The sequence below is a fragment of the Variovorax boronicumulans genome (genome assembly GCF_019352895.1).
Classification (GTDB): domain Bacteria; phylum Pseudomonadota; class Gammaproteobacteria; order Burkholderiales; family Burkholderiaceae_C; genus Variovorax; species Variovorax boronicumulans_A.
In genome coordinates, this window is sequence record NZ_JAAAFX010000004.1 from 1,021,139 (window position 1) to 1,077,857 (window position 56,719).

A 56,719-nucleotide genomic window follows, 5' to 3' on the forward strand; every position below is an offset into this window, starting at 1 on the left:
GTGCTGCGCACGAAGCATCCCGCTGGCCAGCCCGGTTCACATTCGTGTCGCGTTCCGGCATTTCTCGGCACATTCACACAGAAGGCAGGGCTCCGGCCGGTCTGCATTCCGCGAAATGTAAGCAATTGGTGCTAAAGTTTAAATTCCTTTTCAGGCCGTGCACTGGCCTTTGCAAGGGCGAAAACCCGCACTGCACACCTTGAAAGCCATGGAACATTCCCGCTGCATCGTCGTCATCCTCACCTTCAACTCCGCCGCGATCGTTCGCGAGACGGTGGGCGAGGCGCTCAAGGTCAGCCCCCATGTCTACGTGGTGGATTCCTTCTCGAGCGACGGCACGCCGGAGATCCTGAAGGAACTGGGCTGCACCGTGGTCCAGCGCGCGTTCTCCAACTACAGCGACCAGCGCAACTGGGCCATCGCCCAGGTGGAAGCGCACTGCGACTGGCAGCTGCACCTGGACGCCGACGAGGTGCTCGATGCGCAGGCCGTGCGCGAGATCGGCGCCCTGCTCGCCGGCACGCCCGACCACGACGCCTACCTGCTGCGCCGGCGCGACTACTTCATGGGCAAGATGCTGCGCTTCAGCGGTGTCAACCCCTGGCACCTTCGGCTGTTCCGCTCGGGCCGCGGCCGCTGCGAGTCGCGGCTCTACGACCAGCATTTCATCAGCCCGGCCACGCCGGCCCGGCTCGCGGGCTTCATGCACGACAAGAACTCCGCCAGGCTGTCCGACTGGATCGCCAGCCACAACCGCTGGAGCGACGCCGAGGCCAAGGAGAAGCTCGCGCCCAGGGGCGCCGCCGAGGGCGTGCTGCAGCCGCGCCTCCTGGGCGACCCACGGGAGCGCACGCGCTTCATCAAGGAGCTCTACTACAAGCTGCCGAGCGGGCTGCGGGTCTCGAGCTACTTCCTCTACCGCTACGTCTTCCGCCTGGGCTTCCTCGACGGCGTGACGGGCTTCTATTTCGCGTTCTTCCAGGCCCTGTGGTTCCGCATGCTGGTCGACGCCAAGATGTACGAGCAGCGCGCCCAGCAGCGCGCGCCCTGATCCTTTTTATCTGTTCTTACGGAGTGATGCCGCCCATGCGCCAATACAACGCCTCCAAGCGAGTTCTCGTCACCGGCGGCGCCGGTTTCCTGGGCAGCCACCTGTGCGACCGGCTGCTCGAACAGGGCCACGACGTGCTCTGCGTCGACAACTTCTTCACCGGCACCAAGCGCAACGTCGAGCACCTGCTCGACCATCCGCGCTTCGAGCTGATGCGCCACGACGTGACCTTCCCGCTGTACGTGGAAGTCGACGAAATCTTCAACCTGGCCTGCCCGGCCTCGCCGATCCACTACCAGCACGACCCGGTCCAGACCACCAAGACCAGCGTGCACGGCGCGATCAACATGCTGGGCCTGGCCAAGCGCGTGCGCGCCAAGATCCTGCAGGCTTCGACCAGCGAGGTCTACGGCGACCCCGAAGTGCATCCGCAGGTCGAAAGCTACTGGGGCCGCGTGAACCCGATCGGCATCCGCAGCTGCTACGACGAAGGCAAGCGCTGCGCCGAGACGCTGTTCTTCGACTACCACCGCCAGCACCAGTTGCGCATCAAGGTCGTGCGCATCTTCAACACCTACGGCCCGCGCATGCATGCCAACGACGGCCGCGTGGTGTCGAACTTCATCGTCCAGGCGCTCAAGGGCGAGGACATCACGATCTACGGCAACGGCCAGCAGACGCGCAGCTTCTGCTATGTCGACGACCTGCTCGAAGCCATGCTGCGCATGATGGGCACCGGCGACCACTTCCCGGGCCCGGTCAACATCGGCAACCCCAACGAGTTCTCGATGTTGGAGCTGGCCAACAAGGTGATCGAGCTCACCGGCTCGAAGAGCAAGCTGGTGCGCCTGCCCCTGCCCTCGGACGACCCCAAGCAGCGCCAGCCCGACATCTCGGTGGCGCAAAAGGAGCTCGGCGGCTGGACGCCGACCACGCAGCTCGACGAAGGCCTGGGCAAGACCATCGCCTATTTCGACCAGCTTCTCACTGCGCCCGCCGCGGCCTGAAGGACCCGAACAAATGAAAATCTCGATCATCGGCACCGGCTATGTCGGCCTCGTCACCGGCGCCTGCCTCGCGGACATCGGCAACAACGTCTTCTGCCTGGACGTGGACCCGCGCAAGATCGCCATCTTGAAGGAAGGCGGCATCCCGATCTACGAACCCGGCCTGGCCGACGTGGTGCAGTCCAACGTGGAGGCGGGCCGGCTGGAGTTCTCCACCGACATCGAGGCCTCGGTGGCGCACGGCGAAGTGCAGTTCATCGCGGTCGGCACCCCGCCCGACGAGGACGGCAGCGCCGACCTGCAGTACGTGCTGGCCGCGGCCCGCAACATCGGCCGCTACATGGAAAGCTTCAAGGTGGTGGTCGACAAGTCGACCGTGCCGGTGGGCACCGCCGACAAGGTGAGCGCGGTGATCCGCGAGGAGCTCGAGAAGCGTGGCCGCACCGACCTGGGCTTCTCGGTGGTGAGCAACCCCGAGTTCCTCAAGGAAGGCGCGGCGGTCGACGACTTCATGCGCCCCGACCGCATCGTGATCGGCGTGGCCGACGACGAGAACGGCCGCACGGCGCTGGCCGCGATGCGCAAGCTCTATTCGCCCTTCAACCGCAACCACGAGCGCACCCGCGTGATGGACGTGCGCTCGGCCGAGTTCGCCAAGTACGCGGCCAACGCCATGCTGGCCACGCGCATCAGCTTCATGAACGAGCTGGCCAACCTGGCCGACCGCGTGGGCGCCGACATCGAGTCGGTGCGCCAGGGCATCGGCTCCGATCCGCGCATCGGCTACAGCTTCCTGTACGCCGGCACCGGCTACGGCGGCAGCTGCTTCCCCAAGGACATCCAGGCGCTGACCCGCATCGCGCGCGACAACGGCCAGACGCTGCGCGTGCTGGAATCGGTCGAGGCGGTGAACGACGAGCAGAAGACGGTGCTGACCGACAAGGTCTTCGCGCGCTTCGGCGCCGACCTGAGCGGCCGCAGCTTCGCGCTGTGGGGCCTGGCCTTCAAGCCCAACACCGACGACATGCGCGAAGCGCCCAGCCGGGTGGTGATCGGTGCGCTGCTGCGCGCCGGTGCGCGCATCGTGGCGCACGATCCGATCGCCGTGACCGAGACGCGCCGCGTGCTCGCGCTCGACTTCGCCGACGCGCCGGTGCTGCTCGACCAGATCACCTATGCCAAGGACCCGATGACGGCGCTCGAGGGTGCCGACGCACTGGTCATCGTGACCGAGTGGAAGGCCTACCACAGCCCCAACATCGAACGGCTCAAGTCGACCATGAAGTCGCCGATCGTGTTCGACGGCCGCAACCTCTACGAACCGGCGGTCATGAAGGCCGGCGGCGTGACCTACCACGGCATCGGCCGCAACAGCGTCTGAGGACCGGGCCGAGGCTCAGGCCGATGCGCGGCGCCGCAGCCGCGCCGCCTTGCGCACGTCAAGCCACAGCGTGACCCGCGCCACGGCATAGAGCCCGGTGAACACCACGCCGAGCAGCAGCACATCGCCCCACCACGGCCGCACCATCTGGTTGCTGCCGTAGAAGGCCAGCACCAGCAGCACCGCGACCAGGTGGGCGCAGAACACCGGCAGCGAGGCCGAGCCCATCGCCTCCAGCGCATGCAGCCGCGGCAGCCTGCGCGCCAGCGCGGGCCCGAAGCCGATCGCCAGCACGCCCAGCGCGACCAGGTTCAATATCCGCAGCGGGCCGAGCTGCCACTTGTCGAACAGCAGGTTGAGCTGCTCGTCGGCACCGAAAGGCGCCTGGCCGTTGAGGCCATGGTGGCGCCAGTAGAGCCCGTACAGCGCAACGGCGGTGGCCGCCAGCAGCAGCCACGGCGGCAGCCGTATCGGCCGCGCGCCCGGCGCACTGCGGCTGGCGCCCAGCCACAGGCCCATGAACCACAGGAACTGCCAGGCATAGGCATTGAAGGCCCCCATCTCGTGGAAGGGCACCGACAGGCCGGTCCAGCGCACCACCCCCACGTAGATCCATTCGCTCAGGCCGAACTGCGCCAGCGCCCAGACGGTGGTGCTGGCCAGCACCACGCCCAGCCAGCCGTGGCGCATCGCGAAGGCCAGCACCCAGGGGCTGAGCAGCATGAAGAAGATGTACATCGGCAGGATGTCCAGCAGCGGCGGCTCGTAGACCAGCAGCAGGCCGAACAGGAAGCCTTCGCGCGGCTGCTCCAGGTAGAAGGACATCAGGTCCTTCACGGCCGGCTGGTCGATGCGCAGGCCGACGGCCGCGATGATGGTGAACAGGAACAGCAGCGTGGCCGCCTGCGCCAGGTAGATGCGCAGCGCGCGGCGCCAGAAGGCGCGGCGCATCGCATCGACCCCCTCGCGGTAGCCGGCGCGGCTGTAGACCAGGCCGGCCATGAAGGCCGACAGCAACACGAAGCCTTCGGCCGCCGACACGAAGCCGAAGGGCTGGCCCAGCGGATCGGTCAGGCGCGAGGGCAGGTGCGTGAGCGTCATCAGCACGAGCATCAGCCCGCGCAGCGCATCGACCTCCCAGTAGCGTGGCGAGGCCAGGCGCACCGACGGTGCGCCCTGGGCGTGGATCGGCGCCATGCGTTCCGGCTCAGACGATCGCGCGGATCGCGTTCACGATGGTTTCACCATAGCGCTGCCACGAATACTCGGCCGCATGCCGTGCCGCCCGGGCCTTCATCGCCACCAGCTCGGGGCGGTGCTGGTTGAGCCAGGCCAGCCTGTCGGCGATGGCCTCGGGCGAACGGATCGGCACCAGGAAGCCGGTCTGGCCCTCGATCACCAGGTCGGCGCCGCCGGTGTTGGGCGTGATCACCACCGGCAAGCCCTGGCTCATGGCCTCCTGCATCACCAGCGCGCGACCCTCGACGATCGAGGGCAGGCAGAACACGTCGCAGCTGCGCATCAGCGCCAGCACCTCGGCATGCGGGCGGCCCTTCTCGTGGATGAAGCCCGGGCACTCGCGCTGGTAGAAGTCCAGGTCGGCCAGCGGCGCGCCCATCACGCGCAGTTCGATGTTCTCGCCGCCGAGCAGGCGCATCGCCTGCATCAGGTCGGCCAGGCCCTTGCGCTGGCCCATCGAGCCCGCGAAAAGCACGCGCATCGGCCGCGCCGGGTCGAGCGCGGCCTCGGACCAGCCGCCGGTCCAGACCGGGGGGGAACCGAAGGGCGACATCACGCAGGCCTTCTGCGCCGCCGAGGCGGGCAGCGAGTCGCGCACGAAATGGCTGGCCACCACGACCAGGTCGGCCAGCGCCAGCTCCTCGGTCTTGCGGTCGAGCTTGGCCTGCGAGTCGAGCAGGCCGCCGCCCAGCGTGGGCGCCCAGGCGGGCAGGCGTTCGCCCTCCTCCTGCATCAGGCGCCGGCCCAGTTCCCAGTAGGCGATGGGCAGGTCGTAGATGCGCTTCAGGCCCAGCGTGCGGGCCGCGCGGAAGGTGGCGAGCGCGCCGTCCTCGTAGGCGTACACGCCCTTCAGGCCTTCGCGCGCCTGCAGCCGGGGCAAGGTGCCCGCGACGAAGCGGTCGAAATCGCGGATCACCGCATCGACCGAGGCGAAGCCCTCTTCGTGCCGCAGCGGACCGCGCCAGCCCAGCGCACCGCAAGCCACGCGCGCGATTTCGCGCCCGGGGTGCTGCAGCAGCTTGTCGCGCGGCACGTCGAAGCGCCGGCGCATCCATTCGTTGCGCACGCGACCGGGCATCAGCTTCAGGGCGAGGCTCTGGTCGTCGGCGGCGACGGTGGTGGCGAAGCGGCCCAGCATTCCGGCTCCCTGCAGGGCGTCGAGCATGGCGCGCACATTCTGATTGCCCGCGGGATGGCTCAACAGCAGTGTCATGGCGGCCGATCATAGTTGAGCGATTGTTTCCAGAGCGGGCGAAAACGGGCGTTTGGCACGATCCGATGAGGCCTTTCGGCCTGCAAGTTGCGCCTTCAAATTGCGCTACGCTGCGAATCCGAAGGAGATCGTCCCTTGAAGACAAGAACAACTGCATCCGTCATCACCGCCGCCCTGCTCTCGCTGGCCGCCTTCGAGGCCAGCGCCTTGCAGACCTTGAGCGTCACGCCACAGGGCGAAGTGGCCCGCGTCCGCCAGGTGGTGGCCAAGTTCGATGCGGCCGCCGTCAACTTCGGCGACCCCAAGGCCGCCGCGCCCTTCACCGTGAGTTGCAACGACGCCCAGGCCGCCAAGGGCACCGGGCGCTGGACCGGCGAGAAGCAGTGGGTCTACGACTTCGAGAACGACCTGCCGCCCGGCGTGCGCTGCACGGTGAGCCGCGTGCCCAACTTCAAGCCCGCCGCGGGCGGCGACTGGACCGGCCCGGAGCGCCACAGCTTCAACACCGGCGGCCCCTTCGTGCGCAACATCCAGCCCAGCTACGGGAAGATCGACGAGCAGCAGTCTTTCGTGCTCGAGTTCAACGGCCCGGCCACGCTGGCCAGCGTGCGCGACAACGTCTGGTGCGCGGCCGACGACATCGGCGAACGCATCCCCGTCAGGCTGCTCGAGGGTGGCGACCGCGAGGCGCTGCTCAAGGCCGCCGGCCGCGACCGCGCCGCGCAGAAGGAGCCGCTGCGCTTCGCCACGTTGCAGTGCAACCGCACGCTGAGCGCGGGCAGCCGCATCCAGCTGGTCTACGGCCAGGGCGTGGCCACGCCTTCGGGCATCGTCAACACCACCGAGAAGCGCTTCACCTACGACGTGCGCGACCCCTTCGCGGTGTCCTTCACCTGCGAGCGCGAGAACGCGCAGGCCGCCTGCCTGCCGCTGCGGCCGATGGAACTGCGCTTCAACGCGCCGGTCACGCGCAAGCTGGCTGGCCAGATCCGCCTGAGCGGCGGCGGCCAGACGCTCAAGCCCAAGTTCAACGACGAGGAGAACGCGGCCAGCGACGACGCGGTGATCGAGTCGGTGCGCTTCGTGCCGCCCTTCCCGGAAGAGACGCAGTTCAAGGTCGAGCTGCCCTCGAAGTTCGAGGACGCCTCGGGCCGCGCGCTGGGCGAACCCGACACCTTCCCGCTGGCCGTCGCCACCGGTGCGATGCCGCCGCTGGCCAAGTTCGCGGCCTCGCCCTTCGGCGTGCTCGAGCGCCTGGCCGAGCCCGGCGGCGTCGCGATGATGCCGGTCACGGTGCGGCGCGTGGAGCCCGAGCTGCAGGTGCAGGCGCTCACGCCCGGCAAGGTCAGCGACCTCAACCCGAAGACCGACGCGGAAATCATCGCCTGGTACCGCAAGGTGCGGCGCTACGACGAACGCTCGTCCATCGACCGCCCCACCGCGACCCGCGACAGCCGAGGCCCCCTGCCGCCGGTGATCGACCGTGACAACCGCAGCAGCGTGCAGACCCGCATGGTGTCGCTGCTGGGCGGCCTGCCCGGCGTGAAAACGCTCGACATGCCCAAGGCCGGCGACGCAGGCGCCGCCGGACGCCCCTTCGAGGTCATCGGCATCCCGCTGACGCCGGGCTTCCACGTGCTGGAGATCGCCTCGAAGAAGCTGGGCGATGCGCTGCTCGACGAACGCTATGGCGACGGCCGCACGATGTACGTGCGCACCACCGCGCTGGCCACCAACCTGGCGGTGCACTTCAAGCTGGGCCGCGAGAATTCGGTGGCCTGGGTCACGACGCTCGACAAGGGCCAGGTGGTCCCGAACGCCGCGGTGCGGGTCTCGGACTGCCGCGGGCGCGAAGTGGCGACCGGCAGCACCGACGCCAGCGGCATCGTGACGCTGGCCGGCATCTCGTCCAGCCCACCCAGCTGCTCGGGCCAGAACGATTACGGCAACGACGCCTACTTCGTGAGCGCCCGCGCCACGCTGACCGACGCCGGCGACAAGAACGCCAAGCCGGTGGAAGACCTGGCCTTCACCTGGAGCGACTGGCAGCGCGGCATCGAGCCCTGGCGCTTCAACGTACCGACCAGCCTCGAGCCCGAGCCCGACCGCATCGCCCACACGGTGTTCGACCGCACGCTGTTCCGCGCCGGCGAGACGGTGTCGATGAAGCACCTGATCCGCTCTCAGACCGCCAAGGGCTTCGGCCTGCCCGATGCGCTGCCCGACACGCTGGTCGTCACGCACAGCGGCAGCGGCCAGAAATTCACCCAGCCCGTGGCCTGGCGCAAGACCGCCACCGGCGGCTTGAGCGCGCTCAACACCTTCGCCATTCCGCCGGCCGCCAAGCTGGGCGTCTACCAGGTCGAACTGCGCAGCGCCAAGGGCAGGGGCAGCGACGACGACGACGGGCGCAGCTTCGGCAGCGGCCAGTTCCGGGTCGAGGAGTTCCGCCTGCCGGTGCTCGAGGGCCGCGTGACGCCCAGCGAGAAGACACCGCTGGTGGCGGTCACCTCGCTGCCGACCGACGTGCAGATCAACTACGTGGCGGGCGGGGGCGCGGCCAACCTGCCGGTGCGCGTGTCGGCCATGGTGCGCGGCAAGAGCCTGTCCTTCGCCGACTACGACAGCTTCAACTTCTCGCCGCCGCGCCAGCAGGGCGACAGCACGGCCGCCGATGCGGACGAGGAGGCTTCGGCCTCGGCCGACACCCGCGTGATCGCCGACAAGCTGCCGGTCACGCTGGACCGCAACGGCGCCGGCAAGCTCACGATCGACAAGGTGCCGCTGGCCAAGGCCACGCCGCGCGAACTGCTGATCGAGGCCACCTATTCCGACCCCAACGGCGAGGTGCAGACGATCCGCAGCACGCAGACGCTGTGGCCGGCCTCGGTGATCGCCGGCCTCAAGACCGAGGGCTGGGTCTCGACCGACAAGAAGCTCAAGTTCCAGGCGCTCGCGCTCGACCTCGCCGGCAAGGCGCAGGCCGGCGTGAAGGTGCAGGTGAACGCCGTCGCGCGCATCACCACCACCAGCCGCAAACGCATGGTCGGGGGCTTCTACACCTACGACAACAAGACCGAGCTCAAGGACCTGGGCACGGTGTGCACCGGCACCAGCGACCTGCGCGGCCTGGTGCTGTGCGAGTCGGCGCTCAAGGAAGCCGGCGAGGTCGAGCTGGTCGTGACCGCCACCGACAAGGAAGGCCGCGAGAGCAAGGCCGCGGGCTCGGTCTACGTGACCCGGCAGGGCGAGCTGTGGTTCGGCGGCGAGGACAACGACCGCATCGACGTGCTGCCCGAGAAGAAGAACTACCAGCCCGGCGAAGTCGCCAAGTTCCAGGTGCGCAGCCCCTTCCGCTTCGCGACCGCGCTGGTCGCGGTGGAGCGCGAGGGCGTGATCGAGACGCACGTGGTGCAGCTCAACGGCCAGGACCCGACGGTCAGCCTGCAGGTCAAGCCCGAATGGGGCCCGAACGCCTACGTCAGCGTGCTCGCGCTGCGCGGCCGGCTGCGCGAGGTGCCCTGGTACAGCTTCTTCACTTGGGGCTTCAAGGCGCCGCGCGAGTGGTGGACCGCCTTCTGGTACGAGGGCAAGGAATACGTCGCGCCGACCGCGCTGGTCGACCTGAGCAAGCCGGCCTACCGCTTCGGCCTGGCCGAGATCCGCGTGGGCACGCAGGCGCACCGCATCGACGTCAAGGTCACGAGCGACAAGCCCAGCTACCCGGTGCGCGGCCAGGCCCAGGTCACGATCTCGGCCAAGCTGCCCGACGGCAAGCCGGCCGCCGGTGCCGAAGTCGCACTGGCCGCGGTCGACCAGGCGCTGCTCGAGCTGATGCCCAACGACAGTTGGGACCTGCTCGAGGCCATGCTGCAGCGGCGCAGCTGGGGCGTCTCGACCTCGACCGCGCAGATGGAGATCGTCGGACGCCGGCATTACGGCAAGAAGGCCGTGCCCGCGGGCGGCGGCGGCGGCAAGGGCCAGACGCGCGAGTTGCTCGACACCCTGCTGCTGTGGAACCCCTCGGTGGTGCTCGATACCAACGGCCAGGCCGTGGTGACGGTGCCGCTCAACGATGCGCTGACCACCTTCAAGATCGTCGCCGTGGCCGACATGGGCACCGGCCTGTTCGGCACCGGGCAGGCGAGCATCCAGGCCACGCAGGACCTGCAGATCATCAGCGGCCTGCCGCCGCTGGTGCGCGAGGACGACCAGTTCCGCGCGCAGCTCACCTTGCGCAACACCACGCAGAAGGCCATGAAGGTCGAGGCCACGCCGCGCGCGACCCTGCTCACGCTCGAGCCGCAGACCGTCGAGATCCCGGCCGGCGAAGCGCGCGAGCTGGCCTGGAACGTGACGGCGCCGGCCCAGCTCGCGCAGACGCGCACCGAGGCCATCCTGTGGGAGATCGAGGCCAGGGACACGCTGGGCGGCGCGCGCGATGCGCTCAAGGTGCGCCAGCGCATCGTGCCGGCCGTGCCGCTCACGGTGCAGCAGGCCACGCTGGTGCAGGTCGACGGCAGCTTCACGCTCGACGTGGCGCCGCCCGCCGACGCGCTGCCCGAGCGCGGCGGCCTGAAGATGTCGCTGCAGCCCAAGCTGGCCGAAGGCATGCCGGGCGTGCGCGACTGGTTCGCCAACTACCCCTTCAGCTGCCTCGAGCAGAAGACCAGCAAGGCCATCGGCCTGCGCGACGGCAAGCTGTGGCAGGGCGTGGTGGCGCAGCTGCCGAGCTACCTCGACAGCGACGGCCTCGCGAGCTACTTCCCGCCACGCGACGGCGAGTCGAACCGCGGCAGCGACATCCTGACCTCCTACCTGCTGGCCGCCACGCACGAGGCCTCGTCCATCGACCCGGCCTTCGGGCTGTCGGACGCGGCGCGCGCGCCGATGGAAAGCGGGCTGATCGCCTTCGTCGAAGGCCGGATCCAGCGCGAGTTCTGGAGCCCGCGCAAGGACCTGGACGTGCGCAAGCTGGCCGCGCTGGAAGCCCTGTCGCGCTACGGCAAGGCACGCGGCGCCATGACCGCGAGCATCACCATCGCGCCCAACCAGTGGCCCACCAGCGCGGTGATCGACTGGATGCAGATCTTGAAGCGCGTGCCCGACGTGCCGCAGCGCCAGCAGCGGCTGGACGAGGCCGGCAACGTGCTCAAGGCACGGCTGTCCTACCAGGGCACCAAGCTGATCTTCAGCACCGAGCAGGACGACTACTGGTGGTGGCTGATGACCAACGGCGACGTCAACACCGCGCGGCTGCTGCTCGCGGTGATGGACGACCCGGCCTGGAAGGACGACATCGGCCGGCTGGCCAACGGCTTCATCGGCCGCCAGCAGAACGGCGCCTGGCACACCACCACGGCCAACCTCTGGGGCGGGCTCGCGCTGGATCGCTTCTCGAAGGTGTTCGAGAGCACGCCCGTGACCGGCACCACCACCGCCGTGCTGCGCCCGCCGGCCGTGGGCAACGCCGATTCAGCGGCCCGCACCGACAGCGTGGACTGGAGCCGCGTCGAGCGCGTAAAGGCCAGCGACGCCGCGGGCGCCCCCAACCAGGGCACCTGGTTCGGCGCCCCTGCGTCGCCGGGCAACCTGCGCAACAACACCATGTTCCTGCCCTGGAAGCTGCCCACCAAGGAAACGCTGACCGTCACCCAGAGCGGCACCGGCAAGCCCTGGCTCACGCTGCAGTCGGTGGCCGCGGTGCAGCTCAAGGCGCCCTTCGCGGCCGGCTATGCGATCAAGAAGACCATCACGCCGGTCGAGCAGGCCAAGGCCGGCCAGTACACGCGCGGCGACATCCTGCGCGTCACGCTCGAGGTCAACGCCAGCGCCGACATGACCTGGGTCGCGATCACCGACCCCGTGCCCGGCGGCGCGACCATCCTGGGCAGCGGCCTGGGCCGCGATTCGCAGATCGCCACGCAGGGCGAGAAGCGCAGCGGCGCCGGCTGGCCGGCCTTCGAGGAGCGCAGCTTCGAGTCCTTCCGCAGCTACTACGAGTACCTGCCCAAGGGCGTGGTGAAGATGGAGTACACGGTGCGGCTGAACAACGTGGGCGACTTCGCGCTGCCGCCCAGCCGCGTCGAGGCGCTCTATGCGCCCGAGATGTTCGGCGAGGCGCCGAATGCGCGCGTGAAGGTGGAAGCGGCGGCGAAGTAGACCCGAAGCGGTGCGCCCGGCATGGCCGGGCGCACCGCGCCTGGCTCAGCGCTGGACGTTGACGATGGTCGCCTGCATCAGCGCGACCACCTTGTAGGCCTCGCCCGCGCCCGCGAAGGCACGCACCTCGCCCGAACAGACGGTCATGAGCTTGCCCGCGTTGACCACGCGGCCGATGGCAAGGAAACGCTCGCCCAGCGCGGGCCGCATCAGGTTGATCTTGAACTCGGCGGTGACGACCTCGAAACCCGCAGGCGCCCTGGTCAGCGCTGCATAGCCGCAGGCGCTGTCGACGATGCTGGTGGTGGCGCCGGCGTGCAGGTAGCCGTGCTGCTGCGACAGGGACTTGGCGAAGGGCAGTTCGATGTGCACTTCGCCGTCGGCGACGTGCACCAGCCTGGCGCCGATGGTGCGCATCAGGCCCTGGGCGTCGAAGCTGGCGGCAATGCGTGGGTGAAGATCGCTCATGGACAGGAGTGGAAAGTTGAAAGACGGGATGCCGCTACTGCAGCCATCGGAGATGGGCCCAGAAGCGATCGCCCCAGCGGACCGCGCACAGGCCGCACGCGACGATGGCCAGCAACACGAGCGCGCCCATCGCGAAGGCGCTCAGCGGCCACAGACGTAAGCACAGGCCCAGGCCCACCACCAGGCCCAGCAGGGCGCCACAGCCGAAGCGCACCTTGCGCTCGAAGGCGTCCACCTGGCGGCCCTGCGGCGCGCGGCGGTGGCTTGTTGCAGTGCGTCTGTTCATCCTCGTGCCCGGTCGCTGGCGACCCGGTCGAGGATGCCACAGTGGCCGGTCCCGCGCGGCCTGCGTCAGTCCGCGGTGTCGCGGCGCGCGCTGCGGCTGAACGCGATGTCCAGCACCACCAGCACGATGGCGATGAACAGGAGCGCCAGGCTCACGGGGATGAGGCCGAACAGCGGTTCGTACAGAAAGCCGTGGGGGTCGATCTCGCTGGTGCCGAACAGCACCTGCACCGCGAAGCATGCGATGGACAGGCCCAGCGTCAGCAGCCAGAGCCAGCGCCGCAGCGGGGTGCCGCTGCGGCGTGCCGAGGGGGCCGTGGCGCGGCTCGGCCCCGAATTCTTGTCGGTCATGTGCGTCTCCCAGGATGTGTGACACCCATTCGAGCCTGGCCGGCGGCATTGGTTCAGCGCCACGGCCCTCAAAGGCGGCACACTGGGAACACGCCACGGGCCTGCGGACCCGACGAATCCAACCCCTGTCCCACCGAGTTGCCGCCATGACCATCGAACTGTCCCGTGAAGCACGCCAGCAAGCCATCAGCTCCATCGAACGCTACTTCGTCGAGCACATGGACGGCCAGAAGATCGGCAACATCACGGCCGGCGCGCTGCTGGGCTTCTTCCTCGAGGAGATCGGCCCGGTGCTCTACAACCGGGGCGTGGCCGATGCCCAGGAGCGGCTACAGGCCCGCGTCTCGGAGATCGACATCGAGGTCCACGAGGAAGAATTCGACTACTGGCGCAAGTACGACAAGCAGGCCAAGGGACGGCGCTGAAGCGCGCCGGCGCGGCCCGTCCCGCGATCAGTCGCGGCGTGGATCGTCGGGCCGTCGGTCGTAGCGGTTGGGCACGCCATCGCCGTCGCGATCGCGGTCGTAGCGGTTGGGTGTGCCGTCGCGATCGCGATCTCGGTAGCCCGGGCCGGGCGGGGGCGGACGGTTGTCGTAGGGCGCCACCACGCAACCGGCCAGGGTGGCGGATGCGACGAGCAGGACGAGCAGGGTCTTCATGGCGTGTTCCTTCCGATGGCCAAGTGCCGCGTGACGCGGCGTGCGCCCAATGTGGCCGACGGCCAGCCCGGCACCGTCGGTGCGCCGCGCCCCCTTGACGTAGGCCAAGGCCCCGTCCGCGGCGCGGCAGAATGAGGGCTTCCCCGGGCCTCGCCCCCTTCCATGAAGTTCACCTCGCCCACCCTCCTCCTCACCACCGCGGCGCTGCTGCTGGCGGCGTCGGCACCGGCCCTTGCGCTCGACAGCTTCGATGCAGTGCGGCGCGCGCACCAGCCCTCCGACACGGCCGTGCTCGACCGCGACGGCGTGCTGCTGCAGCGCGTGCGCACCGACGCCACGGTGCGCCGCGGCCAGTGGATCGCACTGGCCGACGTGTCGCCCGCGCTGCGCACGGCGATGGTGCTCAGCGAGGACCGCCGCTTCTACGAGCACAGCGGCGTCGACTGGCGCGCGGTCTCGGCCGCGGCCTGGGGCAACCTCTGGAACACCCGCACGCGCGGCGCCTCGACCATCACGATGCAGCTGGCCGGCCTGCTCGACGACGAGCTGCGGCGCGCCGGCGGCGGCCGCAGCCTGACGCAGAAGCTCGGCCAGACGGTCGCGGCCGGCCAACTGGAGCGCCAGTGGCGCAAGGACCAGATCCTCGAGGCCTACCTCAACAGCGTGTCCTTTCGCGGCGAACTCGTCGGCATCGATGCGCTCTCGCGCACGCTGTTCGGCAAGGCGCCCCACGGCCTCGACGCGCGCGAGGCCGCGGTGGCGGCGTCGCTGGTGCGCGCCCCCAACGCCAAGCCCGCGCGGGTCGCGCAGCGCGCCTGCGAAGTGATGCAGGCGATGGAGAGCAGCGAGGCCGATCGCCGCCGTGTCGACTGCTCGGCGCTCGACATGTTCACCAGCGCGGCCCTGCAGCGGCGCGCCTTCGATCCCAGCGAAGGCATCGCGCCGCACCTGGCGCGTCGCGCGCTGCAGGAGCGGCGCGCGCTGATGGCAAAGGCCGGTGCCACCGACGGCGTCGACACCGAACTGCGCACCACGCTGCGCGCCCCGCTGCAGCGCTTTGCGCAGGCCACGCTGCTGCGCCATCTGCGCGAGCTGCACGGCCGCAACGTCGAGGACGCCGCACTGGTGGTGCTCGACAACGCCAGCGGCGAGGTGCTGGCCTGGGTCGGCTCATCGGGCGAGCTGAGCCGTGCGGCCGAGGTCGACGGCGTGCTCGCGCAGCGCCAGCCCGGCTCGACGCTCAAGCCGCTGCTCTATGCGCAGGCGATCGCCGAACGGCGCCTGACCGCGGCCTCGCTGCTCGACGATTCGTCGGCCCAGATCAACACCGCGAGCGGCCTCTACATCCCGCAGAACTACGACCGGCGCTTCAAGGGCCTGGTCTCGGCGCGCACCGCGCTGGCCGCCTCGCTCAACGTGCCGGCGGTGCGCACGCTGGTGATGGTCTCGCCCGAGGCCTTCGCGCGCCAGCTGCGCAGCGCCGGCATCGCGCTGCGCGAGAGCGGCGGCTACTACGGCTACAGCCTGGCGCTCGGCAGCGCCGAGGTCTCTCTGCTGGCGCTGACCAACAGCTATCGCACGCTGGCCAACGGCGGCCGCTTCGGCGAGACGCGCATCCTGCCCGCCGCGCAGCCGGCGACCGCGACCCAGGCCCTCGATGCGCGCGCCACCTTCATCGTGGGCGACATCCTGTCCGATGCCAATGCACGCACCCGCACCTTCGGCGTCGACAGCGTGCTCGGCACGCGCTTCTGGACGGCCGTGAAGACCGGCACCAGCAAGGACATGCGCGACAACTGGGCCGTGGGCTGGTCGCAGCGCTACACCGTGGGCGTGTGGGTCGGCAACGCCAGCGGCGCGCCGATGTGGGACGTGAGCGGCACCAGCGGCGCGGCACCGGTCTGGGCCGAGGTGATGGGCTTCCTGCATGCCCGCGAACCCAGCCGCGCCCCGACGCCGCCCGCGGGCCTGGTGCAGCTGCCGGTGCGCTTCGGCGAGGCGATCGAAGCCCCGCGCGAGGAGTGGTTCATCGCCGGCACCGAGCAGCCGCTGTTCGCGCGCGACACCCCGGCCGCCGACCCTGAGGCCGGCGCGCGCATCACCGCACCGGCCGACGGCTCGATCATCGCGATCGACCCCGACATCCCGCCCACACGCCAGCGCGTGCGCTTCGAGGCCCATGGCAGCGGCCTGCAGTGGCGCATCGACGGCAAGCCCTTCGCGCGCGGCAACCGTGCGCTGTGGCTGCCCTGGCCCGGGCGGCATGTGATCGAGCTGACCGATGCACGCGGCCGCGTGCTCGACCAGGTCCGGCTCGAAGTGCGCGGCGCCGGCGTGCTCGCCAGACATTAGGCCCGACCGCGATCCCCCTGCACGCGGGTCGGACGCGATGCCCGCTGACAGCACGCCCGAGCAGGTCGCCGCACAATCGGAGGCGCCCAAATCTCATACAACAAGGCGAATCCATGTCTGTCACCGCACCCCCCGCCACGAGCGCCTCGGCCCCGCCGCGCGCCTACACCGCCGAGGAAAAACGCCACCGCATCTTCGCGATCATGGCGGCCTCCTCCGGCAACCTGGTCGAATGGTTCGACTTCTACGTCTACGCCTTCTCCGCGCTGTATTTCGCGCCGGCCTTCTTCCCCAAGTCCGATCCCACGGCCCAGCTGCTCAACACCGCGGGCGTGTTCGCGGCCGGCTTCCTGATGCGGCCGATCGGCGGCTGGCTGTTCGGCCGGATCGCCGACCGGGTGGGACGCAAGACCTCGATGCTGATCTCGGTCACGATGATGTGCGGCGGCTCGCTGGTGATCGCCTGCCTGCCGACCTATGCGCAGATCGGCGCCTGGGCGCCCTTCCTGCTGCTGGTGTGCCGGCTGTTCCAGGGCCTGTCGGTCGGCGGTGAATATGGCACCACCGCCACCTACATGAGCGAGATCGCGCTGCGCGGCCAGCGCGGCTTCTTCTCGTCCTTCCAGTACGTCACGCTGATCGGCGGACAGCTGCTCGCGGTGCTGGTGATCGTGGTGCTCGAACAGTTCCTCGACGAGGCCGAGCTCAAGGCCTGGGGCTGGCGCATCCCCTTCGTGATCGGCGCCATCGCGGCCGTGGTCGCGCTGCTGCTGCGCCGCACATTGCACGAGACGCAGACCGCCGAAGCCAAGGCCAACAAGGAAGCCGGCAGTATGGCCGGGCTGTTCAAGCACCACAAGGCCGCCTTCTTCACGGTGCTGGGCTACACGGCCGGCGGCTCGCTGATCTTCTACACCTTCACCACCTACATGCAGAAGTACCTGGTGAACACGGTGCACCTGCCGATCAAGACCACCAGCTACGTGATGACCTGCGCGCTGTTCGTCTACATGTGCATGCAGCCGCTGTTCGGCATGCTGTCGGACCGCATCGGCCGGCGCAACAACATGCTGCTGTTCGGTGGCCTGGGCGCGCTCGCCACGGTGCCGATCCTGACGGCCCTGCAGCATGTGACGAACCCTGTGGTGGCCTTCGTGCTGATCATCGTGGCGCTGGCCATCGTAAGCTTCTACACCTCGATCAGCGGCATCGTGAAGGCCGAGATGTTCCCGCCCGAAGTGCGCGCGCTGGGCGTGGGCCTGGCCTATGCAGTGGCCAATGCGATCTTCGGCGGCTCGGCCGAGTACGTGGCCCTCGGGCTCAAGACGCTGGGTCACGAGTCGGCCTTCTACTGGTACGTGACGGCGATGATGGTGATCGCCTTCGTGGTGAGCCTGCGGCTGCCCCGGCAGGCGAGCTACCTGCACCACGATCACTGAGCGTCAGCGGCCCGCGGCCGGCACGCGTGTCGCCAACGCTGGCGGCGCGTAGTCGGGTTGCAGCGCGCAGCCCTTGCCGTAGCCGGCCTCGTACTGCGCACACAACTGCGCCACCTTCTGCGGCGTGGGCTTCTCGCCCCGATCGATCCAGTCGAGCAGCGCACGCATCAGCGCCGGGTACTCCGGATCGCTGAGGTAGCTGTGGGTCGACTGGTCGCTGAAGGTCTGCACCAACTGATCCGACGCACCGGCCGCCTCGACGATGTCCTTGTAGCTGTGCTCGAGCTCGACGAAGGCCGTCGGGTCGTGGATGGCATGCAGCGTGAGCACCGGCAGACGCAGACGCCCGCCGGGGCGGCTGTCGAGGGCCAGCTGCGCCACGGCCACGGGATCGGCCTCGTAGCGCAGCACGCCGGCGTTCAATGCCGCGTCGTCGCTCGAGCCGCTGTAGACCACCTGCGCATTGCCGAAGGGGTTGCGGCCATCGAGCCGCTTCTGCGTGAGGTCCCTGAACAAGAAGGTGGCCCAGCTCAGGTGACTGAGCAGGCTGCGTTCGGGGATGGGCACCACCGACAGGATGGTGGCCAGCCGCTGCGCCTGCTCCGGACTGCGCTGCGCCGCGGGCAGGCCGACGCCGGTGCACTCGCGCACGCGTTCGGCGAGATCGGCATGCGTGAGCGTCGCGCCCGGCGGCAGGCCCTGCCACAGCGGGTAGGACGGCTCGTCGGGCCGCGGATGGTTGCGGCAGACGTACTGGTAGACCACGCGCAGGTCGAGCCGGAATTCGTAGGCATTGCCGCCGCCGCTGAGCACGCCGCTGGTGAGCAGCACGCCGTCGTAGGCGGGACGCTGGCCGGGCACCGGGCCGTAGCGTTCGGCGGCCTTCGAGGCGACGCCACCGCCGTAGCTCTGGCCGTGCAGCACGGTGCGCCGGGGCTGGCCGAAGTAGCGCACGAACAGTCGGCGCAGGCGCTCGGTGTCCTCGCCCGCCATCGTCACGCCATAGCCGCCGCGGCGGTAGGTCGACCCGGCCCAGGCATAGCCGGCCTTGACCATCACCGACCAGCGCTGCAGGTCCTCGGCGCCCCGCGCCAAGCTCGGCGCGCCCAGCTCGGGGCCGCCGTGCGCGTGCATCACCAGCACCTCGCGCTGCCAGCCGGCAGGGATCGCGATCCAGTAGAGCGCGCCCTCGCCGTCGCTGCCGTTGTAGCAGTGCGCATCGGCGGGCACGCTGGCCGGGCAGGCGGCCGGTTGCGGCGCGGTCGCGGGCGGCGCCGCCGCCGCCAGGCCGGCCATGCAGGCCAGGCCGAAGGCGATCGCGGCGCGGCGGCCCCGGCGCGCGTTCAATTCCGCACCCCAAGTTCGAAGGCCGCGCCGGTGCTGCCCTGGGCGACGAAGCCCAGCACACCCGCGCTGTGGATGAAATGGCCGGCCCGCGTGCCGCTGGCCTGGAGCACACCGAGCACCGGGCTGTCGGCCACCAGCGTGCCGTTCGCGCCACCGAGGTTCACGCTGCTGCCCGAGAGGGTCGTCTCGTGCGCCGTGCCGTCGCTGCCGGCCATCAAGTAGCGGCCATCGGCCGCACCCGGCACCACGCCCTGCTGCACCGCCTGCAGGCGCAGGCCGAAGCGCGTGGCCGACTCGCGCAACAGGAACAGCGGCACCGTGGTGGCCCCCACCTTCCCGAAGATGACCGAGCCGCCGAGCGTGCCGCCGGTGGTCGTGGCCGAACCGGTCGGCGAGGTGCTCATGAGGTCGAAAGCGTTGCGGCCGGCGTTGTACACGAGGTAGCCCTTGGTGGTGGAGGTGCAGTCCGCATCGTAGGTCATGAAGCCGCCCGTCACCGGGTCCTGGCAGGCCTGGAAGGTGCCTGCGTTGCGCACCCGCGTCGACCCCGCATAGGCGCTGGCCGCGCCCCCCGCGCCGTACTGCACGCCGGCGGTGTTGAAGATGTTGGCGACCGGGTTGAAGACCGCCGGAGACGCGCTGTTCTCGAAGGTGTTCTGGAACGCGATCAGCGGCACGAAGGTGTTGCCGCTCGGCGCCGCGATGCCGCCCTGCACCACTCCGCCGGCGCCCAGCACGAAGGTCGCGCCGTTCTCGGCGCTGCCGTAGCTGCAGGCACCCAGCGGCAGCAGCGTGCCCGTGCGCTGCGTGCCGACCGGGCGCTGCAGGCTGGCGTCGAGCGTGAGCGTGTAGTGCAGCGTGGCCGGGTCGAGCGACAGGCGCAGTTCCTCGCCGAGGAAGTCGCCGCCCTTGTAGACCGTGGCGACCGCGGGCAGGTTCGGGCAGGCCAGCGGGTCGACCGTCTCGTTCACGCAGCTGTAGTTGACCGCCGCGTCCAGGCTGCCGCTGCCCTTGTACTTGGGCCAGGCCGGGAACTGGCACAGCGGCCGGGTGCGGCCGTAGGTGGCGGGCACCGCGTCGACCGCCACGCCGGTGGCGGGCGCGAGGCCGCCCTCGACCCAGTTCTCCAGCGCCGCGAGCGAGTCCCAGTTGGGAATGAAGACCCCGGTGCCGTGGCCCATGCCCGGCACCGTGTAGAAGCGCACGCCCTGGTCGACCGCGGCCTGCCCCACCGTGGCGACCACGCGCCGGTAGTAGTCGATGGTCGAGTTGGGGCTGATCACCTCGTCGGCCAGGCCGTGCAGCAGGATCAGCCGGCCGCCGCGCGACAGGAAGGGCCGCAGGTCGGGATCGGTCGCATCGGTGATGGCCGAGGCCTCGACGACGCGGGCGGTGAACGGGGCCGGGTCGAGCGGATCGAGCGTCAGCGAATCGAAGGCGGCGTTGCGCGTCACGAAGAACTTGGCCCACTGGTCGCCGGTGACGTACATGTTGGCGTCGGCCGAGGTCGCGGGGTTGCCCGGCGTGCGGCGCGTGCCGAGGTCGCGCGTGGTGAAGGGGCCGGCCACCAGCGCGCCTTCGAGGATGTTGTAGCCGCCAGCGCGCGTGGTGCCGTTGGCCAGCGCGTAGGTGCTGAAGTCGAGCGGCGACTCGATCGCGCGGATGCTCGCCAGCTGTGCGTTCGACAGGCAGCTGTCGCCGGTGTCGGCGCCGCCGCTGCAGCGCAAGGTGTCGAGGATCTGCGTGTTGAGCTGGCGGCAGCTCTCGACATTGCTCACGATGCCGTCGGCTGCGCCGTCGAGCTTGTCGCAGGCCGCCAGCACGGTGCGCTGCACCAGCAGCGTCTTCGCGACATTGAGCCAGCCGGCACCGCCGTTGGCGTAGAGCGCACGGCCCACCGCCAGGTTCGACAGCCGGGTGCCGGCGTAGTTGAGGGCCGGCTCGTTGGCGATCACGCCGTCATAGTCGGCCGGCCAGCGCTGGATGTGGGCCAGCGCGTCGCGCCCGCCGGTGGAGGTGCCGAGGAAGTAGGCATGCGCCGGCGCGCGCCCGTAGAGCGCCTGCACCAGTTGCAGCGCCACGTCGTGCGTCTTCTTCAGGGCCTGCCCTCCGTAGTTGGCCAGCGCCTCGTCGTTGGTGGCGAACTGCGCGTCGGTGATGCTGCCGCTCTGGTGGCCGCCGTCGTCGCCGAAGGTCACGTAGCCCAGCGCAAGGGGCGCGGGCTTGTCGATCGGGCCGAAGCGGATCGGCTCGGTGCCGTCGATCAACCGGCCGTTGAAGCCACCGCCGCCGAAGTGGATCACCTTGCGGTTCCACTGCTGCGGCAGGTTCACCGCGAACTGGATCACCGGCGCCTGCGCGTCGATCGGCGCGATGGTGCCGCGCACGCGGCAGTAGTCGCCCAGCGTGTTGCCGGCATCGCCTGCGCCCACGGCCGTTGCGCTCGTGATGGTGGCGCCCTGGGTCGGCAGGCCGATCCGCGCGGGCGCGATGACCGTGCCGGCCAGCGCGCCGCAGGTCGCCAGGGGCACGGTCGGTGGATCGGGTTGCGGTGCCGGGCCGTCGGGATCGACGCCGGTCGGCGGTGGGAGGGTGGCAGTGGGCGGCAGCGCGGCTGCGCCGCCGTCGCCGCCACCGCAGGCGGTCAACAGCAGCGCAAGGCCGAAGAGCGCCGGCAACGCGGCAGCGCGGCAGGCGAGAGAGGAATGGCGCAAAGGCATGGAGGTCTCCGAACGGGGGCCTCATGGGGCCCCTTGGTGATAGGCGAGCCGACGATAGGCGGCACGCCAACCCCAGGTCAAATATGAAAACAGGACCCGTTCGATACTTGAAAAATATGGAGATGCGCGCGCATCGCATCGCCATTTGCCGGCACAGGTGCCGTCAGGCGCGTGGCGCCTCGCCCGCCATGCGCTCGGTCGTCGCGTTCACCAGCACCTCGGGCTCGTTGGCCTCGACCCAGGTCTCGTTGTTGAGCGCCGCGTGCAGCCGCTTCTCGTCGAGCTCGTCGGTCCACTTGGCGACCACGATGGTGGCCACGCCGTTGCCGATCAGGTTGGTCAGGGCGCGCGCCTCGGACATGAAGCGGTCGATGCCGAGGATCAGTGCCAGCCCTGCCACCGGCACATGGCCCACGGCCGACAGCGTGGCCGCCAGCACGATGAAGCCGCTGCCCGTGACGCCGGCCGCCCCCTTGGAGGTCAGCAGCAGCACCGCCAGCAGCGTGATCTCCTGCACCAGCGTCATGTCGGTGTTGGTGGCCTGCGCGATGAACACCGCGGCCATCGTCAGGTAGATCGAGGTGCCGTCGAGGTTGAAGGAATAACCGGTCGGGATCACCAGGCCCACGCAGGTCTTCTTGGCGCCCAGGTTCTCCATCTTCTCCATCATGCGCGGCAGCACCGACTCGGACGACGAGGTGCCCAGCACGATCAGCAGCTCTTCCTTGATGTACTTGATGAACTTCCAGATGCTGAAGCCGTGGAAGCGCGCGATGGAGCCCAGCACCACGAAGATGAACAGCAGGCAGGTCAGGTAGAACACGCCCATCAGCTTGCCCAGCGAGAACAGCGAGCCGATGCCGTACTTGCCGATGGTGAAGGCCATGGCACCGAAGGCACCGACGGGTGCCAGCTTCATGATGTAGTTGACGATCACGAAGAGCACGTGCGAGCCCTTCTCGATCACATCGAACACCAGCGTGCCGCGGCCGCCGAACTTGTGCAGCGCGAAGCCGAACAATATGGCGATCAGCAGCACCTGCAGGATCTCGCCCTTGGCGAAGGCATCGACCAGCGTGTTGGGGATGATGTTGATCAGGAAGTCGACCGTGCCCTGCATCTTGCCCGGGCCGGTGTAGGCGGCGATGGACTTGGTGTCGATGGTGGACGGGTCGATGTTCATGCCCGCGCCGGGCTTGAACACGTTGACCAGCACCAGGCCGACCACCAGCGCGATGCTGCTCACCACCTCGAAATACAGCAGCGCCAGGCCGCCGGTCTTGCCGACCTTCTTCATGTCCTCCATGCCGGCGATGCCGATCACGACGGTGCAGAAGATGATCGGCGCGATCATCATCTTGATGAGCTTGATGAAGGCGTCGCCCAACGGCTTCATCGATTCGCCGACCTGGGGATAGAAGTAGCCCAGGGCCACGCCGATGATCACCGCCGTGATGACCTGCGCATAGAGCGACCGGTAGAGGGGAAGCTTGCGTGTGCTTGGCTGTGTTGTCATGTTTTTGCCTGCAGGAAAGTAAGGATGTCTGCTCACGGGAACGACGATGCCTGGGCGCCGGTGTGGCTTCCGGGATCGTTTTCGGCCCGCCGATGCGGGCGTGGATTCTCCTCCTTGACGGGCAGGTTTTCAGTCAGTCGGCGGTCAGCCAGCGTTCGGGGTAATGCGAAACGAAGCCCTCGGGCGTGAGGTTCAGCAAGGCGGCATAGCCGAAACGCGGCGCCTCGTACCAGCAGGCGCCGGCGCTGCGTTGCGCGTAGCGTTGTTCGATCAGTCCCAGGCTGCGTTCGTCGACATCCAGCCATGCGGCCGGCGCATCGACCGCCTCGCCGGGCTTGAGGCCCAGGCGCCGCAGCGGGATCAGGTTGGTGGCGGGCGTGAAGCCCAGGTCCAGGTCCATGCAGTGCGCCAGATCGGGCACCGCCTCGTCGTTGAGCAACCAGCCGCCACGCGCGTTGCGCGTGACCGACAGGTCGATGCTCTCGCCGCCGATCCAGCCGCGCACCGTGCCCCATTGCGTGTGCCACAGCGCATCGCAGCGCACCCGGTAGTGGAGCTGGGCATGCCGGCCCTGCGCGTCGCGGAAGACGGCCGCACCGTCGAGCTGCCATGCCGTGTCGTTGCGCTCGAGCCGGCAGGCATCGTGGCCTGGCGCGTCGAGGCGGCGCCAGAGGATCGAGGCGACGGTGTGCATGGGCGCGATGATGGCGCGCCGCCCGGCTCGGCGCAAGCGCTGCACAAGGTTTCGTCACAAGCGAAAATCATGCTGTGACCGTTGTTTCCCCTTCTCCCTTGCGCCGCATCGCCCATCTGGACATGGATGCGTTCTTCGCGTCAGTCGAGCTGCTGCGCTATCCGCAGCTCAAGGGCCTGCCGATGGTGATCGGCGGCGGGCGGCGCAAGGTCGACGAGATCGTGGAGCACGACCATGCCGGGCGGGCGCTGTCCGAGATCCCGGTCGAGGCCTTTCCGCTGCTCAAGGACTACGTGGGCCGCGGCGTGATCACCACCGCCACCTATGCGGCGCGGCAGTTCGGCGTGGGCTCGGCCATGGGCATGATGAAGGCCGCCAAGCTGTGTCCGCAGGCGATCGTGCTGCCGGTGGACTTCGACGAGGTGCGGCGGCTCTCGCGGCTGTTCAAGAGCGTGATCCGCGAGATCGCGCCGGTGGTGGAAGACCGCGGCGTCGACGAGGTCTACATCGACTTCACCGAGGTGCCCGGCGGCCAGCGCGAAGGCGGCCGGGTGCTGGCGCGGCTGATCCAGAAATCGATCTTCCAGGCCACCGGCCTGACCTGCTCCATCGGCGTGGCGCCCAACAAGCTGATCGCCAAGCTGGCCAGCGAGTTCGACAAGCCCAACGGCATCTCGATCGTCTACGAGAGCGACCTGGAGCCCCGCATCTGGCCGCTGCCCTGCCGCAAGGTCAACGGCATCGGCCCCAAAGCCGACGAGAAGCTCCGGCGCCTGGGCATCGAGACCGTGGGCCAGCTGGCGGCGTGCGACCGCGACTGGCTGATCGCGAACTTCGGCAAGGCCACCGGCGCCTGGATGCACGAGGTGTCCTGGGGCCGCGACGACCGGCCGGTGGTGACCGAGAGCGAGCCAGTCTCGATGAGCCGCGAGACCACCTTCGACCGCGACCTGCACGCGGTGCGCGACCGGGCCGCGCTGGGCGCCATCTTCACCGACCTGTGCGAACGCCTCGCCGACGACCTGCAGCGCAAGGGCTATGTCGGCAAGACCATCGGCATCAAGCTGCGCTACGACGACTTCAGGAGCGCCACGCGCGACCAGACCATCGACCGCTTCATCGACGACGGCAGGACCATCCGCCAGATCGGCGGCCAGTGCCTCAAGCGGGTGCCACTGGAGCGGCCGCTGCGGCTGCTGGGGGTGCGCGTGGGCGCACTGGCCAAGGCGGGCAGCCCCGAGGCGCTGGCGCCGGTCGGGACGCGCGCCACGGCGGAGCCGGTGTCGACCACCGCCTCCCTGTTCTGAGATGGCCGCGATCGCACGCTGGCGCCGGCGCATCGCCTTCGTACTGCTGGGGTTGGTGGCGGCGATCGGGCTGTATGGGGCCGTGGCCTGCGCGCTGGTGTTCTGGCCCGCCAATACCGGCCCGGTGCAGCAGCCGCCCGCGATCGAGGCCTGGGTGCTGAGCAACGGCGTGCACACCGACCTGGTGCTGCCGGTCCGCTCGGCCGCCGTCGACTGGCAGCAGCTCTTCCCGCTCACCGATTTCAGGGCCGTGCCGGCCGACGCCGAATTCGTCGCCATCGGCTGGGGCGACCGCGAGTTCTACCTGCACACGCCCACCTGGGCCGACCTCACGGCCAGGCGCGCCGCCGGGGCGCTGATGGGCGGCAACCGTGCGCTGCTGCACGTGAGCTACCTGCAGCGCGCGCAGCTGCGCCAGGGCGCCTACCGGCTGCCGCTCTCGGCCGCGCAGTACGCACGGCTGGTGGACCATGTGCGCGCCGCGCTGCCTTCGGGCCGCGCGATCCCCATCGCCGGCGCGCACTACGACGCGCAGGACGCCTTCTACGAAGCCGAGGGCGGCTACAACCTCTTCGAGACCTGCAACACCTGGACCGGCCGCGGACTGCGGCGCGCGGGCGTCACGGTGAGCCGCTGGACGCCCTTCGACTTCAACGTGACCTGGCACCTCGCGCCGGCGACACCCTGAGCGCGGTGGCTCAGTCCAGCCCGTCGAACTCCGCGTCGTCGGGCCCGATGTGCGCGGGCGAGCGCCAGCCCGCGTCGCGCATCGAGCGCGCCACCTGGTGCTCGACGCCCATCAGCACCGCGAACAGCGCCATGCGCACCGGGATGCCGTTGTCGGTCTGGCGGAAGATCGCCAGCCGCGGGTCGTGGTTGAGGTCGATGCTCAGGTCGTTCGCGCCCGGGCGGCCGTCGCGCGGCAGCGGGTGCATCAGGATGGTGTCGGGCTTGCAGACCCGGTCGACCAGCGCCTTGCAGACCTGGAACTCGGGCGTGTAGCCCTCGATCTCCTCGCCCGCGAAGCGCTCCTTCTGGATCCGCGTGGCATAGACCACGTCGGCGCCGCGCAGGCCTTCCTCGAGCGAGGGCGTCTGCTCGACCACGTGGCCGTTGCGCGCTACCAGGTCGACCAGGTAAGCCGGCATCTCCAGCGAGGGCGGCGCGATCAGCGTGAACTTCAGCCCGCGGTACAGCGCCAGCAGCCGGATCAGCGAATGCACCGTGCGGCCGTACTTGAGGTCGCCCACCATCGCCACGTGCGTGCCGTCGACCAGCTTGCCCATGCGCGAGAACTCGCGCTGGATGGTGTAGAGGTCGAGGATGGCCTGGCTCGGGTGCTCGCCCGGGCCGTCGCCGGCGTTGATGACCGGGATGTTGGTGGCGCGCGCGAACTCGGCCACCGAGCCCTGCTCGGGATGGCGCACCACCAGCGCATCGACGTAGCCGCTCATCACGCGGCTGGTGTCGTAGATCGACTCGCCCTTGGCCATCGACGAGAAGGTGAAGCCGGTGGTGTCGCAGACCGTGCCGCCCAGCCGGCAGAAGGCCGCGCCGAAGCTCACGCGGGTGCGGGTGCTGGCCTCGAAGAACAGGCTGCCCAGCACCGCGCCCTCGAGCACGCGCGAGACCTTCTGGCGCCGCGCGATGGGCTGCATCACGTCGGCCACCTGGAACAGGTCCTCGAGGCTGTCGCGGTTGAACTGCGCCACCGACAGCAGGTGCGGCCGGCCCTCGGCCGCGATGCGCTGGCCCAGCGGGCGGGCGTCGGCGCCCGAGGCCGGCAGGGCCTCGCGCTGCAGGATCTCGGCGACGAACTTGCCCACCATCTCGGGCATGGCGCGCGATTCGCCGGAGTCGGCTGGCAGCAGCCAGGTGTCGAGGGCTCGTCGGCGCACGCCCAGCCGTTCGGAGAAGGCGTCGCGGGTGAGGTTGAGGCGACGCATGGCGTCGCGCAGGATGTCTTGTTGCTGGCTCATGGGCGCGAAATATACGCCATGAGCCATCACTTCACATCAAAATTTACGCATTGCGCACACTTTAAACTGCAGCCGGTCAAAGCTTGGGCACGCCGCCCTGCCACTGCGGCCAGTTCGCCACGATGTGGTCGACCACGCGGCTGCCCACCTTCTCGATGTTCTCCACCGTCTCGGCAAAGCCGCCGGCGGTCTCGCCCGGGGCCGGGTCCAGGTGCTGCAGCGTGGTTTCCTTCGGGTTGCCCTGGTCGAAGTTGACCGCGCCGCGCAGGCTCATCACGCGGTCGGTCCCGTGGGTGCGGTTGATCACCAGCGTGATCGCGGCCGCTTCCATCTCGGTGATCACGTAGTCGTCGGCGCCATAGAGCTTGGCGATGTACTGCGCCTGGTTCGACATGCCCGGGCCGTGGAAGAAGGTGTCGCCGGTCATGTGGGTGCCGGTGCCGACGAAGGGCGCGCGGCGGGCCGCGGCGTCTGGGTAGCGCAGGCGGTAGGTGCGGGCGCTGTCCGAATCCTTGAGCGGCGTGTCGCCCGAGAGCTTCATGGCCCAGCCGACCAGCGCCGGGTTGAGCTGGAAGCGGCGGTAGTTCTCGTAGCCCTTGCGCGGCATGAAGGTCGGCTCGCCCGGCTTGTTCTCTTCGGGCGCCCAGCGGTGGCCGAGGTCGTAGTCGACCAGCCAGGTGGCCCAGTTGACCTCGCCGATGGTGCCGCGCGAAGGCGGCGTGCCGGCCACGCCCGAGATCACGTAGTAGGCCTGCGAGAAGTCGAAGGCCGGGTTCAGCAGGATGGCCTGCATCGACGAGGACGAATTGACCTTGCCCATGCCCAGCACCGCGCCGCAGACGCCGTCAACGTTGCAGTACACGGGCTGCAGCGCGCCGGGCACGGTGACCGGCTTGGCGTCCTTCCAGTAGCGCTCGTACCAGTGCTGGAACTCGCCCGCGCGGTCGCCGGTGTTCTGGCCGATCTCGAACATGGCGGCCACGAAGACCTTGACGCGGACCGGCGCCGCGGCGGTAGGGGTCGAGGGCGTGGAGGCGCAGCCGGCGGAGACGGCGGCGGCCATGAGCAGCGCGGGCCAGCGCGCGCGGGACAGGAAGGAGACGGACATGGTGGGGCTTTCGAAAGGAATCATGGAAGTCTAAGAGGCAGGGAAAGAGAACGGGCACGCCGCGCACCCGGCGCGTTTGCGGCGTCCTACATCCGCACGACGCGGCGAGCCGCATCGTGGCGCCACTCATCCAAGCACATCACATGCCTACCGCTGCTTCCCTGCGCCCCGCCCCGCTCGCCAACGGACTGGTCTACGTGAATCCGGAGATGCCCGGCCTGCGACGTTTTCGCCAGGGCGAGCACTTCCGCTTCAAGGATGCCAAGGGTCAATGGGTGCGCGATGCCGACGAGATCGCGCGCATCCGCAGCCTGGCGATCCCGCCGGCCTACACCGAGGTCTGGATCTGCCCGCTGCCCAACGGCCACCTGCAGGCCACCGGCCTCGACGCCCGGGGCCGCAAGCAGTACCGCTACCATCCCGACTGGCGCCTGCTCAAGGACGAGAGCAAGTTCGAGCGGCTCGAGGCCTTCGGCCGCGCGCTGCCGCGCATCCGCGCACGCGTGGCCCGCGACCTCGAGGGCGGCCCCCGTGCCGCACCGACGCGCGAGCGCGTGCTGGCCACGCTGGTGCGCCTGCTCGACACCACCTTCCTGCGCGTGGGCAACGAGGAATACGCGGCCAGCAACGGCTCCTACGGCCTGACCACCCTGCGCAACAAGCATGCGGCGGTGCGCGGCAGCGCACTCAAGCTGCGCTTTCGCGGCAAGAGCGGCGTGCAGCACGAGGCCGAGGTGGACGACCCGCGCGTGGCCCGGGTGGTGCGCGCCTGCCAGCAGCTGCCGGGCCAGGAACTGTTCCAGTACGTCGATGCCGAGGGCGCGCCGCACGGCCTGTCGTCGACCGACGTGAACGACTACCTGCGCGAGGCCGCGGGCGACAACTTCACGGCCAAGGATTTCCGCACCTGGCACGGCACGGTGCAGGCGCTGGAGCTCACGCGCCTGGCCTGCGACCGCAACGGCGACGAAGCGGCCACGCCCGCGATGCGCTACAGCGCCAAGGAGATCGTGGCGGCGGTCGCGCGCCAGCTGGGCAACACGCCGGCCGTCTGCCGCAAGGCCTATGTGCACCCGGCCGTGCTCGCGCTCGGCGCCACGCTGGCCAGCGATGCGGGCACGATGAGCGAGGTCTGGGAGAAGATCGCGGGACAGGCCAAGACCAGGCGCCGGCTCTATGCCGCCGAAGCGCGACTGCTGGCGTTTCTGACGGCCCATGGACGTAGGGCGACCCGCGAAGCCAGGAAGGCCTCGGCCGCCGGCACGCCACGGCGCCCCCGCCGTGCCAAGGCGACTCAGTCCGCCGCGAGCTTCAGCCGCACCGCATCGCGTTCGATGGTCAGTGCATAGCCCAGGTCGTCGGCCAGCGATTGCAGCGCAATGGCGTCGATCGCCAGCATGCGCGGCGCGCGGTGCGCACCGGCCATGACATCGGCCCCGTCGGCCTCGCCGGCCGTCACGCGCAACCACAGCGCGTCGTCGCCGTCGGCCGACACCGTGACCGTGCCGACATCGGTGGGCGTGTCGTGCAGGTAGCCCAGCGCGCCCAGGAACAGGTAGCGCAGCGCAGCGCCGGAGGGCCACTTGGGCTCATCGTCGCCGGGCGTCTGCAGCGACGCATCGACCTGCAGGTGGATGCCCTGCAGCTCGAAGGCGGCGCGCATCAGCCCGACGCCTTGGGTCACCAGGGCATGCCGCGTGATGCCTTCGTCGTCGATGGCGAGTTCCCAATCGCGCAGCGAGCGAACCGCGTTCACCAGCTCGGCGATCTGGCTGTCGATCAGCGTCACGCGTTGTTCACAGACCATCGGGTCGATGGTCGGCGACGCCACCTGGCGCCGCAGCATCAGCAGCCCCATGCGCATCACCGACACCGGCCCCGTCATGTCGTGGCGCAGTGCCGGCAGGGCCCGGATGAGCAGTTCGTGGCGAACGCCCGCAGCGATCCAGCTGCGCGCGCCGGGCGAGGCTTTCATGAAGAGGAGGCCGAGGCGCCGCGGGCCATCTCGAGGATGCGATCCAGCGCATCGAAGTCGATGGGCTTTTGCAGGTGGTGGTCGAAAAGACCGGGGGTGCCGGAGGCCTCGCGCGAGGACAGGCCCGTGACCGCCACCAGCAGCGGGGGGTGCGTGCGGTCGCGCAGTTGGCGCGCAACCTCGGTGCCCGGCAGATCGGGCAGGGTGATGTCGATCAGCGCCACGTCGAAGGACTCGTTGGCGCAGACCGCCAGGGCCTCCCGGGCCGAATAGGTGCAGCGCGCGCTGTGATCCTGCAGCGACAGCAGTTCCTGCAGCAGATCGGCAGCGGCTTCGTTGTCATCAACGATCAACACATTCACGGCAGTGTTCCAGAAATAAATGTCACCTAGTATCGACGTAGCCCCCTCCGGGACCTGTAGGAGCAAGCCTACTGACGCGCCGTTCGTGCGTTGAGCGGCAGGGTCTGCGGCCAGCTGGTACGAAATGGATTGATGTCCAGTCCACCGCGACGCGTGTAGCGCGCGTACACGGCCAGCTTGGTCGGACGGCAACGTTCCCAGATGTCACGGAACATGCGCTCGGCACAGGGCTCGTGGAATTCGTTGTGGTTGCGAAAGCTCACGATGTAGGCCAGCAGCCCCGCCTGGTCGATGGCCGGACCGCTGTAGCGGATCTGCACGCTGCCCCAGTCGGGCTGGCCCGTGACCAGGCAATTGCTCTTGAGCAGCCGGCTGGTCAGCGTCTCGGTGACGGCCGGCTGGCTGGCGTCGCTGGTCAGCAGTTCGGGCGCGGGCTGGTAGCGCGTGCACTCGATGTCGAGGCGGTCCAGGTCGAGGCCGTCGAGTTCGTGCACCGGCTCGCGGTCGAACAGCTCCGGCGTCAGCAGCTTCACGCCGATGCCGCCACTGCGTCCGCTGCCGCGCCAGGCCGCCTCGGACAGGTCGGCGCGCAGCGTGTCGCGCACCGCGTCCAGGTCGGCGAAGACGCTGTTGTTGAAGCTGTTGAGGTAGAGCTTGAAGGACTTGCTCTCGATGATGTGGGGCGTCTCGCAGGGCACGGTGATGTGCGCGATCGCGACCTGCGGCTTGCCGCGCGGGTTGAGCCAGCTCAGCTCGAAGGCCGTCCAGAGGTCGGCGCCGAAGAAGGGCAGCGCGTCGTCGGCGATGCCCATGGCGGCGCGCTGGGTGGCGCGCGCGATGGGAAACAGCAGCGTGGGGTCGTAGCGGTCGGCGTAGGCCGAGCTGCGGCCCAGCTGGGATTGTTCGGGGGTGTTGTCGAGGCTCATGGGGTGTCTTTTAGGCGGATTGCGTTTCTTGCGACGCCTGGAGGAAAGGAACCATGTGCGCGAGCAGGACTTCGGCCAGCCGCGGCGACAGGTCGTGGCCCATGCCGGGAATCGCGACGAACTGCGCGCCCGGGATGCGCCGCGCGGTGTCCTGGCCGCAGGCGAAGGGCACCAGCGGGTCGGCGTCGCCGTGGATCACCAGCGTCGGGCAGGCGATGCGCGCCAGCAGCCGTTCGCGGCCGCTGTCGGCGGCCACCGCGGTCATCTGGCGCACCAGGCCGTGCGGGCGGTAGGCGCGGCGCAGTGCGCGGACGAGGCGTTCACGCAGCGCGGTCTCGTCGGGCGGATAGGCCGGGCCGGCGATCAGCCGCACCAGCTGCATGCTGTGGTGCACGCGCGCCGCCTCGTCGCGCGCCAGCGGCCGGCGCAGCGACAGCGCCATCACGTCGCGGCGCGGGCCGGGCAGGCCGCGCGCACCGCTGGAACTCATCAGGCTGACCAGGCTGGCCACGCGCTGCGGCGCGGTGGCGGCCATGCGCTGGGCGATCATGCCGCCCATCGAGGCGCCGATCACGTGGGCGCGCTGCACGCCCAGCGCATCGAGCACGCCGATCGCGTCGTCGGCCATGTCCTGGATCGCGTAGGCCGAGCGCACCGGCAGGCGCAGCTGGAAACGCAGCCCCTGCCACAGCAGGTTGCCGGTGCCGGCCGCGTCGAAGTGCTGGCTCAGGCCGGCGTCTCGGTTGTCGTGGCGCAGCACCCGGAAGCCGGCGTCGACCAGCGACTGCACGAAGCTGTCGGGCCAGGCGATCAGCTGCATGCCCAGGCCCATGATCAGCAGGACCACGGGACGGTCCGGGTCGCCACCGTCGCCGCTGTCCTCGACCTCGATGCCGATGCCGTTGGCGCGCACCTTCATGGCCGGGCCTTGCGATTCATATGAACTCGCGCTCGCGCAGCCACTTGGTCGCGACCCACTTCTCGCCTTCGAGCACCGGCGCGCCGCCGTGCAGCGTGCGGGTGTCGGGATGGGGCCGGTCGTAGCTGAAGAAGACGCCGGTGCCGCGCTTGGGCGCGACCTCGAGCCCGACGTCGGGGAAGGTCGTGGCCCCGCCCTTCGCCGGCTCCTGCAGGTACATCACGAGCGTGCCCACGCGCTGGCCGCCGCGCCGCAGGATGGTCGGCGTGCCGGGCTCGGCCGGATCGAAGTAGTCGTAGTGCGGCCGGTACTGGGCGCCGGGCCCGTAGCGCAGCACCTGCAGCCCTTCGCCGAACACCAGCGGCCAGTTCAGCAGTGCGGCGATGCGCTGCTCGATGCGCGCCACCACCTCGGTCTCGCCGCGCTCGAAGAACATGCCGTCGCTGGTGCGGTCGACGTTGAGCACCTCGCCGCCGGTCTGGGTCTCGACCGTGAGCGAACGCGCCAGCCGCTTGCGCGCGCTGGCGATCAGCGCATCGCACTCCTCGTCGGCCAGCAGGTCGCCGAACACCACCACGCGCGGATGCGCCAGCGTGTGCAGCACATGCACCCGGCGGTCGCCGGCGTCGAGGTAGAGCGGCGAGCCGTCGAGGTCGGGCCAGGGCATGGCCCGCGCGGTGCCGGTCACCGTCACCGGCGCGACGTCGGCAGCGCCGCGTTCGATCTCGGCCAGCGCGGCATCGGTGGTCGCCTCCTGCCAGCCGGCCATGTGCATGGATGTGCGCAGCGCGGCCACGGAATGGCCGGCGGACAGCTGGGCCACGACCCAGGCGCGCAATTCGGGGGTGACGGGTTGCGTCATCGCATCCTCCTCAGGTCTTCCTTCTGAACACCAGCCTTTCAGGCAGCGAGACGGCTGCGTCGAAGGCATACCCTTCCAGGTCGAACTTCTCCAGCGCCTTGGGCGTGACCGCCTTGTGCAGCACGGCCCAGCGCGCCATCAGGCCGCGGGCCCGCTTGGCATAGAAGCTCACGATCTTGTACTGGCCGCCCTTGCCTTCCTGGAACACGCATTCGACCACGCGCGCCTTGAGCACCTTGCGATCGACCGACTTGAAGTACTCCTGCGACGCGAGGTTGATCACCACCGGCGTGAGGTCGGCCGCCAGCCGCTCGTTGAGATGGGCGGCGATGCGCGCGCCCCAGAAGGCATAGAGGTCCTTGCCATGGCGGTTGGCCAGCTGCGTGCCCATCTCCAGGCGATAGGGCTGCAGCCGGTCGAGCGGGCGCAGCACGCCGTAGAGGCCGCTGAGGATGCAGACGTGGTCCTGGGCCCAGTCGAGCTGCCTGGCCGTCAGGGTCCTGGCATCGAGGCCGCCGTACACGTCGCCGTCGAAGGCCAGCGCGGCCTGGCGCGCGTTCTTCTCGGTGCCCCTGGACGACCAGGCGGCGTAGCGGGTGACGTTGAGCGTCGACAGCTTGTCCGACAGGTGCATCAGCTCGGCGATCTGCTGCGGCGACTGCTGGCGCAGCAGGCCGATCAGTTCGGCGGCCGGGCCGCGCGGGCCCTCGAAGACGGGCTGGGTGGCGGGGAGTCCTTCGGGAAGGGGGCTGTCGTAGTCGAGCGACTTGGCGGGCGAGAGCAGGAAAAGCATGGCCGGAATTATGGGCGCGGCCCGCGACACGCCCGGGTCCGCCCTGAAGGGCCCGGGTAAAATTGCGGGCTTCCCCATCTTCTGTCAGCGACGGCCCCGAAGAGGTGCCGTTCGCCCTTCATCACGCCATGAGCGAACCCACTGCCCAACCCGGCCTCGAGAGCCTGTCCAAATCCTTCGAACCCGTCGCCATCGAGGCGCACTGGGGTCCGGAGTGGGAGCGGCGCGGCTACGCCAAGGCCGGCTACCGCGGCACGCAGCAACCCAAGGACGGCGCCGACGCCTTCGCGATCCAGCTGCCGCCGCCCAACGTGACCGGCACGCTGCACATGGGCCATGCGTTCAACCAGACCGTCATGGACAGCCTGACGCGCTACCACCGCATGAAGGGCGCCAACACGCTCTGGGTGCCGGGCACCGACCATGCGGGCATCGCCACGCAGATCGTGGTCGAGCGCCAGCTGCAGGCGCAGAACATCAGCCGACACGACATGGGCCCGACGCCGGCCGAGGCGCGCAAGAACTTCGTCGCCAAGGTCTGGGAATGGAAGGAGCAGTCGGGCAACACCATCACCCAGCAGATGCGCCGCATGGGCGACACGGTGGACTGGAGCCGCGAATACTTCACGATGGACGACGACCTCTCGAAGGTCGTCACGCAGACCTTCGTCTCGCTCTACGAAGAAGGCCTGATCTACCGCGGCAAGCGCCTGGGCAACTGGGACCCGGTGCTCAAGACCTCGGTGAGCGACCTGGAAGTCGAGAGCGAGGAGGAAGACGGCTTCCTCTGGCACATCGCCTACCCGCTGGAAGACGGCAGCGGCACGCTGACCGTGGCCACCACCCGGCCCGAGACCATGCTGGGCGACACGGCCGTGATGGTCCACCCCGAGGACGAGCGCTACAAGCACCTGATCGGCCAGCGCGTGAAGCTGCCGCTGGTCGACAAGCTGATCCCGATCATCGCGGACGACTACGTCGACAAGGCCTTCGGCACCGGCGTGGTCAAGGTCACGCCGGCCCACGACTACAACGACTACGCGGTCGGCCAGCGCCACCACCTGGAGATGATCGGCGTGCTGACGCTCGACGCGACCATCAACCACAACGCGCCCGAGAAGTACCGCGACATGGACCGCTTCGTGGCACGCAAGGCCATCGTGGCCGACCTCGAGGCCCTGGGCCTGCTGGTCGAGGTCAAGAAGCACAAGCTCATGGTGCCGCGCTGCGCCCGCTCGGGCGCGGTGGTCGAGCCCATGCTGACCGACCAGTGGTACGTGGCCATGACCAAGGCCGGCCACGACGGCCAGTCGATCGCGCAGAAGGCCATCGACGTGGTGAAGTCGGGCGAGGTGCGCTTCGTGCCCGAGAACTGGGTCAACACCTACAACCACTGGATGGAGAACATCCAGGACTGGACCATCTCCCGCCAGCTCTGGTGGGGCCACCAGATCCCGGCCTGGTACGACGAGGACGGCAAGGTCTACGTCGCGCACGACGAGGCCGAGGCGCAGGCCAAGGCGCCCGGCAAGACGCTGCGCCGCGACGAGGACGTGCTCGACACCTGGTACTCGTCGGCGCTGGTGCCCTTCTCGTCGCTCGGCTGGCCCGAGAAGACCAAGGAGCTCGAGCTCTACCTGCCCTCCTCCGTGCTGGTCACGGGCTACGACATCATCTTCTTCTGGGTCGCCCGGATGATCATGATGACCAAGCATTTCATCGGCAAGGTCCCGTTCCGCGACGTCTACATGCACGGCCTGGTGCGCGACGCGCAGGGCAAGAAGATGAGCAAGTCCGAGGGCAACGTGCTCGATCCGGTCGACCTGATCGACGGCATCGCGCTGCCCGAACTGCTGGACAAGCGCACCCAGGGCCTGCGCAAGCCCGAGACCGCGCCCACGGTGCGCAAGAACACGCAGAAGGAATTCCCCGACGGCATCCCGGCCTTCGGCGCCGATGCGCTGCGCTTCACCTTCGCCTCGCTGGCCTCGCTGGGCCGCAACATCAACTTCGACTCGAAGCGCTGCGAGGGCTACCGCAACTTCTGCAACAAGCTCTGGAATGCCACCCGCTTCGTGCTGATGAACTGCGAAGGCCAGGACTGCGGCCTGCGCGAGCACACCAAGGAAGAATGCGCACCCGCTCGCACCGACAGTGCGAGCGGACTTCTCATTCCTGCGGGTCCGTCGCACGGCTACCTGCAATTCAGCCAGGCCGATCGCTGGATCGTGTCGCGCCTGCAGCGCGTCGAGGCCGAAGTCGCCAAGGGCTTCGAGGACTACCGCCTGGACAACGTGGCCAACGCGATCTACCAGTTCGCCTGGGACGAGTTCTGCGACTGGTACCTGGAAATCGCCAAGGTGCAGATCCAGACCGGCACCGAGGCCCAGCAGCGCGCCACGCGCCGCACGCTGATCCGCACGCTCGAGACGCTGCTGCGCCTGGCGCACCCGGTGATCCCCTTCATCACCGAAGAGCTCTGGCAGAAGGTCGCGCCGGTCGCGGGCCGGCAGGCCGAGTCGATCATGATCGCGGCCTACCCGCAGAGCCAGCCCGAGAAGATTGACGAAGCGGCCGAGGCCCATGTGGCACGGCTCAAGGCGCTGGTCGACGCCTGCCGCACGCTGCGCGGCGAGATGAACGTCTCGCCCGCGACCCGGCTGCCGCTCTACGCCGTGGCCGATGCGCCCGCCGACAGCGCCTTCCTGCGCGAGGTGGCACCGGTGCTGCAGACGCTGGCCAAGCTCAAGGAAGTCCGGGTCTTCGACGACGAAGCCACCTGGGCCGGCGCCGCGGGCGCGGCCCCCGTGGCGGTGGTGGGCGCTTCGCGCCTGTGCCTGCACATGGAAGTCGACAAGGTGGCGGAAAAGGCCCGGATCGGCAAGGAAATTGCGCGGATCGAGGGTGAGATTGCCAAAGTCAACGGCAAACTCGGCAACGAGGCTTTCGTGGCCAAGGCGCCGGCAGCCGTGATCACCCAGGAACGCCAGCGCCTGACGGACTTCAATGCCCTGCTCGCCCGGCTGAACGATCAGCGAGTGCGCCTCGGCTGACAGCCAAGGCCACGCTCAGCCCGTACCATCCACCGTCCCCAACTCTTCCTGCGATCGAGTTCATGTCCAACACCACGCGCATCCGCAAAGCAGTTTTCCCCGTGGCCGGTTTCGGCACCCGCTTCCTGCCCGCCACCAAGGCGCAGCCCAAGGAGATGCTGCCGGTGGTCGACAAGCCGCTGATCCAGTACGCGGTCGAAGAGGCCTATGCGGCCGGCATCCGCGACATGATCTTCGTGACGGGGCGCAACAAGCGCGCCATCGAAGACCACTACGACACGGCCTACGAACTGGAGAACCAGCTCGAAGCCAGCGGCAAGACCGCGCTGCTCAACATCGCGCGCTCGGTCATGCCCGACGACATGACCGTGTCCTATGTGCGCCAGCCGCGCATGCTGGGCCTGGGCCATGCGGTGCTGTGCGCCGAGCATCTGGTGGGCAACGAGCCCTTCGCCGTGCTGCTGGCCGACGACCTGATGGTCGGCCCGCCGGGCGGCCAGCCCGTGCTCGCACAGATGACCGCGGCCTTCTCGCAGCTGGGCCGTTCGCTGCTGGCGGTGCAGGAAGTCCCGCTCGACCAGGTCAAGCGCTACGGCATCGTGGCCGGCGACACCATCGACGAGGGCCTGATCAAGGTCAACAAGATGGTCGAGAAGCCCTCGCCCGAAGCCGCACCGTCGCGCCTGGGCGTGGCCGGCCGCTATGTGCTCACGCCGGGCGTGTTCGCCGAGATCCGCAACCAGCCCAAGGGCGCGGGCGGCGAGATCCAGCTGACCGACGGCATCGCGGCGCTGATGAAGAAGGAAGCGGTCTACGCCTATGCCTACAAGGGCATCCGCTACGACTGCGGCAGCAAGGAAGGCTTCCTGCAGGCCACGGTCGAACTGGCGCTGGCCCACCCCGAAGTCGGCGGCCAGTTCCGCGAATACCTCAAGACCCTGGCGCTCTGAGCGAGGCCTCGGCCAGCGGCAACACGAAGCGCGCCACGTCGGCGTCGCTGATCGGCGTGAGCGGCAGGCCGAAGCCCTCGCGCAGCCGCGCCACCAGCGACTGGGCCCACAGGGCGTTGTAGACCAGACCCGCGTGGTCGTCCTGCAGGATCGCATGCGTGGGCGCATCGCCCATGGTGTTGCGCACCTGCAGCGAGCCGCCGATCGTGAGCGTGCGGTAGGCCGGCTTGCCCTCGGCATCGCGTGCACCCCAGTGCGCCTGTACCCAGGCATCGTCGTCGAAGAAGATCGTTCGGGGCTCCGCCTCGGCCATGGCGCGCAGCGCCGCGTTGAGTTGGTCCAGCGCAGCCACGATGTTGCCCGACTCGCGCGCGCTCCGCCAGCGCTCGAACTGCAGCGGATCGGCGGCCTCGTTCGACACGCCCACCACCACGACGCGGGTGTCCGGATGACGCGCATGGATCAGGCGCACGCTCTCGCGGATGCGCTGCGTGCAACGCTGCGCCACCTCGCGCACCACGGGTGAACGCGGATCCTCGGCCTGCTCGGCCAGGTGCGCAGACCAGTCGCCGAGCCCGCTGCGGATCACGACCACGCCCCGGCGCCAGCGCTCGGGCTCCTGGTCCATCAGCGCGACCAGCCGCGGCGCCTGCCTGAACTTCCCCTGGGTCAGCTCGTTGCATCCCATGGCCGAGTAGGCGAAGTTGTAGAGGTAGTCGTCCTTGCGCGGCGCACGCCCCACGGGCAGGCCCAGCAGGTCGAACAGGCGTGGCTCGATGCCCGAACGGCCCCAGCGCACCCAGGGACCGAGTTCGAATTCGTCACCGCGCAGTCGCGCGAGGATCTCGCCCCATTGGAAGGTGCGGGCCTGGTTGCTTCCGCCGCGCTCGCCCGACGCTTCGGGAAAGGACAGCCGGTCCTGGTAGGAATGGCTGTTGGAATCGCCCAGGATCGCCAGCGGAATGGCCGTGGCCGGCACACTGCGGTGCCGGGCCTCGGCGGGCAGGTCGGAACCCCATCGCAGCAGCCCCCAGGCCAGCGCTGCGCAGAGTGCGATCGCGAGGCCTGTCCACTGGATGAGGCGTCGCATGGTGCCCACTACGCGTGCGTTGGCCGTCGCGAAAGCGCCGGGCCCGCATGAAAGACCGGCGATGGGCGCAGCAGCTTCATGCGCGCGTTCTCAGCGCCGGCGCAGGATGTGGATGTAGTCGCTGCCCACGGTCTGCTGCTCGACCAGGTCGTTGCCGGTCTGGCGGGCGAAGGCCTGGAAGTCGCGCAGCGAGCCCGCGTCGGTCGACACCACCTTGAGCAGCTGGCCGCTCTGCATGTCGTTGAGCGATCGCTTGGCCTTGAGGATGGGCAGCGGGCAGTTCAGGCCACGGGTGTCGAGCTCTTGATGGATGTGCATGGCGTTCCCGATTCTAGGTGGCCAGGTCGGCGGACGGGGCCGCCGGGCGCGGCCATTCGACGAACTCGGGCTCGTGGCCGCGGGTGCGCAGCCAGTCGGCCAGCGCGTAGCCGGTGCCGGCCGGCCAGCATTTGAGGTCCGGCAGGTCGTAGAGCCGATAGTCCACCAGTTCGGGCGAGAGCCGGACCTCGCCATCGGCCACCACGTGGTAGGCCACGATGACCTGGTTCATGCGCTGGAAGTCGTAGACGCCGACCAGCGTCACCGCGCTCGCGTCGAGGTTGGTTTCTTCCTTGACCTCGCGCGCGATGCCCTCCTGCGGCGTCTCGCCGGCCTCCATGAAGCCGGTGATCAGGGCGTACATTTTGTGCTGCCAGGCGGCATTGCGCGCCAGCAGCACCTGCCCGCGGTACTCGACGATCGCGGCCAGCACGGGCGTCGGGTTGTTCCAGTGCGTCCAGTCGCAGTTCGGGCAGCGCAGGCGCGTGGTGAGGCCGCTGTCCTCGAGCTGTTCGATGTGGGCCAGCGGCGTCGCGCAGGCCGGGCAGAAGGTGGGGACGAAGACCATCGGGTGCGATCAGGCGGGGAACACGCCGGTGGACAGGTAACGGTCGCCCCGGTCGCAGACCACGAACACGATGGTCGCGTTCTCGACCGTCTTGCCGATCTCGAGCGCCGCCCAGAGTGCGCCGGCGGCCGAGATGCCGCCGAAGATGCCCTCTTCGCGCGCCAGTCGGCGGGCCATCTCCTCGGCGTTGTCCTGGCTCACGTTGACCACCTGGTCGACCCGGCTCGGGTCGAAGATCTTGGGCATGTATTCCTGCGGCCACTTGCGGATGCCCGGGATGCGCGAGCCGTCCTCGGGTTGCGCGCCCACGATCTGCACCGCCGGGTTCTTTTCCTTGAGGAAGCGCGACACACCGGTGATGGTGCCGGTGGTGCCCATGGCGCTCACGAAATGCGTGACCTTGCCCTGGGTGTCGGCCCAGATCTCGGGGCCGGTGGTCTCGTAGTGGATGCGCGGGTTGTCGGGGTTGGCGAACTGGTCGAGCACGATCCCCTTGCCCTGCGCGACCATCTGGTCGGCCAGGTCACGGGCGTACTCCATGCCGCCGCTCTTGGGCGTCAGCACGAGTTCGGCACCGAAGGCCTTCATGGTCTGGGCGCGCTCGATCGAGAGGTCCTCCGGCATGATCAGCACCATGCGGTAGCCCCTGATGGCCGCGGCCATGGCCAGCGCGATGCCGGTGTTGCCGGAGGTGGCTTCGATCAGCGTGTCGCCGGGCTTGATCTCGCCGCGCTCCTCGGCGCGCCGGATCATCGACAGGGCCGGACGGTCCTTGACCGAACCGGCCGGGTTGTTGCCTTCCAGCTTGCCCAGGATCACGTTACCGCGCCGTACGTTCTCTGCCGCGCCGATGCGCTGCAGTGCCACCAGCGGCGTCTTGCCGATGGCATCTTCGATGGTCGGGTATTTCATGCTGAGCACTGTGCCATAATTTTGAGCTTCTCTCCTTCCGTGCCCGGGTGGTGAAATTGGTAGACGCAGGGGACTCAAAATCCCCCACCGAAAGGTGTGCCGGTTCGATTCCGGCCCCGGGCACCACGTTTTCAGGCGCGATGCGGCAGGCCGCACGCCCGCACATGGCGCCACGCGTCGTGTTCGCGATGCGCGACGTGTGCCGCGCAAACCATTCCCCTGCTCTCGTCTGCAGCACGTCCCTCGGCATGCCCGAGGGTAGAGGCGACGCCGAACTTGGCGCCCACGCGCCAGGCACGCCTGAAAAACCGCAGCACTCGCTCAGATCGATGGCGTCGCGTCTGGAACCGCCACCGCTCGCGCCCAGTTCTTCTGTTTTTCTTCCAGATGGCGCCGGATGAAGTCCATCAGCGTTCGCGTCGCCAGCGCGGGGAATCGGTTCGATGCCGTGAGCATGTAGATGCCATCGCCCACGCCTTCGGGGTCGTAGTCACTCAGGACCTCGACCACCTGCCCGGATGCCAGCTGCTGCCACACGGCATAGCGCGGCAGCAGGGCAATCCCCAGCCCTGCCAGCATCGCTTCGTAGATGAATCGATAGTCCCCCGACTGGATGCGCGGGGTCACCCGCAGTGCCAACGGGCTGCCGGATGCCCTGAGCTTCAGGTCGAAGTGCCGCCCCATCGAGGCCGGTGCGATGAGGTCGCAGCGCGCGAGGTCCTGCGCGTGCACGACAGGCTCCTGCTTGGCGAGGAATTCCGGTGTCGCACACAGGCACCAGCTCACGTCGCAGATTCGCCGCGCCACATGGTCTTCAGGCGGGTTCGACGTGACTTTCATGGCCACGTCGACCTCGGCGGAAATCACGTCGGAGATGTAGTCGTTGATCAGGACCCGCAGTGAGATGTCCGGGTACTGCCGCGCGAACTCCATCAGCACCGGCGTGAGATAGAGGTGCCCCAGGCCGGTGGGCAGGCGGATGCGCACATCGCCTCGCACGGTCTGGCCCAGGCTGTCGATCGAGGAGGCCGCCGCCTGAATCTCGTCGAGCATGCGCAAGCCATGCGCGTACAGGTGACGCCCGGCCTCCGTGAGTTCGACATGGCGCGTGGTGCGCAGCATCAGTTGCGCGTTCAGGCGCAACTCCAGGGCCTTCAGGCTGCGCGAGACATTGGAGCGCGTCATTCCACTGGCGGCTGCCGCGGCCGTGAGCGTCTTGGATTCGACCATTTTCACGAATAGCCGAATCAAATTCAGGTCAAAAGAATTGTCAATCATGGCTCACCACGGATGGCACAGATTGGCAAATTGTAAACAACAAGAATCAATTTAGCATTGGCCATCGAATCCATTTCGCACCTCATATTTCCGGGGGCTTCCGCATGAAACGAATAGAAAAGTCTTCGCCGAGCTTGAACAAGATCATTGCCACCATGGCCATATCGGTATTGGTTTCTTCGTCTGCATTGGCGGCCGACTTTCCGGAACCAGCCAGCACGATCACCGTGATCGTGCCCTTTGGCGCAGGTGGCATGGTCGACCTGATGGCGCGTGCGATGGCGCCGAATTGGGACGCCAAGTGGGGAACGCGGACGGTCGTATTGAACAGGCCGGGCGCCAATGGGCAAATTGCATTGACCGAAATGCTGAAGCAAAAACCCGACGGGCGAACCATTGCGTTCACACAGGGTTTCGACACCCAGATGAGCTATCTCAATGCCGAAGCCAAGGCGCCCTATTCGCGCAGCAGCTTCATACCGGTCGGTATGATTCAAAGCACGCCTTCGGTGTGGCTTGTCAGGTCCAACAGCCCGTACCGCACGATGGGGGCGCTGCTCGACGCCGCACGCCACCGCCCCGGGGAATTGAGTTTCGGAACGCCGGCCGCCCGCGGGCCGGCGGTTCTCTATCTGGAGGAATTCGAAAAGAAGGCGGGGGCCCGGCTCACCGGCGTCCCCTTCAACGACGCACCCTCGCTGGTCAGCGCCCTGCTGGGCGGCCACATCGATCTGGCGACCTCCAATCCCGCGGTGGCGCTGCCGCACGTCCGGTCGGGGCGCCTGCGCGCGCTCATGGTCAGTGGCGACACCGGGCTCAAGTACTTTCCCGACACGCCGACCTCGGCTTCGCTGGGACTGGAGATCTCCAAGCTCGGCAGCAACACCGGCCTGACGCTGGCGCGCGGGACACCGGAGGCCACGGTCCAGGCCTGGTCGGCCATGCTCGAGGCGATTTCGCTGGACCCGACGCTGCGCGAGCGGATGGACGAGCTGGCGATCCACCTGTCGTACGCGACGCCCGCGGACTACGCGCGCGCCTGGACCGCCACCGAAGCGGAGGTCCGCAAGATCCTGATGCGGACCTCGGGCGAGGCGAGGCCCTTCCCATGACGACGCCGACCCCCACCACCGTCGCGCCGGCGCTGCCGGTCACCCTCCTCGGGGGCTACCTCGGCGCGGGCAAGACCACCCTGGTCAACCACCTGCTGCGGGCCGCCCACGGCCGCCGCATCGCCGTGCTGGTCAACGACTTCGGCGACCTGGGCATCGACGGCGACCTGATCGAGGCCCGGGAGGGCGATGTCATCACCCTGGCCGGAGGCTGTGTCTGCTGCAGCTTCGGCAGCGACCTGATGGATGCCCTGCAGCGCCTGCGCCAGCGCATCGCATCGCTGGACCATGTGCTGATCGAGACCAGCGGCGTGGCCCTGCCAGCCAGCGTGGCGAGCACCGTCCGGCTGGTGGAAGGCCTGCGCCTGAACGCCGTGGTGGTGCTGGCCGATGCCAACGCGGTCCGGCAGCAGGCCTCGGACCGCTACGTCGGCGAGACGGTGCAGCGACAGCTGGAACAGGCCGATCTGGTCGTGCTGAACAAGCTCGACCTTCTGGGGCCGGCGCCCTCGCAGAGCCTGCGTCGATGGGCGACGCACGCCGCGCCGCAGGCCTTCGTGCTGGAAGCCACGCGCTGCCAGGTGGCGCCCGAGCTGCTGTTCGACATGGCCCTGCCCCGGGGCGAAGGCGTGGCCCGCCGGGCGCCGGGTCGCTCGATGCATGCGAAGGGCGTGTTCCGGAGCATCAGCTTCGCCTTCGCGGGCACCGTGGACACCGAGGCCCTCTCGCAGGCGCTGCTCGCCCATGCGGACCGGATCGTGCGGGCCAAGGGCCTGATGCGCGATGCCGGCGGCGCCGCCGTGCAACTGCAGTTTTCCGGCACGCATTGCACGGTCACCGCCTGGCAGGGCAAGCCCTTCACCATGGGCCGGCTGGTGTGCATCGGACCGGCCGCGACCTGGAACGAGACCCTGATGCGCGCGCTCGTCTGGCCCTGCGCCGTGCCGCGCGAGCGTTCACGCTCGCGCTCGCGCCCGCTGCCCACCACCCACCCCGCTTCCGAGGCGGCGCGCCCATGAAGACCACGCTCTACCCTGCCCGCAAAGTCATCACGATGAACCCGAACCGGCCGCTGGCCGACTGCGTGGCGGTTCGCGACGGGCGGATTCTCGGCACGGGCTCCCTCGAGGAACTGGCGCGATGGGGCGAACACCGGGTCGACACGCGCTTCCAGCACCAGGTGCTGATGCCCGGCTTCGTCGAGGGCCACTGCCACCTGTCCCAGGGGGCGCTGTGGCGCTTCGTCTATGTCGGTCCGCACGATCGCGTCGACCCGAACGGGCAGACCTGGCCCGCCGTCACCACGCTGGCGGCGGTGGTCGCGCGCCTCAAGACCGCCCACGACAGCGCGCCTCACCTGCCGGTGGTCGCCTGGGGTTTCGATCCGCTGTCGATGCAGGGCCCGCGCTGCAGCCGGCACGACCTCGACACCGTGTCCGACCAGCAGGCGGTGGTGCTGATGCACGCCAGCCTGCATGTCATCACCACCAACACGCCGGGCCTGCGGGTCGGTGGCTACCTGCGTGCGGGCATCGACCATCCCGGGCTTCCGCTCGGCCCCGACGGGCTGCCCGCCGGGGAGCTTCGCGGGCCGGATGCCATGTGGCCCGTGGCCGAAGCGGCCGGCCTGAGCCGCGGCCTGCTGGCGGCGGACGAGGACGGCATCGGGGTCTTTGCACGGCTGTGCGTGCGCACCGGCGTCACCACCGCCGCCGACCTGTCCAACCCGCTGACCGACGAGATCGTCGCCATGATGCGGCGCGTCACGGGCGCGCCCGACTTCCCGCTGCGCGTGGTCTCGATGCAGCGCATGGCCGGGCAAGGCCCCGTCGAAACGGTGGCCAACGCCGTGCGCCTCAAGGACTTGAGCAGCGATCGCTTGCGCCTCGGCTTCGTCAAGGTCGTGGTCGACGGCTCCATCCAGGGCCTGACGGCACGCGTCCAATGGCCCGGCTATTTCAACGGCGCCGACAACGGCCTCTGGTACGTGGCCCCCGAACAGCTGTGCACGCTGCTGTCCCACGCCCTGGGCAGCAAGGTGCCGGTGCACCTGCACACCAATGGCGATGAGGCCACGGAACTGGCGCTCGACTGCATGCAGGCCGCGCTGTCGGAGTCGCCGGCCTTCGACCACCGCTGCACGCTCCAGCATGCGCAGATGAGCACCCCCGCGCAGTTCCTGCGGATGCGCTCGCTGGGCCTGTGCGTCAATCTCTTCGCCAACCACCTGTATTACTGGGGCGACGTCCACTACGCGCGGACGCTGGGCCCCGAACGCGCCGAGCGGATGAACGCCTGTGCGAGCGCCATCGACGCCGGCGTGCCCTTTGCCATCCACTCCGACGCACCCGTCACGCCGCTGGCGCCCCTGTTCACGGCCTGGTGCGCGGTCAACCGCCGCACGGCCGCCGGTCGGGTGCTGGGGGCGGCGCAATGCATCGGCGTCGGACAGGCACTGCACGCCATCACCCTGGGCGCCGCCTACACGCTGGGCCTGGACGCCGAGATCGGCTCGATCGAAGCCGGCAAGCGCGCGGACTTCGCCGTGCTGAACGACGACCCGCTGGACTGCCCGCCAGAGGCCCTGAAGGACATCGGCGTCTGGGGCGTGGTGCAGGGCGGGCGGGTGTTCCCGGCCGACCGACCGCCGCCCGCGGCGGGTCCGCAAGACGGAACCAGAGACATTCATTCGTAGAAGCAAAAGGGAGGTGCGATGACATTCGCAGACGAAAGACATGCCGGTACGCTTCTGGCATCCCATGGGCCCGGTTCGCGTGCGGCATCGCTGTCCACGCGACAGGGCCTCAACAGCGACGGCGACGGCGACGCGCCTGCGCATGACAGCGGCCCGGCCTGCTGCACCACGGTCGAGCTCGGCAGCATGTCCTTCATGCGCATGCAGGGCCCCGCGCAGGAGGCCTGCCTGCAGGCCATGCAGGCGATCCGCGAGGGGCGGCGGCTCCCGCTGCAATTGCTGGTGATCCGCCGTGGCAGCCTCACGGCGAACGATCAGTCGGGGTCCAGCGTCACGCTGGGGCCCGACGACATGGCGCTCATCGAGGGCGGCGGGACGACGGAGCTGCTCTCGCTCCAGTGGGTCGATGCCTGGATCATCGGCCTGTCGGAGCCCCTGATCGCGCGCTGGCTCCAGGGCCTGCCGACGGTCACCGCCCAGCGATTGCAGGGTGATCAGGGGTGGGCCAGGGTGCTGTCTGCCTACCTGCGGAACTGGGAACTCGACCCCCTGCGCGGCCTGATCAGTCCCTTCGAGAAGGAGATCATTGGCGAGCATGTGATGTCCCTGCTCTCGATGGCGCTGGCGCAAAGCTGCGCGGCCTGCGACGCGCCGCGCGTCTGCGCGCGGGACCGCGGCCTGTACACCCGCATGCAGCAATGGATTCGGGACAACTACTCGAACCCGGACATCGGCGTCGCGACGCTCGCCGACCGATTCGGCGTGTCCACGCGCTATGTGCACAAGGTCTTCCTGAATGCCGGCCAGGGCCAGACCTTCCTGGACGCCGTCCGTCTCGCGCGCCTGGAGGCCGCGGCGCAGTGGCTGCAAAGCGCCGCCAAGACGCAGATACCGATGTCGGACATTGCCGATCGATGTGGTTTCTCCGATCCCGGGTACTTCGGTCAGGTGTTTCGCAGGAAGTACGGCAGCTCGCCGAGCGCGTACGCCCGGAAATTCGCCCCGGCGCCGGAAACCACCCGGCCCTGCGCCACGCCGGATTGACCGGCCCCGCGCCAGCAGGCCGCAAGGCCCTACTGGCGCGTCGTCGCCCAGGAGGCCATGCGGTGCCAGGTCGACGACATGAAGTGCGCCGCCATCTTGCGCTCCTGCGCCAGGTGACGGCGCCGGATCACCGCTTCCAGCGCTTCGGCCACCGCCCCGGCCGTGGTGTCGCCACCGATCGAGCGCATGCGCAGGTCCAACGCAATCTCTTCCAGATCCTCGGGCCGCAGTCGGGCGAAGCGGACATCGTCACGCCCCATCATGGCAACGGCGTCCCATGGGAGCGCTGGGGCCAGGCGTGCAGGAAGAAACCGGGCGCCGCCGGGCGCCACCAGCTGGCCACGTGAGGAGACCGGTCGAGGGCGCAGGGCGAAACGGGCCGCGGGGCATCGTGCACGGCGTCGCGGAGGGGAGAAGTGGCGGAGTGGGCGGGTGCCATTAGATCGATTGTGTGTACTTTCGTATCGACTCACAAGCAAAAACATCACACTTAAGTTAACAAATATGGCGCACACCGGCGCCCTCCATGCCGGCACGCGTGCGACGCACTAGACCCGCCTCACACCGGCGTCCCCGGCGCCCGGGCTCACAGGTGGAAACAGCCGCCCGGAATCCGTTGTCCGGATCACACGCATCGTCCCGCGAGGCAGGGCAGCTTTGTTGTCAACAGGCCCTGGCGCCATGACAATCAAGAAACAATTCATGACCACTACCACCTCGCTAATCGGCTACTACGAACGCATTACATGCTCTGCGCAATGGCTGGATTTCACCCGGGCCCTGGCCGCCGAACTGAGTGCCGGCCTGCCGCCTGAGGAAAACCGTCGCCTGTTCTTTCGCATCGGCGAGCGCGTGGCCCACGGCCTGCCGGTGGCGCGCTGCGGCACGCTGGTCGAATTGCAGGCCGCGATCAATGCGCGATGGGAATCGATCGACTGGGGTTTCGCGACCCTGGAAGAGAGCGCGGATCGCCTGTCGATCGTCCATGCCTGCAGCCCGATCGCGATGGCTTTCGGGCCCGACACCACGGACTGGGCCGCCGGTTTCTTCGAAGGCGCCTACCAGGCGTGGTTCCAGGCGCAAGGCTCGCCGGCCGAACTCCGGGTGCGCGCCGATGCCGCGCCCGCCGCCGACGGCCTGCCCGTGGTCGGGCTGACGCTGGGGAGGCCGAGCGCATGAGCCAAGACGATCGCCAGCAGGAAGACGTGGCCGGCCTGTTCCGCAAGTTCGGCGGCGATGCCACGCGCTACAAGGAATTCGCACCCGCGGAATCACCCCGTGCCGCGGGCAGCTGGCCGCTGGTCAACGGTGCGCGCAGCGCGCCCGCAGCCGAGGCGCGGCCGCCAGCCGCCGCCCAACCGGCCCCGGTGGTGACACCGGCGCCGACCGTCGCAGTGGCCGCACCCGCCCCCGCACCCGCCCCCGTGGCCGAAACCACAGGCACCGCCTCCGCGCCACGCGAACTCGATGCGCTGTTCGCCCGCTTGCTGGGCGCCGCGCAGCCGGCCGCAGCCGCCGGCCAAGGATTGATGTCGCACTGGCGACGACCCGGCTGACGATGCGGGTCGTGTCCGTCATCGCTGCCAAGGGAGGCGTCGGCAAGACCACGGTGACTGCCAACCTGTGCATCGCGCTGGCGGCCAGTGGCCGCCCGGTGCTGGCCATCGACCTCGATCCGCAGAATGCGCTGCGCTTCCATCTGGCGGCCGACCTGCGCGCCGGCGACGCCGCGGGCCTGGTCGATGCCGAACGCGGCGCCTGCAGCTGGACCCAGGCCATGCAGCGCGGCCACCACGGCGTGGTGCTGCTGCCCTTCGGCGCGATCGACGACGAGGCGCAGATCGACCTCGAAGGCCGGCTCGCCGCGCAGCCGCACTGGCTGGCCGACACCCTCGCATCCTTCCGGCTGCCGGACGACAGCTTCGTGCTGCTCGACACGCCGCCGGGTCCGTCGGTCTACCTGCAGCAGGCGCTGCGGGTGTCGCAGCTCAACGTGGTGACGCTGCTGCCCGATGCCGGCTCCTTCGCCACGCTGCCGATCGTCGAACGCATGGTCGACAAGTACTGCCGCCCGCGCGCGGATTTCATCGCCAGCACCCATGTGATCAACCAGGCCGACGCCTCGCGCCGGCTCAACCGCGACGTGCTGCAGACGCTGCGCGACGAACTCGGACCGCAGTTGCTCGGCGTGGTGCAGCAGGACCAGGCCGTCAGCGAGGCCCTGGCTTCGGCCACGACGGTGCGGCACTACGCGCCGCACAGCCAGGCGGTCGACGACTTCGCCCACTGCGCCGACCGGCTGCTCGCGCACTTCGCCGCAGCGCCCGTGGCCGGCACCCACCTTTACCGATGACCGGCATGCCCACGCCGTCGCCTTCTCCAGCCAGGCTCTCCGCATGACCCCTCCCGCCGAATCCCACGCCGACGACACGCTGCTCGGCCGCCATCCCCTGCTGCGCGCGGCGGCCTGGCTCGTCACCGGCCTGCTGATGGTGGCGCTGATCATCACGCCGCTGAGCCTGCAGCAGCAGCTCACGCTGTCGATCGCGATCTTCATCGCGGCGCTGGTGATCAACCGCTTCGCCGGCCGCTTCGGCACGCTGGCGATGATCTTCCTGTCGGTGGTGGTGTCCTCGCGCTACATGTACTGGCGCCTGACCGAGACCATGGTCATGGACAACCCGCTCGACCTGGTGCTGGGCTGCGGCCTGCTGGTAGCCGAGGTCTACGCCTTCGTCGTGCTGCTGCTGGGCTACGTGCAGACCGCCTGGCCGCTGGAGCGCAAGCCGGTCGCGATGCCCGACGACGTCGACCACTGGCCCACGGTCGACCTGTTCATTCCCACCTACAACGAATCGCTGTCGGTGGTGCGCGCCACGGTGCTGGCCGCGCAGTCGATCGACTGGCCGCGCGACAAGCTCAAGATCTTCGTGCTCGACGACGGCCGGCGCGAGGAGTTCCGCGTGTTCTGCGAAGCCGTGGGCGTGACCCACGTCACGCGCGACAACAACCGCCACGCCAAGGCCGGCAACATCAACGCCGCGCTGAAGAACACGAATGGCGAGTTCATCGCCATTTTCGACTGCGACCACATCCCCACGCGCTCCTTCCTGCAGGTCACGATGGGCTGGTTCGGCAAGGACCCGAAGCTGGGCATGGTGCAGACGCCGCACTATTTCTTCTCGGCCGACCCCTTCGAGAAGAACCTGGGCACCTTCGGCACCGTGCCCAACGAGGGCGAGCTGTTCTACGGCCTGATCCAGGACGGCAACGACCTCTGGAACGCCACCTTCTTCTGCGGCTCCTGCGCGGTGTTGCGCCGCACGATCTGCGAAGAGGTCGGCGGCATCGCGGTCGAGACCGTGACCGAGGACGCGCACACCGCGCTCAAGATGCACCGCCTGGGCTACACCACCGCCTACCTCGCGCTGCCGCAGGCCGCGGGCCTGGCGACCGAAAGCCTCTCGGGCCACGTGGGCCAGCGCATCCGCTGGGCGCGCGGCATGGCGCAGATCTTCCGCATCGACAACCCGCTGTTCGGCCGTGGCCTGAAATGGGCGCAGCGCCTGTGCTACGTCAACGCGATGCTGCACTTCCTGTACGGCCTGCCGCGGCTGATCTACCTGACGGCCCCGCTGGCCTACCTGTTCTTCGGCGCCAGCGTGATCCACGCCTCGGCCTCGATGATCTTCGCCTACGCGCTGCCGCACATCTTCCACGCCAACCTCACCAACAGCCGGATCCAGGGGCGCTTCCGCTACCTGTTCTGGAACGAGGTCTACGAGGCGGTGCTGGCCTGGTACATCTTCCGTCCCACGCTGGTGGCGCTGATCAACCCCAAGCTCGGCAGCTTCAACGTGACGGCCAAGGGCGGCCTGATCGAGAAGGAATACTTCGACACCACCATCGCCAAGGCCAGCCTGTTCCTGCTGGCGCTGAACTTCCTGGGCGTGGCCGCGGGCCTGTGGCGCCTGAGCTGGGTCGACTCGGACAACATCGCCACCGTCTGGCTCAACCTGGCCTGGACCTTCTACAACCTGGTGATCCTCGGCGCCTGCGTGGCAGCGGCCAACGAGACGCGCCAGCTGCGCAACGCGCACCGCATCGCGCTGCAGATCCCGGCCACGCTCTACTTCCCCGACGGCCATTCGATGCGCTGCGAGACCTACGACTTCTCCACCGGCGGCCTGGGCCTGGACCTGCCCACCGAAGTGACGGCCGTGGCCGAGGCGCCGGTGACGGTCGCGCTGTTCCGCGGCGACAACGAATTCCGCTTCCCGGCCCATGTGCGCTTCAACCGCGGCAAGCGCCTGGGCCTGCAGTTCGACCCTCTGAGCTTCGACCAGGAGCGCGCGCTGGTCCAGTGCACCACGGCCCGGGCCGACATCTGGGCCGCGCGCTGGGGCAACCACCCGCGCGCCGCGGTGCACCGGGTGCTCGGCCACATCGCGCGCATCAGCGCGATCGGCTTCAAGGACATGTTCGCCCATTACTATCGCGCGGGACTGCAGAAGCTGCGCCCCGCACCCCGCCAGCCGCAACCCGCCGCCGGCGCCAAGGAACCCACCTGATGCAGGCCGCTCCCCTTTCTTCCCGCCTCGCCGCGCAGACCTGGCCGCGTGCCAGCGCCGTCATGCTGGCCCTGCTGGCCTGGGCCGGCGGCGCCGCCGATCCGGCGCTGGCGCAGCCCCGCCCGCTGACCGCGGCAGCCCCTGCCGAGGGCGCGCCCCGCGAGTTCAACCTGACCCAGCTGGGCCTCAACTACGCGGTGCAGCTGCGCGGCGTGAGCGGCACCGTGGGCATCCCGTTCAGCGTGCGCGCCGACGAGCTGGTCACCAGCGCCGCGCTGCGGCTGAACTACGCCTACTCGCCGTCGCTGATCCCCGAGCTGTCGCACCTCAAGGTCAGCGTGAACGACGTGCTGGTGGCCACGCTGGCGCTGCCGCGCGAAGGCGCGGGCAAGGCGCAGACCGCCGACATCACGATCGACCGCCGGCTGGTGACCGACTTCAACCGCATCAACGTCGAGCTGGTCGGCCACTACACGCGCGAATGCGAGGACCCGCAGCACAGCAGCCTGTGGGCCAAGATCGACGCCTCAAGCACGCTGCGGCTGAGCGTCACGCCGCTGAAGACCGCGAGCGACCTCGCGGTGCTGCCGCAGCCCTTCTTCGACCGGCGCGACGTGCGCCGCGCCAACATTCCCTTCGTCTTCGGCGGCACGCCCTCGTCGACCACGCTCGAGGTCGCCGGCATCGTGTCCTCGTGGTTCGGTGCGCTGGCGGGCTACCGCGGCGCGACCTTCCCGGTGTCGAACGACGCGCTGCCCGCGGGCAACGCCGTGGTCTTCGCCACGCCCGAGACCGCCATCGCGGGCCTCACGCTGCCGGCCATCACCGGCCCCATGGTCACGGTGGTCGACCACCCGCAGGACGCCACGCGCAAGCTGCTGCTGGTGCTGGGCCGCAACGCCGGCGAGCTGCGCAGCGCCGCCACCGCGCTGACGCTCAATGCGCGCGCCTTCAGCGGCAGCAGCGCGACCATCGCCAGCCTGCAGGAGACGCCCGCGCGCAAGCCCTACGACGCGCCGCGCTGGATCGCCAGCGACCGGCCGGTGCAGCTTGGCGAACTCGCGCAGCCGGCCGACCTCAACGTCAGCGGCTACACGCCCGACGTGGTCAAGGTCAACCTGCAGATGCCGCCCGACCTGTTCACCTGGCGCTCGCGCGGCATCCCGCTCGACCTGCAATACCGCTACACGCCACGGGTGCGCAACGACCAGTCGACCTTGAACCTGAGCGTCGACGACAACTTCATCGGCTCGCTGCCGCTGCGCACCGCCAACCCCGGCGACGACCGCTGGTGGAATCCGCTGGCCATCAAGGTGATGGCCGACGGCACCGCCAGCCAGCGCCGCGAGGTGCTGCTGCCGCCGCTGGCGCTGGGCTCGCGCAGCCAGCTGCGCATGCACTACTACTTCCAGCCCGCGGCAGGCAACTGCCAGACGCTGCTGGACAACGTGCGCGGCGCGATCGACCCGAGCTCGACGCTCGACATCTCCTCCTTCCCGCACTACATGGCGATGCCCGAGCTCGCGGCCTATGCCAACAGCGGCTTCCCCTTCAGCCGGCTGGCCGACCTGGCCGAGACCGCCGTGGTGCTGCCCGACCAGCCCGGCACGGTCGACACCGAGACCTACCTGGCGCTGCTCGGCCAGATCGGCAACGCCACCGGCTACCCCGCGCTGCGCGTGGCGGTGGGCCGTGCGGCCAACGTGTCGCAGTGGGCCGACAAGGACCTGCTGGTGATCGGCGATCTGCAGAACCAGCCGCTGTTCACCCAATGGGCCGAGCGCATGCCGCTGCGGCGCAAGGCCGAGGCGCAGACCTTCGTGCTCGGCCGCTGGATCGACGACAACCTGCATCTGATCACCGGCACGCGCCAGCGCGAGGACCTGCCCAACACCACGCAGATGACCGTCGCCGAAGACGGCAGCGACGCGGTGCTGGCCGGCTTCGAATCGCCGCTGCGCGCCGGGCGCAGCGTGGTCGCGGTGGTGAGCAACGCGGCCTCGCAGCCTTCGCTGCTCAACGCGCTGATGACACCCGACCTGCTGCAGCGCGTGCAGGGCAGCACCGCCATCGTGCGCGGCGCGCAGGTCCACAGCGTGCTGACCGGCGACAGCTACTACGTCGGCAAGCTGCCGCCGCTGGCCTGGCTGCAATGGAACCTGTCGCGCAGCCCGCTGGGTCTGGCCGGTGCGGCCATCCTGCTGGCCTTGCTGGGCGCGGCCGCGGCCTATGCGAGCCTGCAGGGCGTGGCCCGCCGCAGGTTGCGCAACAAATGATGCAGCGCCGCCACGCACTCGCCGCCCTGGCCCTGCTGCCGGCCGGCATCGCCGTGCCCGCGCTGGCCCAATCCTCGCTCGGCGGCTGCATGCCGCAGGACGACTGGCGCAGCTTCGCCGCGCGCCACATCCAGCCCGACGGCCGGGTGATCGATTTCGACACGCCGCAGCAGCAATCGACCTCCGAAGGCCAGTCCTACGGGCTGTTCTTCGCGCTGGTGCACGACGACCGGCGCCGCTTCGAGCGCGTGCTGGCCTGGACCGAGACCAACCTCTGCGGCGGCAGTCTGGCCCAGCACCTGCCGGCCTGGCAATGGGGCCGCAAGACCGAGGGCGGCTGGGGCGTGATCGACCCGAACCCGGCCTCCGACGCCGACCTCTGGATCGCGTACGCGCTGCTCGAAGCCGCGCGCCTGTGGGACGTGCCGGCCTGGCGCACGCTCGGCCTGGCGCTGCTCGCACTGGTCGAGCGCGAGGAAGTGATCACGCTGCCCGGCCTGGGCCGCATGCTGCTGCCCTGGAGCCGCAACGTGGCCAGCGGCCCGGTGTGGCGGCTCAACCCCAGCTACCTGCCGCTGCAGTTGCTGCGCCGCTTCCAGCAGGAGAAGCCGACCGGCCCGTGGAAGGAGATCGCCGACAACACGGTGCGCATGGTCGTCGACACCTCGCCGCAGGGCTTCACGCCCGACTGGTGCGCCTGGGCCACCGAGCAGAAGGCCTTCGTGGCCGACCCCGACAAGGGCTCGGTCGGCAGCTACGACGCGATCCGCGTCTACCTCTGGGCCGGCATGCTGCATCCGCAGGAGCCGGCGCGCGCCGCGCTGCTGAAATCGCTCTACGGCCCGCGCCGCATCGTCGAGCGGCCGCAGGCGCCGCCCGAGTACGTGGACACCGCCGCCGGCACCGTGCGCGGCACCGGCCCGGCCGGTTTCAGCGGTGCATTGCTGCCCTATCTCAAAGCGCAGGGCGCGAGCGCCGCGCTCGCCGCCCAACAGGCCCGCATCCCGGTCGACCTCGGCGGCACCGCCGCGGCGCCGGCGGCGCCCCTTCCCTATTACGAACGCATGTTGCTGTTGTTCGGACAAGGCTGGCTCGATGGCCGCTACGCCTTCAGCCGGACCGGACAGCTGCAACCCCAATGGAGACCCGCATGCCCTTCCACCCGAACCGCATGAAGCGCCCGCCGCGCGGCGCCGTGCCCGGGGCACGCCGCCCCACCGCCAGCCAGTGGATGGCCTGCCTGGGCCTGGTCGGCGCACTGTGCGCCAGCGGCACGCTGCATGCGCAGGGCGACGCCAGCGCCGCCCTGGTTGAACAGGGCAACTACTGGCAGAGCATGGGCCGCGCCGACCTGGCCGAGGAAAGCTGGCGCAAGCTGCTGCGCGTGGACCCGAACGCCGCCGATGCGCTCTACGGCATGGCCCAGGTCGAGCTCTCGCGCAGCAAGGCCGATGCGGCGCGCGAATGGATCGCCCGCCTGCGCACCGCGCACCCGAACGACGCGCGCCTGGCGCGCTTCCAGCAGCAGGCGCAACAGCCCGGTGGCCCGCAGACCGACCTGCAGCGCGCGCGCAGCGCGGCCCAGGCCGGCCGCACGACCGAAGCCATCCAGCTCTACCGCACGCTGTTCGACAACAAGCCGCCGCCAGAACCGCTGGCGGTCGAGTACTACCAGCTGCTGGGCGGCACGCCGCAGGGCTGGGACGACGGCCGCAAGGGGCTCGAGCAGCTGGTGCGCGACAAGCCCGACAACCTCAATTACAAGCTGGCGCTGGCGCAGCTGCAGACCTACCGCGAGCCCTCGCGCCGCGAAGGCGTCCGCACGCTGGCCGACCTGTCGAAGCGCCCCGGCGTGGGCAGCGCCGCGCGCGCCGCCTGGCGCCAGGCGCTGATCTGGCTTGATGCGCGCGAAGCCGATGCGCCGCTCTACCAGGCCTACCTCGAGGGCCAGAGCGACCCGGCCGTCTCGGCCCGGCTCGAGAGCCTGACCGCCGCGCAGGCCGCCGCCACGCCCGCCTCGCCGGCCGCCCAGCCGCTGGGCGAAGGCTTCCGGGCACTGGACCGCGGCGACCAGGCCACGGCCGAGGCGCGCTTCCAGCAGGCGCTGCGGCTGCAGCCCGGCGACTCGGAAGCGCTGGGCGGCCTGGGCCTGATCCGGTTGCGGCAGGAGCGCTTCGCCCAGGCCCAGGACTACCTCGAACAGGCCAGCCGCAGCGGCGGGCGCAAGTGGGCCTCGGCCCTGCAGAGCGCGAGTTACTGGACCCTGATCGGCCAGGCCAACGCGGCCCGCGACAAGAACGACACCGCGGCCGCGCAGGCGCTGCTCGAGCGCGCGGTGCGCCTCGATGCGCGCGAACCCGTGGGGCAGATCGCGCTGGCCGACATCCGGCTCGCGCAGGGCGAACTCGCGGCGGCCGAGCAGGGCTACAAGCGCGTCTACGACAGCAAACCCAGCGATGCCCAGGCCATCCGCGGCCTGATCACCGTCTACACCCGGCAGGGCCGCGCCGACGAGGCGCTCGCGCTGTCGCAGAAGCTCACGCCCGAGCAGGCCGCGCAGATCGGCGGCCTGCAGAACGTGCGCGTCGAGCAGGCGCGCGCCCAGGCCCGCCAGCAGGGCGAGGCCGGCAACACCGCGGGGGCCCAGCGCACGCTGGAAGACGCGATGCTGGTCAACCCCGACAGCCCGTGGGTCCGGCTCGACCTGGCCAACCTCTATCGCAAGCAGGGCCTGATG

The 56,719-nt window shown here is 69.4% G+C and carries 47 protein-coding genes and 1 tRNA gene (1 of these 48 only partly in view); 24 read left to right on the plus strand and 24 right to left on the minus strand.

Annotation, left to right across the window (positions count from 1 at the left end; genetic code table 11):
* Positions 1–208: 208 nt before the first annotated feature.
* Genes K0H49_RS06305 through K0H49_RS06315 form a run of 3 tightly spaced genes read left to right on the plus strand, consistent with a single transcriptional unit; the run spans position 209 to position 3,439 of the window.
* Positions 209–1,051: a glycosyltransferase family 2 protein gene (locus K0H49_RS06305; RefSeq protein WP_219210371.1), complete on the plus strand. Its 843-nt coding sequence runs from the start codon at positions 209–211 to the stop codon at positions 1,049–1,051.
* 35 nt (positions 1,052–1,086) lie between these two features.
* Positions 1,087–2,058, plus strand: a complete 972-nt coding sequence (locus K0H49_RS06310; protein ID WP_219210372.1) for a UDP-glucuronic acid decarboxylase family protein — start codon at positions 1,087–1,089, stop codon at positions 2,056–2,058.
* Between the two features lie 13 nt (positions 2,059–2,071).
* On the plus strand, positions 2,072–3,439 hold the full coding sequence (locus tag K0H49_RS06315; RefSeq protein ID WP_219210373.1) for a UDP-glucose dehydrogenase family protein: 1,368 nt from the start codon (positions 2,072–2,074) through the stop codon (positions 3,437–3,439).
* Positions 3,440–3,454: 15 nt separating this feature from the next.
* Here K0H49_RS06315 and opgC read toward each other — a convergent pair whose 3' ends face one another.
* Complete coding sequence (opgC, locus tag K0H49_RS06320) at positions 3,455–4,636, minus strand: OpgC domain-containing protein (RefSeq protein ID WP_219210374.1); 1,182 nt, start codon at positions 4,634–4,636, stop codon at positions 3,455–3,457.
* Positions 4,637–4,646: 10 nt separating this feature from the next.
* Positions 4,647–5,891, minus strand: a complete 1,245-nt coding sequence (locus tag K0H49_RS06325; protein WP_219210375.1) for a glycosyltransferase family 4 protein — start codon at positions 5,889–5,891, stop codon at positions 4,647–4,649.
* Positions 5,892–6,026: 135 nt separating this feature from the next.
* Here K0H49_RS06325 and K0H49_RS06330 point away from each other — a divergent pair, with 135 nt between their 5' ends.
* Entirely contained in the window at positions 6,027–12,053 is a 6,027-nt protein-coding gene (locus tag K0H49_RS06330; RefSeq protein ID WP_257624605.1) for an alpha-2-macroglobulin family protein, read from the plus strand.
* A gap of 45 nt (positions 12,054–12,098) precedes the next feature.
* Here K0H49_RS06330 and K0H49_RS06335 read toward each other — a convergent pair whose 3' ends face one another.
* The 3 genes from K0H49_RS06335 to K0H49_RS06345 all read right to left on the minus strand — a co-directional run bounded on the left by K0H49_RS06335 (position 12,099) and on the right by K0H49_RS06345 (position 13,157).
* Positions 12,099–12,521: a PaaI family thioesterase gene (locus tag K0H49_RS06335; RefSeq protein WP_219210376.1), complete on the minus strand. Its 423-nt coding sequence runs from the start codon at positions 12,519–12,521 to the stop codon at positions 12,099–12,101.
* 34 nt (positions 12,522–12,555) lie between these two features.
* Positions 12,556–12,807, minus strand: a complete 252-nt coding sequence (locus K0H49_RS06340) for a hypothetical protein (RefSeq protein WP_219210377.1) — start codon at positions 12,805–12,807, stop codon at positions 12,556–12,558.
* Positions 12,808–12,872: 65 nt separating this feature from the next.
* On the minus strand, positions 12,873–13,157 hold the full coding sequence (locus tag K0H49_RS06345; protein WP_219210378.1) for a DUF3955 domain-containing protein: 285 nt from the start codon (positions 13,155–13,157) through the stop codon (positions 12,873–12,875).
* A 146-nt stretch (positions 13,158–13,303) separates the two neighbouring features.
* Between K0H49_RS06345 and K0H49_RS06350 the strand changes: the two genes are divergently transcribed.
* Positions 13,304–13,582 carry a DUF2164 domain-containing protein gene (locus K0H49_RS06350; RefSeq protein WP_219210380.1) on the plus strand — a complete coding sequence of 93 codons (279 nt, stop codon included), beginning with the start codon at positions 13,304–13,306 and terminating at the stop codon, positions 13,580–13,582.
* Positions 13,583–13,609: 27 nt separating this feature from the next.
* Here K0H49_RS06350 and K0H49_RS06355 read toward each other — a convergent pair whose 3' ends face one another.
* On the minus strand, positions 13,610–13,816 hold the full coding sequence (locus K0H49_RS06355) for a hypothetical protein (RefSeq protein ID WP_219210381.1): 207 nt from the start codon (positions 13,814–13,816) through the stop codon (positions 13,610–13,612).
* 162 nt (positions 13,817–13,978) lie between these two features.
* Here K0H49_RS06355 and pbpC point away from each other — a divergent pair, with 162 nt between their 5' ends.
* Complete coding sequence (gene pbpC / locus K0H49_RS06360) at positions 13,979–16,168, plus strand: penicillin-binding protein 1C (protein ID WP_219210383.1); 2,190 nt, start codon at positions 13,979–13,981, stop codon at positions 16,166–16,168.
* A gap of 113 nt (positions 16,169–16,281) precedes the next feature.
* Positions 16,282–17,607, plus strand: coding sequence for an MFS family transporter (locus tag K0H49_RS06365; protein WP_219210385.1), 1,326 nt, complete (start codon positions 16,282–16,284; stop codon positions 17,605–17,607).
* Between the two features lie 3 nt (positions 17,608–17,610).
* On the opposite strand, the gene K0H49_RS06370 is transcribed toward K0H49_RS06365, so the two are convergent.
* The 4 genes from K0H49_RS06370 to K0H49_RS06385 form a co-directional block, all read right to left on the minus strand.
* Positions 17,611–18,903, minus strand: coding sequence for an alpha/beta hydrolase family protein (locus K0H49_RS06370; protein WP_219213070.1), 1,293 nt, complete (start codon positions 18,901–18,903; stop codon positions 17,611–17,613).
* 47 nt (positions 18,904–18,950) lie between these two features.
* The gene (locus K0H49_RS06375; protein WP_219210387.1) at positions 18,951–21,674 is read right to left on the minus strand and encodes a tannase/feruloyl esterase family alpha/beta hydrolase; all 2,724 of its coding nucleotides are present in this window, start codon (positions 21,672–21,674) and stop codon (positions 18,951–18,953) included.
* A gap of 163 nt (positions 21,675–21,837) precedes the next feature.
* Entirely contained in the window at positions 21,838–23,190 is a 1,353-nt protein-coding gene (locus tag K0H49_RS06380) for a dicarboxylate/amino acid:cation symporter (RefSeq protein ID WP_219210390.1), read from the minus strand.
* A gap of 133 nt (positions 23,191–23,323) precedes the next feature.
* Positions 23,324–23,884 (minus strand): putative glycolipid-binding domain-containing protein, encoded by a 561-nt coding sequence (locus tag K0H49_RS06385; protein ID WP_219210391.1) that lies wholly within the window; start codon positions 23,882–23,884, stop codon positions 23,324–23,326.
* A gap of 122 nt (positions 23,885–24,006) precedes the next feature.
* Between K0H49_RS06385 and K0H49_RS06390 the strand changes: the two genes are divergently transcribed.
* Both K0H49_RS06390 and K0H49_RS06395 read left to right on the plus strand, forming a co-directional pair.
* Positions 24,007–25,191 carry a Y-family DNA polymerase gene (locus K0H49_RS06390; RefSeq protein WP_219213072.1) on the plus strand — a complete coding sequence of 395 codons (1,185 nt, stop codon included), beginning with the start codon at positions 24,007–24,009 and terminating at the stop codon, positions 25,189–25,191.
* A 1-nt stretch (position 25,192) separates the two neighbouring features.
* Positions 25,193–25,879 (plus strand): TIGR02117 family protein, encoded by a 687-nt coding sequence (locus K0H49_RS06395; protein ID WP_219210392.1) that lies wholly within the window; start codon positions 25,193–25,195, stop codon positions 25,877–25,879.
* Between the two features lie 10 nt (positions 25,880–25,889).
* Here the strand turns inward: K0H49_RS06395 and K0H49_RS06400 are convergent, their stop codons facing one another.
* On the minus strand, positions 25,890–27,170 hold the full coding sequence (locus tag K0H49_RS06400) for an aspartate carbamoyltransferase (protein WP_219210393.1): 1,281 nt from the start codon (positions 27,168–27,170) through the stop codon (positions 25,890–25,892).
* A 76-nt stretch (positions 27,171–27,246) separates the two neighbouring features.
* Positions 27,247–28,278 (minus strand): purine-nucleoside phosphorylase, encoded by a 1,032-nt coding sequence (locus K0H49_RS06405; protein WP_219210395.1) that lies wholly within the window; start codon positions 28,276–28,278, stop codon positions 27,247–27,249.
* 143 nt (positions 28,279–28,421) lie between these two features.
* Between K0H49_RS06405 and K0H49_RS06410 the strand changes: the two genes are divergently transcribed.
* Positions 28,422–29,627 (plus strand): DNA topoisomerase IB, encoded by a 1,206-nt coding sequence (locus K0H49_RS06410; RefSeq protein ID WP_257624607.1) that lies wholly within the window; start codon positions 28,422–28,424, stop codon positions 29,625–29,627.
* Here K0H49_RS06410 and K0H49_RS06415 read toward each other — a convergent pair.
* The 6 genes from K0H49_RS06415 to yaaA form a co-directional block, all read right to left on the minus strand.
* Positions 29,573–30,253 (minus strand): hypothetical protein, encoded by a 681-nt coding sequence (locus K0H49_RS06415; RefSeq protein WP_219210397.1) that lies wholly within the window; start codon positions 30,251–30,253, stop codon positions 29,573–29,575. The genes K0H49_RS06410 and K0H49_RS06415 overlap by 55 nt on opposite strands.
* Positions 30,250–30,615 (minus strand): response regulator, encoded by a 366-nt coding sequence (locus K0H49_RS06420; protein ID WP_219210399.1) that lies wholly within the window; start codon positions 30,613–30,615, stop codon positions 30,250–30,252. Before K0H49_RS06420 ends, K0H49_RS06415 begins: the two co-directional genes overlap by 4 nt.
* Before the next feature lie 68 nt (positions 30,616–30,683).
* On the minus strand, positions 30,684–31,541 hold the full coding sequence (queF, locus tag K0H49_RS06425) for an NADPH-dependent 7-cyano-7-deazaguanine reductase QueF (protein WP_219210402.1): 858 nt from the start codon (positions 31,539–31,541) through the stop codon (positions 30,684–30,686).
* A gap of 10 nt (positions 31,542–31,551) precedes the next feature.
* Complete coding sequence (locus K0H49_RS06430) at positions 31,552–32,460, minus strand: alpha/beta fold hydrolase (RefSeq protein WP_219210403.1); 909 nt, start codon at positions 32,458–32,460, stop codon at positions 31,552–31,554.
* Positions 32,461–32,476: 16 nt separating this feature from the next.
* Positions 32,477–33,322 carry a 2OG-Fe(II) oxygenase gene (locus tag K0H49_RS06435; protein WP_219210405.1) on the minus strand — a complete coding sequence of 282 codons (846 nt, stop codon included), beginning with the start codon at positions 33,320–33,322 and terminating at the stop codon, positions 32,477–32,479.
* Positions 33,323–33,332: 10 nt separating this feature from the next.
* Positions 33,333–34,115 carry a peroxide stress protein YaaA gene (gene yaaA, locus K0H49_RS06440; protein WP_219210408.1) on the minus strand — a complete coding sequence of 261 codons (783 nt, stop codon included), beginning with the start codon at positions 34,113–34,115 and terminating at the stop codon, positions 33,333–33,335.
* 128 nt (positions 34,116–34,243) lie between these two features.
* Between yaaA and K0H49_RS06445 the strand changes: the two genes are divergently transcribed.
* Both K0H49_RS06445 and galU read left to right on the plus strand, forming a co-directional pair.
* Entirely contained in the window at positions 34,244–37,168 is a 2,925-nt protein-coding gene (locus K0H49_RS06445; RefSeq protein ID WP_219210410.1) for a valine--tRNA ligase, read from the plus strand.
* Between the two features lie 62 nt (positions 37,169–37,230).
* Positions 37,231–38,118 carry a UTP--glucose-1-phosphate uridylyltransferase GalU gene (gene galU, locus K0H49_RS06450; RefSeq protein ID WP_219210412.1) on the plus strand — a complete coding sequence of 296 codons (888 nt, stop codon included), beginning with the start codon at positions 37,231–37,233 and terminating at the stop codon, positions 38,116–38,118.
* Here galU and K0H49_RS06455 read toward each other — a convergent pair.
* The 4 genes from K0H49_RS06455 to cysM form a co-directional block, all read right to left on the minus strand.
* Complete coding sequence (locus K0H49_RS06455; RefSeq protein ID WP_219210414.1) at positions 38,099–39,208, minus strand: SGNH/GDSL hydrolase family protein; 1,110 nt, start codon at positions 39,206–39,208, stop codon at positions 38,099–38,101. The two genes, galU and K0H49_RS06455, sit on opposite strands and share 20 nt — an antisense overlap.
* Positions 39,209–39,298: 90 nt before the next feature.
* Positions 39,299–39,526: a sulfurtransferase TusA family protein gene (locus K0H49_RS06460; RefSeq protein WP_219210416.1), complete on the minus strand. Its 228-nt coding sequence runs from the start codon at positions 39,524–39,526 to the stop codon at positions 39,299–39,301.
* A gap of 13 nt (positions 39,527–39,539) precedes the next feature.
* Entirely contained in the window at positions 39,540–40,094 is a 555-nt protein-coding gene (locus K0H49_RS06465; RefSeq protein WP_219210418.1) for an NUDIX domain-containing protein, read from the minus strand.
* 9 nt (positions 40,095–40,103) lie between these two features.
* Positions 40,104–41,006 (minus strand): cysteine synthase CysM, encoded by a 903-nt coding sequence (gene cysM, locus K0H49_RS06470; protein ID WP_219210420.1) that lies wholly within the window; start codon positions 41,004–41,006, stop codon positions 40,104–40,106.
* Positions 41,007–41,047: 41 nt separating this feature from the next.
* Here cysM and K0H49_RS06475 point away from each other — a divergent pair.
* Positions 41,048–41,132: transfer RNA gene (locus K0H49_RS06475), tRNA-Leu, on the plus strand.
* 195 nt (positions 41,133–41,327) lie between these two features.
* Here the strand turns inward: K0H49_RS06475 and K0H49_RS06480 are convergent.
* Positions 41,328–42,284 carry a LysR family transcriptional regulator gene (locus K0H49_RS06480; protein ID WP_219210421.1) on the minus strand — a complete coding sequence of 319 codons (957 nt, stop codon included), beginning with the start codon at positions 42,282–42,284 and terminating at the stop codon, positions 41,328–41,330.
* Positions 42,285–42,418: 134 nt separating this feature from the next.
* On the opposite strand from K0H49_RS06480, the gene K0H49_RS06485 reads away from it, so the two are divergent.
* Genes K0H49_RS06485 through K0H49_RS06500 form a run of 4 tightly spaced genes read left to right on the plus strand, consistent with a single transcriptional unit; the run spans position 42,419 to position 47,135 of the window.
* Positions 42,419–43,396 (plus strand): tripartite tricarboxylate transporter substrate binding protein, encoded by a 978-nt coding sequence (locus K0H49_RS06485; RefSeq protein ID WP_219210423.1) that lies wholly within the window; start codon positions 42,419–42,421, stop codon positions 43,394–43,396.
* Entirely contained in the window at positions 43,393–44,415 is a 1,023-nt protein-coding gene (locus tag K0H49_RS06490) for a CobW family GTP-binding protein (RefSeq protein ID WP_219210426.1), read from the plus strand. The genes K0H49_RS06485 and K0H49_RS06490 overlap by 4 nt, the downstream gene beginning before the upstream one ends.
* On the plus strand, positions 44,412–46,091 hold the full coding sequence (locus K0H49_RS06495; protein WP_219210428.1) for an amidohydrolase: 1,680 nt from the start codon (positions 44,412–44,414) through the stop codon (positions 46,089–46,091). The genes K0H49_RS06490 and K0H49_RS06495 overlap by 4 nt, the downstream gene beginning before the upstream one ends.
* An 18-nt stretch (positions 46,092–46,109) precedes the next feature.
* Positions 46,110–47,135: a helix-turn-helix transcriptional regulator gene (locus K0H49_RS06500; protein WP_219210430.1), complete on the plus strand. Its 1,026-nt coding sequence runs from the start codon at positions 46,110–46,112 to the stop codon at positions 47,133–47,135.
* A 29-nt stretch (positions 47,136–47,164) separates the two neighbouring features.
* On the opposite strand, the gene K0H49_RS06505 is transcribed toward K0H49_RS06500, so the two are convergent.
* Complete coding sequence (locus tag K0H49_RS06505) at positions 47,165–47,398, minus strand: hypothetical protein (RefSeq protein WP_219210432.1); 234 nt, start codon at positions 47,396–47,398, stop codon at positions 47,165–47,167.
* A 439-nt stretch (positions 47,399–47,837) separates the two neighbouring features.
* Between K0H49_RS06505 and bcsD the strand changes: the two genes are divergently transcribed.
* The 7 genes in view from bcsD to K0H49_RS06540 are tightly spaced (at most 43 nt apart) and all read left to right on the plus strand, a layout consistent with a single transcriptional unit that may run on beyond the window.
* A complete protein-coding gene (gene bcsD / locus K0H49_RS06510) occupies positions 47,838–48,314 on the plus strand; it encodes a cellulose biosynthesis protein BcsD (RefSeq protein ID WP_219210434.1) in 477 nt (158 codons plus the stop codon).
* Complete coding sequence (gene bcsR / locus K0H49_RS06515) at positions 48,311–48,691, plus strand: BcsR/BcsP family cellulose biosynthesis protein (RefSeq protein WP_219210436.1); 381 nt, start codon at positions 48,311–48,313, stop codon at positions 48,689–48,691. The genes bcsD and bcsR overlap by 4 nt, the downstream gene beginning before the upstream one ends.
* A 2-nt stretch (positions 48,692–48,693) precedes the next feature.
* A complete protein-coding gene (bcsQ, locus tag K0H49_RS06520) occupies positions 48,694–49,488 on the plus strand; it encodes a cellulose biosynthesis protein BcsQ (protein WP_219210438.1) in 795 nt (264 codons plus the stop codon).
* Positions 49,489–49,531: 43 nt separating this feature from the next.
* Positions 49,532–51,706: a UDP-forming cellulose synthase catalytic subunit gene (gene bcsA / locus K0H49_RS06525; protein ID WP_219210440.1), complete on the plus strand. Its 2,175-nt coding sequence runs from the start codon at positions 49,532–49,534 to the stop codon at positions 51,704–51,706.
* Positions 51,706–53,982, plus strand: a complete 2,277-nt coding sequence (gene bcsB, locus K0H49_RS06530) for a cellulose biosynthesis cyclic di-GMP-binding regulatory protein BcsB (RefSeq protein ID WP_219210442.1) — start codon at positions 51,706–51,708, stop codon at positions 53,980–53,982. The genes bcsA and bcsB overlap by 1 nt, the downstream gene beginning before the upstream one ends.
* Positions 53,979–55,157 (plus strand): cellulose synthase complex periplasmic endoglucanase BcsZ, encoded by a 1,179-nt coding sequence (gene bcsZ / locus K0H49_RS06535; protein WP_219210444.1) that lies wholly within the window; start codon positions 53,979–53,981, stop codon positions 55,155–55,157. Before bcsB ends, bcsZ begins: the two co-directional genes overlap by 4 nt.
* Positions 55,133–56,719, plus strand: partial view of a cellulose synthase subunit BcsC-related outer membrane protein gene (locus K0H49_RS06540; RefSeq protein ID WP_219210447.1) — the start only. 2,715 nt of this gene lie beyond the right edge of the window; 1,587 of the gene's 4,302 nt are visible here — the first part of the coding sequence; it begins with the start codon at positions 55,133–55,135; its stop codon lies off the right edge, out of view. Before bcsZ ends, K0H49_RS06540 begins: the two co-directional genes overlap by 25 nt.

Bases quoted from the DNA above. Each gene is read 5' to 3' on its own strand.
- K0H49_RS06305 (WP_219210371.1), top strand. From the start codon at position 209: ATGGAACATTCCCGCTGCATCGTCGTCATCCTCACCTTCAACTCCGCC.
- K0H49_RS06310 (WP_219210372.1), top strand. From the start codon at position 1,087: ATGCGCCAATACAACGCCTCCAAGCGAGTTCTCGTCACCGGCGGCGCC.
- K0H49_RS06315 (WP_219210373.1), top strand. From the start codon at position 2,072: ATGAAAATCTCGATCATCGGCACCGGCTATGTCGGCCTCGTCACCGGC.
- opgC (WP_219210374.1), bottom strand. From the start codon at position 4,636: ATGGCGCCGATCCACGCCCAGGGCGCACCGTCGGTGCGCCTGGCCTCG.
- K0H49_RS06325 (WP_219210375.1), bottom strand. From the start codon at position 5,891: ATGACACTGCTGTTGAGCCATCCCGCGGGCAATCAGAATGTGCGCGCC.
- K0H49_RS06335 (WP_219210376.1), bottom strand. From the start codon at position 12,521: ATGAGCGATCTTCACCCACGCATTGCCGCCAGCTTCGACGCCCAGGGC.
- K0H49_RS06340 (WP_219210377.1), bottom strand. From the start codon at position 12,807: ATGAACAGACGCACTGCAACAAGCCACCGCCGCGCGCCGCAGGGCCGC.
- K0H49_RS06345 (WP_219210378.1), bottom strand. From the start codon at position 13,157: ATGACCGACAAGAATTCGGGGCCGAGCCGCGCCACGGCCCCCTCGGCA.
- K0H49_RS06350 (WP_219210380.1), top strand. From the start codon at position 13,304: ATGACCATCGAACTGTCCCGTGAAGCACGCCAGCAAGCCATCAGCTCC.
- K0H49_RS06355 (WP_219210381.1), bottom strand. From the start codon at position 13,816: ATGAAGACCCTGCTCGTCCTGCTCGTCGCATCCGCCACCCTGGCCGGT.
- pbpC (WP_219210383.1), top strand. From the start codon at position 13,979: ATGAAGTTCACCTCGCCCACCCTCCTCCTCACCACCGCGGCGCTGCTG.
- K0H49_RS06365 (WP_219210385.1), top strand. From the start codon at position 16,282: ATGTCTGTCACCGCACCCCCCGCCACGAGCGCCTCGGCCCCGCCGCGC.
- K0H49_RS06370 (WP_219213070.1), bottom strand. From the start codon at position 18,903: ATGGCCGGCCTGGCGGCGGCGGCGCCGCCCGCGACCGCGCCGCAACCG.
- K0H49_RS06375 (WP_219210387.1), bottom strand. From the start codon at position 21,674: ATGCCTTTGCGCCATTCCTCTCTCGCCTGCCGCGCTGCCGCGTTGCCG.
- K0H49_RS06380 (WP_219210390.1), bottom strand. From the start codon at position 23,190: ATGACAACACAGCCAAGCACACGCAAGCTTCCCCTCTACCGGTCGCTC.
- K0H49_RS06385 (WP_219210391.1), bottom strand. From the start codon at position 23,884: ATGCACACCGTCGCCTCGATCCTCTGGCGCCGCCTCGACGCGCCAGGC.
- K0H49_RS06390 (WP_219213072.1), top strand. From the start codon at position 24,007: ATGGATGCGTTCTTCGCGTCAGTCGAGCTGCTGCGCTATCCGCAGCTC.
- K0H49_RS06395 (WP_219210392.1), top strand. From the start codon at position 25,193: ATGGCCGCGATCGCACGCTGGCGCCGGCGCATCGCCTTCGTACTGCTG.
- K0H49_RS06400 (WP_219210393.1), bottom strand. From the start codon at position 27,170: ATGAGCCAGCAACAAGACATCCTGCGCGACGCCATGCGTCGCCTCAAC.
- K0H49_RS06405 (WP_219210395.1), bottom strand. From the start codon at position 28,278: ATGTCCGTCTCCTTCCTGTCCCGCGCGCGCTGGCCCGCGCTGCTCATG.
- K0H49_RS06410 (WP_257624607.1), top strand. From the start codon at position 28,422: ATGCCTACCGCTGCTTCCCTGCGCCCCGCCCCGCTCGCCAACGGACTG.
- K0H49_RS06415 (WP_219210397.1), bottom strand. From the start codon at position 30,253: ATGAAAGCCTCGCCCGGCGCGCGCAGCTGGATCGCTGCGGGCGTTCGC.
- queF (WP_219210402.1), bottom strand. From the start codon at position 31,541: ATGAGCCTCGACAACACCCCCGAACAATCCCAGCTGGGCCGCAGCTCG.
- K0H49_RS06430 (WP_219210403.1), bottom strand. From the start codon at position 32,460: ATGAAGGTGCGCGCCAACGGCATCGGCATCGAGGTCGAGGACAGCGGC.
- K0H49_RS06435 (WP_219210405.1), bottom strand. From the start codon at position 33,322: ATGACGCAACCCGTCACCCCCGAATTGCGCGCCTGGGTCGTGGCCCAG.
- yaaA (WP_219210408.1), bottom strand. From the start codon at position 34,115: ATGCTTTTCCTGCTCTCGCCCGCCAAGTCGCTCGACTACGACAGCCCC.
- K0H49_RS06445 (WP_219210410.1), top strand. From the start codon at position 34,244: ATGAGCGAACCCACTGCCCAACCCGGCCTCGAGAGCCTGTCCAAATCC.
- galU (WP_219210412.1), top strand. From the start codon at position 37,231: ATGTCCAACACCACGCGCATCCGCAAAGCAGTTTTCCCCGTGGCCGGT.
- K0H49_RS06455 (WP_219210414.1), bottom strand. From the start codon at position 39,208: ATGCGACGCCTCATCCAGTGGACAGGCCTCGCGATCGCACTCTGCGCA.
- K0H49_RS06460 (WP_219210416.1), bottom strand. From the start codon at position 39,526: ATGCACATCCATCAAGAGCTCGACACCCGTGGCCTGAACTGCCCGCTG.
- K0H49_RS06465 (WP_219210418.1), bottom strand. From the start codon at position 40,094: ATGGTCTTCGTCCCCACCTTCTGCCCGGCCTGCGCGACGCCGCTGGCC.
- cysM (WP_219210420.1), bottom strand. From the start codon at position 41,006: ATGAAATACCCGACCATCGAAGATGCCATCGGCAAGACGCCGCTGGTG.
- K0H49_RS06480 (WP_219210421.1), bottom strand. From the start codon at position 42,284: ATGATTGACAATTCTTTTGACCTGAATTTGATTCGGCTATTCGTGAAA.
- K0H49_RS06490 (WP_219210426.1), top strand. From the start codon at position 43,393: ATGACGACGCCGACCCCCACCACCGTCGCGCCGGCGCTGCCGGTCACC.
- K0H49_RS06495 (WP_219210428.1), top strand. From the start codon at position 44,412: ATGAAGACCACGCTCTACCCTGCCCGCAAAGTCATCACGATGAACCCG.
- K0H49_RS06500 (WP_219210430.1), top strand. From the start codon at position 46,110: ATGACATTCGCAGACGAAAGACATGCCGGTACGCTTCTGGCATCCCAT.
- K0H49_RS06505 (WP_219210432.1), bottom strand. From the start codon at position 47,398: ATGATGGGGCGTGACGATGTCCGCTTCGCCCGACTGCGGCCCGAGGAT.
- bcsD (WP_219210434.1), top strand. From the start codon at position 47,838: ATGACCACTACCACCTCGCTAATCGGCTACTACGAACGCATTACATGC.
- bcsR (WP_219210436.1), top strand. From the start codon at position 48,311: ATGAGCCAAGACGATCGCCAGCAGGAAGACGTGGCCGGCCTGTTCCGC.
- bcsQ (WP_219210438.1), top strand. From the start codon at position 48,694: ATGCGGGTCGTGTCCGTCATCGCTGCCAAGGGAGGCGTCGGCAAGACC.
- bcsA (WP_219210440.1), top strand. From the start codon at position 49,532: ATGACCCCTCCCGCCGAATCCCACGCCGACGACACGCTGCTCGGCCGC.
- bcsB (WP_219210442.1), top strand. From the start codon at position 51,706: ATGCAGGCCGCTCCCCTTTCTTCCCGCCTCGCCGCGCAGACCTGGCCG.
- bcsZ (WP_219210444.1), top strand. From the start codon at position 53,979: ATGATGCAGCGCCGCCACGCACTCGCCGCCCTGGCCCTGCTGCCGGCC.